The organism is Streptomyces sp. CA-250714 (genome assembly GCF_050936705.1).
Classification (GTDB): Bacteria; Actinomycetota; Actinomycetes; order Streptomycetales; family Streptomycetaceae; genus Streptomyces.
This window is the reverse complement of record NZ_JBNJMI010000001.1, coordinates 2,336,856-2,392,536: the sequence shown is the minus strand read 5'-3', so window position 1 is coordinate 2,392,536 and position 55,681 is coordinate 2,336,856. Positions and strand designations below refer to the sequence as shown.

The 55,681-nt window shown below is 71.1% G+C and carries 55 protein-coding genes, 3 tRNA genes and 3 pseudogenes (2 of these 61 only partly in view); 46 read left to right on the top strand and 15 right to left on the bottom strand.

The window, feature by feature from the left end; genetic code table 11:
- The 4 genes from gltX to ACQEU8_RS10410 all read left to right on the top strand — a co-directional run.
- Positions 1-1,412, top strand: partial view of a glutamate--tRNA ligase gene (gene gltX / locus ACQEU8_RS10425; protein WP_433099140.1) — the 3' portion only. Its footprint begins 118 nt before the window's first position; 1,412 of the gene's 1,530 nt are visible here — the last part of the coding sequence; the start codon falls outside the window, past its left edge; the stop codon is at positions 1,410-1,412.
- 165 nt (positions 1,413-1,577) lie between these two features.
- Positions 1,578-1,649: transfer RNA gene (locus ACQEU8_RS10420), tRNA-Gln, on the top strand.
- 59 nt (positions 1,650-1,708) lie between these two features.
- Positions 1,709-1,781, top strand: a tRNA-Glu gene (locus ACQEU8_RS10415).
- Between the two features lie 34 nt (positions 1,782-1,815).
- Positions 1,816-1,888: transfer RNA gene (locus ACQEU8_RS10410), tRNA-Glu, on the top strand.
- Between the two features lie 128 nt (positions 1,889-2,016).
- Here ACQEU8_RS10410 and ndgR read toward each other — a convergent pair.
- Positions 2,017-2,733, bottom strand: coding sequence for an IclR family transcriptional regulator NdgR (gene ndgR / locus ACQEU8_RS10405; protein ID WP_099884559.1), 717 nt, complete (start codon positions 2,731-2,733; stop codon positions 2,017-2,019).
- 168 nt (positions 2,734-2,901) lie between these two features.
- Between ndgR and leuC the strand changes: the two genes are divergently transcribed.
- From leuC to ACQEU8_RS10385, 4 genes are all read left to right on the top strand, one after another.
- Positions 2,902-4,326 (top strand): 3-isopropylmalate dehydratase large subunit, encoded by a 1,425-nt coding sequence (gene leuC, locus ACQEU8_RS10400; RefSeq protein ID WP_433099138.1) that lies wholly within the window; start codon positions 2,902-2,904, stop codon positions 4,324-4,326.
- 32 nt (positions 4,327-4,358) lie between these two features.
- Positions 4,359-4,952: a 3-isopropylmalate dehydratase small subunit gene (gene leuD, locus ACQEU8_RS10395; RefSeq protein WP_433099135.1), complete on the top strand. Its 594-nt coding sequence runs from the start codon at positions 4,359-4,361 to the stop codon at positions 4,950-4,952.
- Positions 4,953-5,278: 326 nt separating this feature from the next.
- Entirely contained in the window at positions 5,279-5,533 is a 255-nt protein-coding gene (locus tag ACQEU8_RS10390) for a hypothetical protein (RefSeq protein ID WP_433099133.1), read from the top strand.
- A gap of 124 nt (positions 5,534-5,657) precedes the next feature.
- Positions 5,658-6,287, top strand: coding sequence for an HU family DNA-binding protein (locus ACQEU8_RS10385; protein ID WP_433099130.1), 630 nt, complete (start codon positions 5,658-5,660; stop codon positions 6,285-6,287).
- A gap of 201 nt (positions 6,288-6,488) precedes the next feature.
- Here ACQEU8_RS10385 and ACQEU8_RS10380 read toward each other — a convergent pair whose 3' ends face one another.
- Complete coding sequence (locus ACQEU8_RS10380) at positions 6,489-6,692, bottom strand: hypothetical protein (RefSeq protein ID WP_433099128.1); 204 nt, start codon at positions 6,690-6,692, stop codon at positions 6,489-6,491.
- Positions 6,693-6,701: 9 nt separating this feature from the next.
- Positions 6,702-7,373, bottom strand: a complete 672-nt coding sequence (gene cofC / locus ACQEU8_RS10375; RefSeq protein ID WP_433099126.1) for a 2-phospho-L-lactate guanylyltransferase — start codon at positions 7,371-7,373, stop codon at positions 6,702-6,704.
- Positions 7,374-7,623: 250 nt separating this feature from the next.
- On the opposite strand from cofC, the gene ACQEU8_RS10370 reads away from it, so the two are divergent.
- The 3 genes from ACQEU8_RS10370 (at position 7,624) to ACQEU8_RS10360 (ending at position 10,748) form a co-directional block, all read left to right on the top strand.
- A complete protein-coding gene (locus tag ACQEU8_RS10370) occupies positions 7,624-8,478 on the top strand; it encodes a lysophospholipid acyltransferase family protein (protein ID WP_433099124.1) in 855 nt (284 codons plus the stop codon).
- Positions 8,475-9,509, top strand: coding sequence for an NAD(P)H-dependent glycerol-3-phosphate dehydrogenase (locus ACQEU8_RS10365; protein ID WP_433099122.1), 1,035 nt, complete (start codon positions 8,475-8,477; stop codon positions 9,507-9,509). The genes ACQEU8_RS10370 and ACQEU8_RS10365 overlap by 4 nt, the downstream gene beginning before the upstream one ends.
- Before the next feature lie 102 nt (positions 9,510-9,611).
- On the top strand, positions 9,612-10,748 hold the full coding sequence (locus ACQEU8_RS10360; RefSeq protein WP_433099119.1) for a D-alanine--D-alanine ligase family protein: 1,137 nt from the start codon (positions 9,612-9,614) through the stop codon (positions 10,746-10,748).
- A gap of 43 nt (positions 10,749-10,791) precedes the next feature.
- On the opposite strand, the gene ACQEU8_RS10355 is transcribed toward ACQEU8_RS10360, so the two are convergent.
- Positions 10,792-11,319 (bottom strand): DUF3515 domain-containing protein, encoded by a 528-nt coding sequence (locus tag ACQEU8_RS10355; RefSeq protein WP_433099117.1) that lies wholly within the window; start codon positions 11,317-11,319, stop codon positions 10,792-10,794.
- A gap of 19 nt (positions 11,320-11,338) precedes the next feature.
- Positions 11,339-11,572, bottom strand: a complete 234-nt coding sequence (locus tag ACQEU8_RS10350) for an Lrp/AsnC family transcriptional regulator (protein ID WP_209237757.1) — start codon at positions 11,570-11,572, stop codon at positions 11,339-11,341.
- Positions 11,573-11,832: 260 nt separating this feature from the next.
- On the opposite strand from ACQEU8_RS10350, the gene ACQEU8_RS10345 reads away from it, so the two are divergent.
- Both ACQEU8_RS10345 and thiD read left to right on the top strand, forming a co-directional pair.
- Positions 11,833-12,882: a thiamine-phosphate kinase gene (locus tag ACQEU8_RS10345; RefSeq protein ID WP_433099114.1), complete on the top strand. Its 1,050-nt coding sequence runs from the start codon at positions 11,833-11,835 to the stop codon at positions 12,880-12,882.
- A 14-nt stretch (positions 12,883-12,896) separates the two neighbouring features.
- The gene (gene thiD / locus ACQEU8_RS10340; RefSeq protein ID WP_433099111.1) at positions 12,897-13,715 is read left to right on the top strand and encodes a bifunctional hydroxymethylpyrimidine kinase/phosphomethylpyrimidine kinase; all 819 of its coding nucleotides are present in this window, start codon (positions 12,897-12,899) and stop codon (positions 13,713-13,715) included.
- A 190-nt stretch (positions 13,716-13,905) separates the two neighbouring features.
- Here thiD and rpmB read toward each other — a convergent pair whose 3' ends face one another.
- The gene (gene rpmB / locus ACQEU8_RS10335; RefSeq protein WP_016470082.1) at positions 13,906-14,091 is read right to left on the bottom strand and encodes a 50S ribosomal protein L28; all 186 of its coding nucleotides are present in this window, start codon (positions 14,089-14,091) and stop codon (positions 13,906-13,908) included.
- Between the two features lie 308 nt (positions 14,092-14,399).
- On the opposite strand from rpmB, the gene ACQEU8_RS10330 reads away from it, so the two are divergent.
- From ACQEU8_RS10330 to mutM, 9 genes are all read left to right on the top strand, one after another.
- A complete protein-coding gene (locus tag ACQEU8_RS10330) occupies positions 14,400-16,058 on the top strand; it encodes a DAK2 domain-containing protein (RefSeq protein WP_433099108.1) in 1,659 nt (552 codons plus the stop codon).
- Positions 16,059-16,232: 174 nt separating this feature from the next.
- Positions 16,233-18,443: an ATP-dependent DNA helicase RecG gene (recG, locus tag ACQEU8_RS10325; protein WP_433102297.1), complete on the top strand. Its 2,211-nt coding sequence runs from the start codon at positions 16,233-16,235 to the stop codon at positions 18,441-18,443.
- Between the two features lie 83 nt (positions 18,444-18,526).
- Complete coding sequence (gene rsmD / locus ACQEU8_RS10320) at positions 18,527-19,126, top strand: 16S rRNA (guanine(966)-N(2))-methyltransferase RsmD (protein ID WP_433099106.1); 600 nt, start codon at positions 18,527-18,529, stop codon at positions 19,124-19,126.
- A 53-nt stretch (positions 19,127-19,179) separates the two neighbouring features.
- On the top strand, positions 19,180-19,659 hold the full coding sequence (coaD, locus tag ACQEU8_RS10315) for a pantetheine-phosphate adenylyltransferase (RefSeq protein WP_433102295.1): 480 nt from the start codon (positions 19,180-19,182) through the stop codon (positions 19,657-19,659).
- A 70-nt stretch (positions 19,660-19,729) separates the two neighbouring features.
- Positions 19,730-20,857 (top strand): cell division initiation protein, encoded by a 1,128-nt coding sequence (locus ACQEU8_RS10310; RefSeq protein ID WP_433099104.1) that lies wholly within the window; start codon positions 19,730-19,732, stop codon positions 20,855-20,857.
- Positions 20,858-21,028: 171 nt separating this feature from the next.
- Positions 21,029-21,625 carry a YceD family protein gene (locus ACQEU8_RS10305; protein WP_433099102.1) on the top strand — a complete coding sequence of 199 codons (597 nt, stop codon included), beginning with the start codon at positions 21,029-21,031 and terminating at the stop codon, positions 21,623-21,625.
- Positions 21,626-21,627: 2 nt separating this feature from the next.
- The gene (gene rpmF / locus ACQEU8_RS10300) at positions 21,628-21,801 is read left to right on the top strand and encodes a 50S ribosomal protein L32 (protein ID WP_016470089.1); all 174 of its coding nucleotides are present in this window, start codon (positions 21,628-21,630) and stop codon (positions 21,799-21,801) included.
- 19 nt (positions 21,802-21,820) lie between these two features.
- Positions 21,821-22,723 (top strand): ribonuclease III, encoded by a 903-nt coding sequence (rnc, locus tag ACQEU8_RS10295; RefSeq protein ID WP_433099100.1) that lies wholly within the window; start codon positions 21,821-21,823, stop codon positions 22,721-22,723.
- 93 nt (positions 22,724-22,816) lie between these two features.
- Positions 22,817-23,719: a bifunctional DNA-formamidopyrimidine glycosylase/DNA-(apurinic or apyrimidinic site) lyase gene (mutM, locus tag ACQEU8_RS10290; protein ID WP_433099098.1), complete on the top strand. Its 903-nt coding sequence runs from the start codon at positions 22,817-22,819 to the stop codon at positions 23,717-23,719.
- Between the two features lie 209 nt (positions 23,720-23,928).
- On the opposite strand, the gene ACQEU8_RS10285 is transcribed toward mutM, so the two are convergent.
- The 5 genes and pseudogenes from ACQEU8_RS10285 to ACQEU8_RS10265 form a co-directional block, all read right to left on the bottom strand.
- Positions 23,929-24,186, bottom strand: a complete 258-nt coding sequence (locus tag ACQEU8_RS10285) for a hypothetical protein (protein ID WP_433102521.1) — start codon at positions 24,184-24,186, stop codon at positions 23,929-23,931.
- A gap of 321 nt (positions 24,187-24,507) precedes the next feature.
- A pseudogene (locus ACQEU8_RS10280) lies at positions 24,508-24,621 on the bottom strand (hypothetical protein); the annotation flags it as partial.
- 66 nt (positions 24,622-24,687) lie between these two features.
- Positions 24,688-24,825, bottom strand: coding sequence for a hypothetical protein (locus ACQEU8_RS10275; RefSeq protein WP_433099096.1), 138 nt, complete (start codon positions 24,823-24,825; stop codon positions 24,688-24,690).
- Positions 24,818-25,486 (bottom strand): hypothetical protein, encoded by a 669-nt coding sequence (locus ACQEU8_RS10270; protein WP_433099094.1) that lies wholly within the window; start codon positions 25,484-25,486, stop codon positions 24,818-24,820. The genes ACQEU8_RS10275 and ACQEU8_RS10270 overlap by 8 nt, the downstream gene beginning before the upstream one ends.
- Positions 25,487-25,655: 169 nt before the next feature.
- Positions 25,656-26,168 (bottom strand): annotated as a pseudogene (locus ACQEU8_RS10265) (FAD-dependent monooxygenase); the annotation flags it as partial.
- A gap of 273 nt (positions 26,169-26,441) precedes the next feature.
- Here ACQEU8_RS10265 and ACQEU8_RS10260 point away from each other — a divergent pair.
- From ACQEU8_RS10260 to ACQEU8_RS10250, 3 genes and pseudogenes are all read left to right on the top strand, one after another.
- Positions 26,442-26,486, top strand: a pseudogene (locus ACQEU8_RS10260) (hypothetical protein); the annotation flags it as partial.
- Positions 26,487-26,521: 35 nt separating this feature from the next.
- The gene (locus ACQEU8_RS10255) at positions 26,522-26,671 is read left to right on the top strand and encodes a TetR/AcrR family transcriptional regulator (RefSeq protein ID WP_433099092.1); all 150 of its coding nucleotides are present in this window, start codon (positions 26,522-26,524) and stop codon (positions 26,669-26,671) included.
- Positions 26,671-26,949 (top strand): TetR/AcrR family transcriptional regulator C-terminal domain-containing protein, encoded by a 279-nt coding sequence (locus ACQEU8_RS10250; RefSeq protein WP_433099090.1) that lies wholly within the window; start codon positions 26,671-26,673, stop codon positions 26,947-26,949. Before ACQEU8_RS10255 ends, ACQEU8_RS10250 begins: the two co-directional genes overlap by 1 nt.
- A gap of 187 nt (positions 26,950-27,136) precedes the next feature.
- Here ACQEU8_RS10250 and ACQEU8_RS10245 read toward each other — a convergent pair whose 3' ends face one another.
- Positions 27,137-28,018 carry a CAP domain-containing protein gene (locus ACQEU8_RS10245; protein ID WP_433099088.1) on the bottom strand — a complete coding sequence of 294 codons (882 nt, stop codon included), beginning with the start codon at positions 28,016-28,018 and terminating at the stop codon, positions 27,137-27,139.
- Between the two features lie 234 nt (positions 28,019-28,252).
- On the opposite strand from ACQEU8_RS10245, the gene ACQEU8_RS10240 reads away from it, so the two are divergent.
- From ACQEU8_RS10240 to ACQEU8_RS10225, 4 genes are all read left to right on the top strand, one after another.
- Positions 28,253-28,561, top strand: coding sequence for an acylphosphatase (locus ACQEU8_RS10240; RefSeq protein WP_433102293.1), 309 nt, complete (start codon positions 28,253-28,255; stop codon positions 28,559-28,561).
- Between the two features lie 310 nt (positions 28,562-28,871).
- On the top strand, positions 28,872-29,078 hold the full coding sequence (locus tag ACQEU8_RS10235; RefSeq protein ID WP_209237766.1) for a hypothetical protein: 207 nt from the start codon (positions 28,872-28,874) through the stop codon (positions 29,076-29,078).
- Between the two features lie 291 nt (positions 29,079-29,369).
- A complete protein-coding gene (smc, locus tag ACQEU8_RS10230; RefSeq protein WP_433099085.1) occupies positions 29,370-32,954 on the top strand; it encodes a chromosome segregation protein SMC in 3,585 nt (1,194 codons plus the stop codon).
- A 238-nt stretch (positions 32,955-33,192) separates the two neighbouring features.
- Positions 33,193-34,635 (top strand): sugar porter family MFS transporter, encoded by a 1,443-nt coding sequence (locus tag ACQEU8_RS10225; protein WP_433099083.1) that lies wholly within the window; start codon positions 33,193-33,195, stop codon positions 34,633-34,635.
- 100 nt (positions 34,636-34,735) lie between these two features.
- Here ACQEU8_RS10225 and ACQEU8_RS10220 read toward each other — a convergent pair whose 3' ends face one another.
- Entirely contained in the window at positions 34,736-35,755 is a 1,020-nt protein-coding gene (locus ACQEU8_RS10220) for an LLM class flavin-dependent oxidoreductase (protein ID WP_433099081.1), read from the bottom strand.
- A gap of 107 nt (positions 35,756-35,862) precedes the next feature.
- Between ACQEU8_RS10220 and ftsY the strand changes: the two genes are divergently transcribed.
- The gene (gene ftsY / locus ACQEU8_RS10215; RefSeq protein WP_433099079.1) at positions 35,863-37,086 is read left to right on the top strand and encodes a signal recognition particle-docking protein FtsY; all 1,224 of its coding nucleotides are present in this window, start codon (positions 35,863-35,865) and stop codon (positions 37,084-37,086) included.
- Positions 37,087-37,155: 69 nt separating this feature from the next.
- On the opposite strand, the gene ACQEU8_RS10210 is transcribed toward ftsY, so the two are convergent.
- On the bottom strand, positions 37,156-37,887 hold the full coding sequence (locus tag ACQEU8_RS10210; RefSeq protein WP_433099077.1) for a bifunctional DNA primase/polymerase: 732 nt from the start codon (positions 37,885-37,887) through the stop codon (positions 37,156-37,158).
- A gap of 355 nt (positions 37,888-38,242) precedes the next feature.
- Between ACQEU8_RS10210 and ACQEU8_RS10205 the strand changes: the two genes are divergently transcribed.
- From ACQEU8_RS10205 to ACQEU8_RS10180, 6 genes are all read left to right on the top strand, one after another.
- Entirely contained in the window at positions 38,243-39,868 is a 1,626-nt protein-coding gene (locus ACQEU8_RS10205) for a hypothetical protein (RefSeq protein WP_433099075.1), read from the top strand.
- Positions 39,869-40,195: 327 nt separating this feature from the next.
- A complete protein-coding gene (locus tag ACQEU8_RS10200; RefSeq protein ID WP_433099073.1) occupies positions 40,196-41,500 on the top strand; it encodes an ammonium transporter in 1,305 nt (434 codons plus the stop codon).
- The gene (locus ACQEU8_RS10195; protein WP_433099071.1) at positions 41,497-41,835 is read left to right on the top strand and encodes a P-II family nitrogen regulator; all 339 of its coding nucleotides are present in this window, start codon (positions 41,497-41,499) and stop codon (positions 41,833-41,835) included. The genes ACQEU8_RS10200 and ACQEU8_RS10195 overlap by 4 nt, the downstream gene beginning before the upstream one ends.
- Before the next feature lie 158 nt (positions 41,836-41,993).
- On the top strand, positions 41,994-44,531 hold the full coding sequence (locus ACQEU8_RS10190; protein WP_433102291.1) for a [protein-PII] uridylyltransferase: 2,538 nt from the start codon (positions 41,994-41,996) through the stop codon (positions 44,529-44,531).
- Positions 44,532-44,636: 105 nt separating this feature from the next.
- Positions 44,637-46,187 carry a signal recognition particle protein gene (gene ffh, locus ACQEU8_RS10185; protein WP_433099069.1) on the top strand — a complete coding sequence of 517 codons (1,551 nt, stop codon included), beginning with the start codon at positions 44,637-44,639 and terminating at the stop codon, positions 46,185-46,187.
- Positions 46,188-46,219: 32 nt separating this feature from the next.
- Positions 46,220-46,738 (top strand): GNAT family N-acetyltransferase, encoded by a 519-nt coding sequence (locus ACQEU8_RS10180; protein ID WP_433099067.1) that lies wholly within the window; start codon positions 46,220-46,222, stop codon positions 46,736-46,738.
- 9 nt (positions 46,739-46,747) lie between these two features.
- Here ACQEU8_RS10180 and ACQEU8_RS10175 read toward each other — a convergent pair whose 3' ends face one another.
- Positions 46,748-47,560: a class I SAM-dependent methyltransferase gene (locus tag ACQEU8_RS10175; RefSeq protein WP_433099065.1), complete on the bottom strand. Its 813-nt coding sequence runs from the start codon at positions 47,558-47,560 to the stop codon at positions 46,748-46,750.
- 506 nt (positions 47,561-48,066) lie between these two features.
- Between ACQEU8_RS10175 and ACQEU8_RS10170 the strand changes: the two genes are divergently transcribed.
- The 10 genes from ACQEU8_RS10170 to lepB (ACQEU8_RS10125) all read left to right on the top strand — a co-directional run.
- Positions 48,067-48,687: a hypothetical protein gene (locus ACQEU8_RS10170; RefSeq protein WP_433099063.1), complete on the top strand. Its 621-nt coding sequence runs from the start codon at positions 48,067-48,069 to the stop codon at positions 48,685-48,687.
- A gap of 271 nt (positions 48,688-48,958) precedes the next feature.
- Positions 48,959-49,408, top strand: a complete 450-nt coding sequence (gene rpsP, locus ACQEU8_RS10165) for a 30S ribosomal protein S16 (protein WP_433099061.1) — start codon at positions 48,959-48,961, stop codon at positions 49,406-49,408.
- A 2-nt stretch (positions 49,409-49,410) separates the two neighbouring features.
- The gene (locus ACQEU8_RS10160; protein WP_209237778.1) at positions 49,411-49,650 is read left to right on the top strand and encodes an RNA-binding protein; all 240 of its coding nucleotides are present in this window, start codon (positions 49,411-49,413) and stop codon (positions 49,648-49,650) included.
- 127 nt (positions 49,651-49,777) lie between these two features.
- On the top strand, positions 49,778-50,392 hold the full coding sequence (gene rimM, locus ACQEU8_RS10155; RefSeq protein WP_433099058.1) for a ribosome maturation factor RimM: 615 nt from the start codon (positions 49,778-49,780) through the stop codon (positions 50,390-50,392).
- Positions 50,389-51,204: a tRNA (guanosine(37)-N1)-methyltransferase TrmD gene (gene trmD, locus ACQEU8_RS10150; RefSeq protein WP_433099056.1), complete on the top strand. Its 816-nt coding sequence runs from the start codon at positions 50,389-50,391 to the stop codon at positions 51,202-51,204. The genes rimM and trmD overlap by 4 nt, the downstream gene beginning before the upstream one ends.
- Positions 51,205-51,417: 213 nt before the next feature.
- Positions 51,418-51,768 (top strand): 50S ribosomal protein L19, encoded by a 351-nt coding sequence (rplS, locus tag ACQEU8_RS10145; protein WP_433099054.1) that lies wholly within the window; start codon positions 51,418-51,420, stop codon positions 51,766-51,768.
- Between the two features lie 44 nt (positions 51,769-51,812).
- Entirely contained in the window at positions 51,813-52,529 is a 717-nt protein-coding gene (lepB, locus tag ACQEU8_RS10140; RefSeq protein WP_433099052.1) for a signal peptidase I, read from the top strand.
- Positions 52,530-52,998: 469 nt separating this feature from the next.
- Positions 52,999-53,988 (top strand): signal peptidase I, encoded by a 990-nt coding sequence (gene lepB / locus ACQEU8_RS10135; RefSeq protein ID WP_433102289.1) that lies wholly within the window; start codon positions 52,999-53,001, stop codon positions 53,986-53,988.
- Complete coding sequence (lepB, locus tag ACQEU8_RS10130; RefSeq protein ID WP_433099050.1) at positions 53,882-54,955, top strand: signal peptidase I; 1,074 nt, start codon at positions 53,882-53,884, stop codon at positions 54,953-54,955. The genes lepB (ACQEU8_RS10135) and lepB (ACQEU8_RS10130) overlap by 107 nt, the downstream gene beginning before the upstream one ends.
- 90 nt (positions 54,956-55,045) lie before the next feature.
- Positions 55,046-55,681: the 5' portion of a signal peptidase I gene (gene lepB, locus ACQEU8_RS10125; RefSeq protein WP_433099048.1), read on the top strand. Its footprint extends 96 nt past the window's final position; the window shows 636 of its 732 coding nt (coding positions 1-636); the start codon lies at positions 55,046-55,048; the stop codon falls past the right edge of the window.

Genomic DNA, 55,681 nt, shown 5'->3' with positions numbered 1-55,681 from the left:
GGGCGTACGCCCGGCACACCGGCGGCACCCTGGTCTTCCGCATCGAGGACACCGACGCCGCGCGCGACTCGGAGGAGTCGTACGAGCAGCTGCTGGACGCGATGCGCTGGCTCGGCCTCGACTGGGACGAGGGCCCCGCTGTGTCTGATGGCGACTTCGTCGCGGGGGGCGGCCCGCACGCCCCCTACCGGCAGTCCCAGCGTATGGACAAGTACGCGGACGTCGCGCGCAAGCTGCTGGACGGCGGCTACGCCTACCCCTGCTACTGCACAGCGGAGGAGCTGGAACAGCGCCGCGAGCAGGCCCGCAAGGAGGGCCGTCCCTCCGGTTACGACGGCCGCTGCCGCGAGCTGACCGGCGAGCAGATCGCCGCGTACGAGGCCGAGGGCCGCAGCCATGTCGTCCGCTTCCGGATGCCGGACGAGCCGATCACCTTCACCGACCTGGTCCGGGGCGAGATCACCTTCCAGCCGGAGAACGTCACCGACTACGGCATTCTGCGCACCAACGGGGCTCCGCTGTACACGCTGGTCAACCCGGTCGACGACGCGCTGATGGACATCACGCACGTGCTGCGCGGCGAGGACCTGCTCTCCTCCACCCCGCGTCAGATCGCGCTGTACAAGGCGCTGATGGAGCTGGGCATCGCCAACCGCGTCCCGGAGTTCGGTCATCTGCCCTACGTCATGGGCGAGGGCAACAAGAAGCTCTCCAAGCGCGATCCGCAGTCCTCCCTCAACCTCTACCGCGAGCGCGGCTTCCTCCCCGAGGGCCTGCTCAACTACCTCTCCCTGCTCGGCTGGTCCCTCGCCGAGGACCGCGACATCTTCTCCGTCGACGAGATGGTCGCCGCCTTCGACATTCACGAGGTCAACTCCAACCCGGCACGCTTCGATCTGAAGAAGTGCGAGGCCATCAACGCCACGCATCTGCGGGAGATGCCGCTGAAGGACTTCATCGCCGCCTGCGAGCCGTGGCTGAAGGCCCCCTACGCCCCCTGGGACGAGTCGAACTTCTCCCAGCAGGCGTTCGAGGAGCTGGCCCCGCTGGCCCAGACCCGTCTGACGGTCCTCTCCGACATCACCGACAACGTCGACTTCCTCTTCCTGGACCGGCCGGTGGAGGACGAGAAGTCCTGGCAGAAGGCGATGAAGGAGGGCTCGGACGCCCTTCTCCGCACGGCCCGCGCCAAGCTGGAGACGGCCGACTGGACCTCCCCCGAGGCGCTCAAGGAGGCCGTACTGGCCGCCGGCGAGGAGCACGGCCTGAAGCTGGGCAAGGCCCAGGCGCCGGTCCGCGTCGCCGTCACAGGCCGCACCGTCGGCCTGCCCCTCTTCGAGTCCCTCCAGGTCCTCGGCAGGGACCGCACCCTGGAGCGCATCGATACGGCCCTGGCCAAGCTCGGTTCGTAGCCGCCGAGGTGGGGACGGTGCCCCGGAACGGGCCCCTGGAACTCGTTTTGGAGCACCGTCCGCCATCGGGTAATGTTCTTCCTGTCGCCGAACGGGGCGGCCCGCAAAGGGCCGGAGCCGGAGGCGGCCATCCAAACAAAATCCCCACAGGGGGTTGCGTTTCGGTGGGCTATGGTGTAATTGGCAGCACGACTGATTCTGGTTCAGTTAGTCTAGGTTCGAGTCCTGGTAGCCCAGCAAGATCCGTAGTTGATAAGCGCTGTCTGTTCAGCAGTGTTCACGTTCTGCGAGATCGAGCCCCCGTTGTGTAGCGGCCTAGCACGCCGCCCTCTCAAGGCGGTAGCGCCGGTTCGAATCCGGTCGGGGGTACGGATTCCGTCCGCAAGGCCGGGATCGCAGCAGGGCCCCCGTTGTGTAGCGGCCTAGCACGCCGCCCTCTCAAGGCGGTAGCGCCGGTTCGAATCCGGTCGGGGGTACTCGATCAAGAAGGCCCCGCACCTCAGGTGCGGGGCCTTCGTCGTGCGCGCTCACGGGCAGGCTCCGGACCCTCGCAAGGGTCGTCCGGAGCCTGCCCGTGAGGAGCCTGCCCGTGAGACGGGAGCCCTCAGCCTGGGCGGCGGAGCGATTCGCTGAGGCGGGCAGCGGCGTCGACGATGGCCTGCGCGTGCATACGGCCGGGGTGGCGGGTCAGGCGCTCGATGGGGCCTGAGACGGACACGGCAGCCACCACGCGGTTCGAGGGGCCGCGTACGGGCGCGGAGACGGACGCGACGCCCGGCTCGCGCTCGCCGATCGACTGGGCCCAGCCGCGGCGTCGTACGCCGGAGAGCGCGGTGGCGGTGAACCGGGCGCCCTGGAGGCCGCGGTGCAGCCGCTCGGGCTCCTCCCAGGCCATCAGGATCTGCGCGGCGGAACCCGCCTTCATGGGCAACGTGGAGCCGACCGGCACGGTGTCGCGCAGGCCGGAGAGGCGTTCGGCGGCGGCGACACAGATGCGCATATCGCCCTGGCGCCGGTAGAGCTGGGCGCTCTCGCCGGTCACATCGCGTAGGTGGGTGAGCACCGGGCCCGCCGCCGCGAGCAGCCGGTCCTCGCCCGCCGCCGCGGCCAGCTCGCCCAGCCGCGGGCCGAGGATGAAACGGCCCTGCATGTCGCGGGCCACCATGCGGTGGTGCTCGAGAGCCACCGCGAGCCGGTGCGCCGTGGGGCGCGCGAGACCGGTCGCTGAGACCAGCCCGGCGAGGGTGGCCGGACCGGACTCCAGAGCGCTCAGTACCAGAGCTGCCTTGTCGAGAACGCCGACGCCGCTAGAGTTGTCCATGCGTCGATACTCACGTCTCAGAGTGTGAAACGCAAGTTCAATTTTCCCGGCGACCCGCCAACCTTGAGGGACGACCGCCGCTTCTGGGGGACCCCTGGCCGAAGGCCGGGGGGAGGTGGAACTGATCTCGACATGTGGCCGGCGGCGCTGCCGGCCGGAGGGAAAGCGATGGGACGCACACTCGCGGAGAAAGTCTGGGACGACCATGTCGTCAGGCGCGCGGAAGGCGAGCCGGACCTTCTCTTCATCGATCTCCACCTGCTGCACGAGGTGACCAGCCCGCAGGCCTTCGACGGACTCCGTAAGGCGGGCCGTGCCGTGCGGCGTACGGATCTGACCATCGCGACCGAGGACCACAACACCCCCACCCTCGACATCGACAAGCCGATCGCCGACCCGGTCTCCCGCACCCAGTTGGAGACACTGCGCAAGAACTGTGCGGATTTCGGGGTGCGGCTGCACCCGCTGGGCGACGTCGAACAGGGCGTCGTACACGTCGTGGGGCCGCAGCTGGGGCTGACCCAGCCCGGGATGACGGTGGTCTGCGGTGACAGCCACACCTCCACCCACGGCGCGTTCGGCGCGCTGGCCTTCGGTATCGGCACCTCCCAGGTGGAGCACGTACTGGCCACCCAGACGCTGCCGATGGCGCCGTTCAAGACCATGGCGGTCACCGTGAACGGTGAGCTGCCCGAGGACGTCACCGCCAAGGACCTGATCCTCGCCATCATCACCAAGATCGGCACCGGCGGTGGTCAGGGCTATGTGATCGAGTACCGCGGCGAGGCCATCGAGAAGCTGTCGATGGAAGCGCGGATGACGATCTGCAACATGTCCATCGAGGCGGGCGCCAGGGCCGGGATGATCGCCCCGGACGAGACCACCTTCGCCTACGTCGAGGGCCGCGAGCACGCCCCCAAGGGCGCGGACTGGGACGAGGCCGTCGCCTACTGGAAGACGCTGCGCACCGACGAGGACGCGGTCTTCGACCACGAGGTCGTCATCGAGGCCGCCGAGCTGGCGCCGTTCGTCACCTGGGGCACCAACCCCGGCCAGGGCGCTCCGCTGTCGCACTCGGTGCCCGACCCGGCCTCCTTCCAGGACGCCAGCGAGCGGTACGCGGCCGAGAAGGCCCTGGACTACATGGGGCTGAGGGCGGGTCAGCCGCTGCGCGAGGTCGCCGTCGACACCGTCTTCGTCGGCTCGTGCACCAACGGCCGTATCGAGGACCTGCGTTCGGCCGCCTCGGTGCTGGAGGGCCGCAAGGTCGCCGACAGCGTGCGGATGCTGGTCGTTCCCGGCTCCGTACGGGTGTCGCTGCAAGCCGTCGAGGAAGGGCTGGACAAGGTGTTCACGGCGGCGGGCGCCGAATGGCGGCACGCCGGCTGTTCGATGTGCCTGGGCATGAACCCCGACCAGCTCCAGCCGGGTGAGCGCGCCGCCTCCACCTCGAACCGCAACTTCGAGGGCAGGCAGGGCAAGGGAGGCCGTACCCATCTGGTCTCGCCGCAGGTGGCGGCGGCGACCGCGGTACTGGGCCACCTGGCCTCGCCGGCCGATCTGGCGGACGTACGCGAACCGGCCGCGGTCTGACGGGCCGAGGAAGCTGAAGGGATAGGGAAGACATGGAAGCCTTCACCACACACACCGGCCGGGCCGTTCCGCTGCGCCGCAGCAACGTCGACACCGACCAGATCATCCCGGCCCACTGGCTCAAGAAGGTCACCCGCGACGGCTTCGAGGACGGCCTGTTCGAGGCGTGGCGCAAGGACCCGGAGTTTGTGCTCAACCAGCCTGCCCACCAGGGCGCGACCGTGCTGGTCGCGGGCCCGGACTTCGGTACCGGTTCGTCGCGTGAGCACGCCGTCTGGGCGCTGCAGAACTACGGCTTCAAGGCCGTCATCTCCTCGCGGTTCGCCGACATCTTCCGCGGCAACTCGCTGAAGAACGGCCTGCTCACGGTGGTGCTGCCGCAGGAGACCGTGGACGCGCTCTGGCAGCTGACGGAGGCCGACCCGACCGCCGAGGTGACCGTGGACCTGGTACGGCGCAAGGTGGTGGCGCCTGGTATCGACGCGGACTTTGAGCTGGACGAGAACGCCCGTTGGCGGCTGCTGGAAGGGCTGGACGACATCAGCCTCACCCTGAAGAACGAGGACGCCATCGCGGACTTCGAGAAGTCCAGGGCCTCCTTCAAACCGCGCACGCTCACCGCCTGAGAGGCTGAGTACCCCTCAAAACGTCGCGCCACCGCGCCCCCACCGCACTCCGGTGGGGGCGCGGTGCTGTGTGCGGTACGTGTGGGCAGTGCGGCTGTATGCGGCACGTATGTGCACACGCGTGCGCTGGCGAATGACGTGAATTAGTCTTGACGCCGGCTCCTGTCGCACTGAGGCACAGTGCTGTTCGCGACTCGCCCGCACGACTCGCCGCGAGGTGTCAACAAAGGCTCTGCCCAGCGGAGTTGGCGGCTACACCTCGCACGTCCCCGCCCTACGCTGACCCGCTGGAAGCGACAACTCACCCCAGATGGCACAATCACCGCATGGAACGCGACGGTCAACTGGAGCTCTACGACCGACTCGCCGCCCGACTGAAGGAAGCGCACTCCCGGGTGCGCTCCCCGCAAATTCCGCAGAGCGCACGGGTGCCGCTGGCCCGGAAGCTGCTCGTCATCACCGCGGCTTCCAAACACGATCTCGCCGACGCCGAACGGCGTCTGGAGCGCCTGATGGCCGACGTCGACGAGGGGCGATTCAGCGCCGGGCAACGGGACGTGTGCGCGGACGGAACTCCGTGACGGGCGAGTTCGTTGCGGCACAAGGGTGATTCGCCCGTTTCGTGTTTGATTTGCGGTATATATCTGCCTAACGTGCGAAAAAGCTGAACACATTCGTTCCGGCAATGTCTCCGAAGGGGAAGACGTGAACAAGGCGCAGCTCGTTGAAGCTATCCAAGATGACCTCGGTGGACGCCAGCAGGCCGCGGATGCGGTCGATGTAGTCCTGGACGCGATCGTTCGTGCGGTCGTCGCCGGTGAGCGTGTTTCGGTCACCGGCTTCGGCTCTTTCGAGAAGGTCGACCGACCGGCCCGTTACGCTCGCAACCCGCAGACCGGTGAGCGGGTGCGGGTGAAGAAGACCTCCGTACCGCGCTTCCGCGCCGGTGCGGGCTTCAAGGACCTGGTGAGCGGAGCGAAGAAGCTCCCCAAGAACGATGTCGCGGTCAAGAAGGCCCCCAAGGGCAGCCTCTCCGGCGGTACGGCCACCAAGAAGGCCACGGCCAAGAAGGCAGGCGCGAAGAAGACCACGGCGAAGAAGGCCGCACCCGCGAAGAAGACGACGGCGAAGAAGGCGGCGCCCGCGAAGAAGGCGGCGGCGAAGAAGGCTCCGGCGAAGACCACCGCCGCCAAGAAGACCACCGCCAAGAAGGCCCCGGCCAAGACCACGGCCAAGAAGGCACCGGCCCGCAAGAGCACCGCCAAGAAGGCGCCCGCGCGGAAGACCGCGGCCCGCAAGACCACCGCCAAGAAGACCACCTCGCGGAGGCGGTGAGCCGGAGATCTCGGTATCCCGCACTTCAGCGGGTGAAACGATCCCTCCCACCACTGGCGGCAGTACGCCGGCACTGGCGGGCACGGGAACACACGCGGCCACGGGCCGCAACGCCAGCGCCGGGCCGGGCTCCCTCGGGGGAGCCCGGCCCGCGGCGTGTTCGCCGCCGTCGCGGCGGCACAGAAGCCGGGGGCTCCGCCCTTACAGGGTCTGGAGGGTCACCAGGGTGATGCGGCGGGTCTCGGCTTCGCCTTCGAGTTCGATACGGACCCGTTGGCCGGGGCGGAGCAGGCGGAGGCCGCCCGCGTCGAAGGCGGGAGCCTCGAAGGGCAGCGGGGTGCCGTCGTCCAGCAGCACGCTGCCGGACCGGGACTCCGGGTCGTAGGTGTATGCCGTGGCCTGCATAGCGGCAGCCTAGCGGCCCGGTTCCGGTACTGGCCCGGCGAGCAGTGCCGAGGTGAAATCGCCGACGCCCAGCGCGAGTGCCGCTCGCAGATCCTCGGGCGTATCCACGTCCTGCCGCACGCTGGGAACTCCCGGCAGCGCCAGTTCCACCGCGCCGGAGGCCCGGTGCCGGATCCGGGAGGGGCCGCCGAAAGCGGGGGAAAGCTCAGCCTGCGGGAGGGCTGTCAGCACAGTTGTGCCGATTTCCGCGGCGTCGGGAAGAAAAGCACGGGAAAATCCGGAAGCCGCATTCAGTACCCGTTCCAATTCCGCGGGCCGCAGCGCCGGCAGATCCGCGTTGAGGGCGGCGACAGCCGCGGCGGGATCCGCGGCGCGCGCCGTCGCGGCCCCGTGCGCGAGCGCCGCGTTCAGCCCGTCGCCCGGCAGATCGGGCACCGGGCGCGCGCCCAGCGTGCGCAGTTCACCGGCGGCCAGCGGATCGTCCGTGACAACCACCACATCGCGCACTGCCGGGCAGTCGAGCGCCGCACTCACGGTGTCCTGGGCGAACGCCAGCGCCAGCTCGGGCAGGGGAGGGCCCGTGGCGGCGCCGGCAAGCCGGCTCTTGGCCCGGGAGAGAGGCTTCAGCGGCACCACAAGAGTCCACGTCACGGGCGTCACATGTGGCTTCATCGGCCCCATTCTCGCCTGCTCCCCGAGCGGTGCGACGGGGGTGGGGTTACCGTGTGCCCCACAGTCGAGCACGGACAGTGTGCTCGACAGCGAGGCAGTCCGCGGCGACACTTGTGCGGTTGTCGATTTGCCCCCAGAGGAAGGGCCCCACAAGGAGCCCCCTAAGGAGATGGTGTCCGGGTGTCCCGCCAAACCGTGTCCGCCCCGGGAGCAACCCCGAGAGCACCGGCCGGAAAAGCCGAGCCGAAGGGGGCGCGCAATGCCGGGGAGTGACGGTAAACGCAGGAAGATCGGCTTCTGGTACCGCCTCGCGGCGTTCCTGCTGAAACCCCCGCTCATCCTGTTCTTCAAGCGGGACTGGCGCGGAATGGAGCACATTCCGCACGACGGCGGCTTTATCACCGTCGTCAACCACAACTCGTATCTCGACCCGCTCTCCTACGCCCACTTCCAGTACAACACCGGCCGGGTCCCGCGGTTCCTGGCCAAGGTGGGGCTGTTCAAGGGCGGCTTCCTGGGCGCCGCGATGCGCGGCACCGGGCAGATCCCCGTCTATCGCGAGTCCACCGACGCGGTGGGCGCCTTCCGGGCCGCCGTGGAGGCCATCGAGAAGGGCGAGTGCGTCGCCTTCTACCCGGAGGGCACCCTCACCCGCGACCCGGAGATGTGGCCGATGACCGGCAAGACCGGCGCTGCCCGGGTCGCGCTGCTGACCAGGGCGCCCGTCATCCCCGTCGCCCAGTGGGGCGCCAACCTCGCGATGCCGCCGTACGCCAAGGAGAAGAAGCTGCGGCTCTTCCCGCGCAAGACCCTCACCGTGCAGGCGGGCCCGCCCATCGACCTGTCCGCGTTCTACGACCGGGAGCCCACCGCCGAGGTGCTCCGCGAGGTCACCGACGTCATGATGGATGCCGTCACCGAGCAGCTCGCCGCCATCCGCGGCGAGCCCGCGCCCGCCGAGCGGTACGACATGCGCAAGGCGGCGGTCCGCAGGCGCGAGCAGCGGGCCACCCGGGAGCAGTCGCCCGAGGTGCGCGAGGTGACAGGACAGCACGAGCCGGCCGGTCAGGCACCGGCCACGGCCGAGGCGGCAGAGGGAGAGAAGAACGCGTGAGCCGGCAGGACGGGCGGCAGCAGGAACACCGGAGGAAGGCCGCCGTGTTCGGCACCGGCTCCTGGGGCACCGCCTTCGCGATGGTGCTCGCCGACGCAGGGGTGGACGTGACCCTGTGGGGCCGTCGGGCCGAGGTCGTCGAGGCGATCAACACCACGTGCCGCAACCCCGGATACCACCCCGACACCGAACTCCCCGCCGCGGTGCGGGCCACCACAGAACCCGCCGACGCGGCCCGGGACGCGGAGTTCACCGTGCTCTCCGTCCCCTCCCAGACGCTGCGCGCCAACCTGGAGTCGTGGCGTGGGCTGCTGCACCCCGGCACGGTGCTCGTCTCCCTGATGAAGGGCATCGAACTCGGCACCGCCAAGCGGATGAGCGAGGTCATCCAGGAGGTCGCCGGGGTCCCAGCCGAGCGCGTCGCCGTACTGACCGGGCCCAATCTGGCCCGTGAGATCGCCGCCCGGCAGCCCGCCGCCGCCGTCGCCGCGTGCGTGGACGAGGAGGCGGCACGCGCCGTGCAGAGCGCCTGCCACACCCCGTACTTCCGGCCCTACACCAGCACCGACGTGGTCGGCTGCGAGCTGGGCGGCGCGGTCAAGAACGTCATCGCGCTGGCCGTGGGCATCGCCGACGGGATGGGCCTGGGCGACAACTCCAAGGCGTCACTGATCACCCGCGGGCTGGCCGAGACCACCCGGCTCGGCCTCGCCATGGGCGCGGAGGCGCACACCTTCGCCGGGCTGGCCGGTATGGGCGACCTGGTGGCCACCTGCTCCTCGCCGCTGTCCCGCAACCACACCTTCGGCACCAACCTCGGCCGGGGCATGACCCTCCAGGAGACGATCGCGGTCACCGAGCAGACCGCGGAGGGCGTCAAGTCCTGCCAGTCCGTGCTGGACCTGGCGCGGCGGCACGGGGTGGAGATGCCGATCACCGAGACCGTCGTGGAGATCGTCCACGAGGGCAAGCCGCCGCTGGTGGCGCTCAAGGAGCTGATGTCCCGCAGTGCCAAGCCCGAACGGGCCTGAGCGCACGGCGGAGCGGCTGTTGAGCTGCCCGGTACGGCACCTCGGCGCCACGGGGGCGTCCGCGTCGGCAGCGCGGCTACGACGCGGTAAAGTCCCAGCGATATGAGCAGCCAGAGCCCCGCCCCCAAGCCCCGAGTCGCCGTCGTCTTCGGCGGACGCAACTCAGAGCACCAGATCTCGGTCCTGACGGCCGGCGCGGTGCTCGGCGCCATCGACCGCGACAAGTACGAGGTGCTGCCGATCGGTATCACCGCGGACGGCCGCTGGGCGCTGGCGGCCGACGACCCGGCCCGGATGGCCATCGAGGACCGCAAGCTGCCCACGGTGGAGCAGCTGTCCGAGTCCGACACCGGCGGGGTGCAGCTGCCCGTCTCACCCGGCAGCCGCGAGGTCGTGCACACCGAGCCCGGGCAGATGCCCAAGGTGCTGGGCGAGATCGACGTCGTCTTTCCCGTACTGCACGGCCCGTACGGCGAGGACGGCACCCTCCAGGGGATGCTGGAGCTGGCGGGGATCCCCTACGTCGGCTCGGGCGTGCTGTCCTCGGCCGTCGGCATGGACAAGGAGTACATGAAGCGGATCTTCGTCTCCTTCGGACTGCCGGTCGGCCCGTACGTCACCGTCAGGCCGCGTGAGTGGGAGGTGGATCCCGCGGCGGCGCGCAAGAAGATCGTCGACTTCGCCTCCGAGCAGGGTTGGCCGGTCTTCATCAAGCCGGCCCGGGCCGGCTCGTCCATGGGCATCACCAAGGTGGACGGCCTGGGCGGGCTGGACGAGGCGGTCGAGGTGGCCCGGCGGCACGACCCGAAGATCATCGTCGAGTCGCTGCTGCGCGGCCGTGAGATCGAGTGCGGCGTCCTGGAGTTCGAGGACGGACCGCGTGCCAGTGTGCCCGCCGAGATCCCGCCGGTCAGCGACCACGACTTCTACGACTTCGAGGCGAAGTACATCGACTCCGCCTCCGGTATCGTGCCCGCCTCGCTGACCGAGGAGGAGACGGCACGGGTGCGGGAGCTGGCCGTACGGGCCTTCGAGGCGGCCTCCTGCGAGGGGCTGGTGCGGGCCGACTTCTTCCTGTGCGAGAACGGCGAGTTCGTGATCAACGAGATCAACACGATGCCGGGCTTCACGCCCATCTCGATGTATCCGCGCATGTGGCAGGAGACCGGCGTCAGCTACCCCGAACTGGTAGACCGCCTCATCCAGTCGGCCCTGAACCGCCCGACGGGCCTGCGGTAGGCAATCGGCCGGGGGCTTCGCCCCCGAGCCCCCCCCGTGACGGTCAGTCCTCTTTCCGTTTGGGCACCGTGTGCTTGACCGCGTCGCTCAGGTCCGTGAGGGCTTCGACCTCGGGTTTGTAGTCGTCGGGTACGGTCAACTCGACGTAGGCGGCCCGGTGGGTGGTCGTGAAGCGGTAGCCGTCGTCCTGCTTCTCCATCAGCCAGGACACCCCGTTCACCTCCGCCGCGTCGGCGGTGGGGTTGTACTCTTCGTTGCCGGGGGTCAGCTTGGCGGGTTCGCGCACGCCGCAGCGCAGCTCGATGGCCGGGTCCCCCCAGACGGCGGTGTAGTCGGAGACGGGGTCGGCCTCGCCGCGCTGTCGGCCGTCGACCCGCTTCGGCAGCGCGTCGTGCAGCGCGCGGCACAGCTTCGCGGTCCGGCCGGAAGGGCTGGGCGGCGTAGGGCCCGCGTCGCCGATGCCGGAGCAACCCGCCGTGACCAGGGGGACCAGGACGACCAGTGCGCCCACCGCGGAAGCGGGGACGGCGGAGACGGAACGAGGGGAAGCAGCCCGGCGTCGAATGCTCACCGGGCGAGCATACGGGGGGCTAGAGATGGACGATGGGGCAGGTCAGAGTGCGGGTGATGCCGTCCACTTGCTGGACTTTGGCGACCACCATGCGGCCGAGGTCGTCCATGGTGTCGGCGCGGGCGCGCACGATCACATCGTACGGACCCGTTACATCCTCGGCCTGGATCACGCCGGGGATCTTGGAGACGATCTCTGCGACGGTCGAAGCCTTGCCAACTTCGGTCTGAATCAAGACGTACGCCTGTACCACGGAACCTCCACGGGGGCGACGAGGATCATGCAGGGCGAGAGAGAAACGCCACCGTACCGCGTCCCCCCTGCCGCCGGGAGCCCACCGGGCCGCCCTCGTGGCGGTCGGACGGGCCGGGCCGCCGACAGCCGGCCGGACGTCCACGGCGGGTGGACGACGCGCCGGACAGACCAGCACCACGGGCGTACGGACACGCACTACGGGCTCGTGGACGACGTACGGGAATGCACGATGAGTGAAGTGAGCGAAGGGGCACAGCAATGCGGGATGTGAACGGCGGTACCGCGTCCGAGCCTGCACAGCCCGCGGCGGAGGCCCCCTACGGCTCCGCGCGGGGGCTGACGAAGGGCACCGTCGGGGAGCTGGGGGAGTTCGGCCTCATCAGGGAGCTGACCGCCCGGCTGACCACCACCCCGGCCGTCCGGATCGGCCCGGGGGACGACGCCGCGGTGGTGGCGGCCCCGGACCGGCGGGTCGTGGCCAGCACCGACATCCTCATCGAGGGACGGCACTTCCGGCGCGACTGGTCGACGGCGTACGACGTGGGCCGCAAGGCCGCGGCCCAGAACCTCGCCGACATCGCCGCCATGGGCGCCGTCCCCACCGCGCTGCTGCTCGGTCTGATCGTCCCCGCCGACCTCCCCGCGAACTGGCCGACCGAACTGATGGACGGCATCAGGGACGAGGCGCAGGTCGCCGCCTCCGCCGTGGTCGGCGGCGATGTGGTGCGCGGCGACAGCATCGCCGTCTCCATCACGGCACTGGGCGATCTGCGCAACCGCGAGCCGGTCACCCGCTCCGGGGCCAAGGCCGGCGACGTCGTGGCCGTCACCGGATGGCTGGGCTGGTCGGCCGCCGGGCACGCGGTGCTCTCCCGCGGCTTCCGCTCGCCCCGCGCCTTCGTGGAGGCGCACCGCCGCCCCGAGCCGCCGTACCACGCCGGGCCCGCGGCCGCCGGGCTGGGCGCCACGGCGATGACCGACGTCAGTGACGGGCTGGTGGCCGACCTGGGGCACATCGCCGAGGCCAGCAAGGTGCGGATCGACATCCGCTCGGCCGACCTCGACATCCCCGCGCAGATGGCCGACATCGGGCAGGCCGTCGGCGTCGACCCGCTCCAGTGGGTGCTCACCGGGGGAGAGGACCACGCGATCGTCGCCACCTTCCCGCGTGACCAGAAGCTCCCGGCGCGCTGGCGCGTCATCGGCGAGGTGCAGGGCGCCTCCGCGCGGCCGCGCGTCACCGTGGACGGAGCCCCCTGGGCGAAGGCGGGCGGCTGGGACCACTTCTCCGACGACGCGGAGCGCTGAGTACCGTCGTCACCATGGACGATGTGAACTCCCGTGTCGGCGGGCCGCCGCGCGTGCTGACCGTCGCCGGGTCCGACTCCGGCGGCGGCGCAGGCATCCAGGCCGACCTGAAGACGATGCTGGCGCTCGGCGCCCACGGCATGAGCGTGATCGCAGCCGTCACCGCGCAGAACTCCCTCGGCGTGCAGGGCTATTGGGAGCTTCCGGTGGAGGCCGTACGCGCGCAGTACCGCAGCGTCGTGGACGACATCGGGGTGCAGGCCGTCAAGACCGGGATGCTCGCCTCGGCGGCGCTCGTGGAGACCGTCGCCGAACTGCTGGCCGGGACCGGGGCGCCGGTGGTCGTCGACCCGGTGGGGGTCTCCAAGCACGGGGACGCGCTGCTGGCGGACGACGCCGTGGACTCGGTACGCGGCAAGCTGCTGCCCGTCGCCACCGTCGTCACCCCGAACCTGGACGAGGTCGCACAGCTGACGGGCGTCCGGGTCACCGACGAGACGGGGCTGCGCGAGGCCGCGGCCGCCGTGCTGGCCCACGGGCCGCGCTGGGCGCTGATCAAGGGCGGGCACCTGCCCGGCGAAGCCGTCGACCTGCTCACCGACGGCACCGAGGAGCACTGGCTGCGCGCCCCGCGGCACGACAACCGGCACACCCACGGCACGGGCTGCACACTGGCCAGTGCCCTCGCCTCGTACCTGGCCAAGGGGCTGCCGGTGCCGGAGGCCGCGCGGGCAGCCAAGGAGTACACGACGGGCGCCATCGCGGCAGGCTTCCCGCTGGGTGCGGGGCTGGGTCCCGTGGACCATGGGTGGCGGTTGGCCGAGCGGGGCTGAGCGGCCGGGGCGCCCGCGTCGGGGACCGTCCCAGGGCCATGGCCCCGGCGGAGGCGCGTGCGGGGACGCCTTGCGGCACCCGTGGTAGGCACCTCACAAAGCACCTCAGGAGACACAAAAACCGGCCCGCACAAGCGGGCCGGTTCTGCGTTCGGCTCGGCGTGAGCCGCGCTGCGTTACGTCGAGGACGTCAGCGCGACACCTTGCCGGCCTTGATGCACGAGGTGCAGGCGTTGAGGCGCTTCGGCGTCCCGCCGACCACGGCACGCACGCGCTGGATGTTCGGGTTCCAGCGACGGCGGGTGCGGCGGTGCGAGTGGGAGATGTTGTTGCCGAACTCCGGCCCCTTGCCGCAGACGTCGCAGTTCGCAGCCACGGGTCACTCCAAAGACTTCAGATGCACGTACGGTGAATCCCGGCGACGCAGGACCAGATGACCGGCTGTGCCAGGGGGATTGTCACCTACCGGACCGAAACATCCGGAACAGGCAACCGGAGCAGCATACAACGGACGGTCTCGAACAGCGAAACCAAGGCCCTCGTCCCGGCCCCGACCTGGGCTTCCGCCCTGTCCCCCACTAGCCTGCCCGCAACGCCGCCACCCGGCTTCCCCCAGCCTTCGGCCGGGAGGTACCCGGGAGGTACCCGGTCCCCTGGAGGCCGATACCCGGAGGAGGTCCCGCAGTGCCGCTACCGCTCGACACCGCCGCGGTCGGCCGCTGGTGCGCCCTCGGCCGGGAGTCGCTGCGTGCCCACTGTGCACGCATGGACGCCATCAACGTCTTCCCGGTCGCGGACGGTGACACCGGCACCAATCTGTGCCTCACCTTCGAGGCGGCCGTCGCCGCCCTCCCGGCCCGGGAGTCTCAGGCCACGGCCGGGGAGGCGCTGCGTGCGATGGCACGGGCCGCGCTGCTGGGCGCCAGGGGCAATTCGGGCACCATCCTGGCGGAGTATCTGCGCGGCATGGCACAGGGCCTCGCGGAGGAGAGCGGCGAGCCTGGAGAGGCGCTGCCGCGCGCCCTGAGGTGCGGGGCGCGCGCCGCGTACGCGGCTGTCGCCCACCCCGTGGAGGGCACGATGCTGACGGTGGCCGCGGCTGCCGCCGACGCCGCCGAGGCGGGGGAGGACCTCGCGATGGCGGCCCGCGAGGCGCTGGCCGCCACCCCCGGGCGGCTGGCGGCGCTGGCCCGCGCGGGTGTGGTGGACGCGGGTGGGCTGGGCCTGACCGCGCTGCTGACCTCGCTGTGGGCGGCGCTGGGCGAGCACGTACCGGCCGAGCCGGCGGCCGATACCGCCGAGCCGGTCCCCGCCGCGTGCCCCGTGGCGGGCCCGGTCGTGGTCGCGCCGCCCGCCGACGGCTCGGCGCAGGCTCCCTTCCGCCCCGAGTTCGAGGTGATGTACCTCCTGGAGTCCGACGACCCGAAGTCCGTCGGCGCGCTCCGCACCCGGCTCGACCCGCTCGGCGACTCCCTGGTCATCGGCGGCGGCGAGGGGCTGTGGAGCGTGCACGTCCACGTCGCGGACGCCGGGGCCGCCGTGGAGGCGGGGCTGGCGGCGGGGCGCCCGTATCGCATCCGCATCACCCACCTGCCGACGGCCGAGGGCGGTACCGGGGACGGTGCGGCAGCGGGTGCACAGGGCGGCGAGCGAGGTGACGCGGTGGAACCGGCGCCGCAGTCGGCCGGAGGGCGCGCCGTCGTCGCCGTCGTACCGGGCGAGGGGCTGGCCGCGCTCTGCCGGCAGGCGGGTGCCGGTGTGCTGCCCGCCGCCGACGCCGCCCAACAGGACGCGCTGGTGGCGGCGGTGCGGGCGACGGGCGCCGCCGAGGTGGCGCTGCTGCCCAACGAGACCGGACTGCACGCCGTGGCGGCGCGGGCGGCGGACATCGCGCGGGCGGCAGGCGTCAGGTGTGCCGTCATCCCGACCCGCGCCGCCGTCCAGGGACTCGCGGCGCTCGCCGTGCACGAGCCCGGCCGCCGCTTCGACGAGGACGTCGTCACCATGACCTCGGCCGCCGGGGCGACCCGGTACGGCGAAGTGACCGTCGCGGAGCGGCAGTCGTGGACGACGGCGGGCGTCTGCCAGGCCGGGGACGTGCTCGGGCTCATCGAGGGTGATGTGGCGCTGATCGGCACCGAGACCGTGCCCGTTGCGCGGGATGTGCTGGCACGGATGCTGGCGGCCGGGGGTGAGCTGGTCACCCTTGTCCTCGGCGCGGAGGTCCCCGAGGGGCTCGCGGCTGAGCTGGAGCACTATGTGCGCACCAGTCATCTCGCCGTCGACACGGTCGTCTATGAGGGGCGCCAGCTGGAGGCACAGTTGCTCATCGGCGTCGAATGACCTCCGCCGCCCCGTACGGCGCAGCAGGCACGCCGAACCGCTCTCCTGGCGAGTGACACGGGCGCTGTCACAGCCGTCCGGCAGGATGGAACCGTGCCCTCGACTGAAACCACGCGAAGCGAACCCCTCCAGGAGCCGCTGAAGGCGCTGCTCGGCGGAAACACCGCGAAGGTGATGTCCGAGCACCTCGGGCTGCGCACGGTAGGCGACCTGCTGCACCACTACCCGCGCCGGTACGCGGAGCGCGGCGAGCTGACCCGGCTGTCCGAGCTGCCGCTGGACGAGCACGTCACCGTCGTCGCCCGGGTTCACGACGCGCGCGTGCACAAGTTCAACCACGGCAGGGGCCAGCGCCTGGAGGTCACGCTGACGGACGGCAGCGGACGGCTCCAGCTCGTCTTCTTCGGCCGCTCCGTCCACTACCACCAGCGGCAGTTGCTGCCCGGCAAGCGCGGCATGTTCGCCGGCAAGGTGGGGGTCTTCAACCGCAAACTCCAGCTCTCCCACCCGGACTACAAACTCCTGGACGAGGACAGCGATCAGGAGACCGTGGAGCAGTTCGCCAGGGCCCTGCTGCCGCTGTATCCGGCGTGCAAGCAGCTCTCTTCCTGGAGCATCGAGCAGTCCGTCGGCATGCTGCTCAGCGCCCTGGAGGCCACCAGCTGGCGCGGGCTGACCGATCCGCTGCCGGACGCGTTGCGCGAGCAGCGCGGACTCATCCCGCTCCCCGAGGCGTTCGAGAAGATCCACCGGCCGGGCAGCAGGGCGGACATCGCCGAGGCCCGCTCCCGGCTCAAGTGGGACGAGGCGTTCGTCCTCCAGGTCGCCCTCGCCAGGCGGCGCGCCAAGGAGACCGAACTGCCCGCCGTACCGCGCAGGCCGACGCCCGGCGGGCTGCTGGACGCGTTCGACGAACGGCTGCCGTTCACCCTCACCGACGGGCAGCGCGAGGTGAGCCGGGAGATCTTCGCGGACCTGGCCACCGAGCACCCCATGCACCGGCTGCTCCAGGGCGAGGTCGGCTCCGGCAAGACGCTGGTGGCACTGCGGGCCATGCTCGCCACCGTCGACGCGGGCGGCCAGGCGGCGATGCTCGCGCCCACCGAGGTGCTGGCCCAGCAGCACCACAGGTCCATCACGGAGATGATGGGCGAGCTGGCAGAAGGCGGGATGCTGGGCGGTGCCGAGCAGGGCACCAAGGTGGTGCTGCTGACCGGTTCGATGGGCGCAGCGGCCCGGCGCCAGGCACTGCTGGACCTGGTGACCGGCGAGGCGGGCATCGTCGTCGGCACCCACGCGCTGATCGAGGACAAGGTCACCTTCCACGACCTGGGCCTGGTCGTGGTGGACGAGCAGCACCGCTTCGGCGTCGAACAGCGCGACGCCCTCCGCTCCAAGGGCAAGCAGCCGCCGCATCTGCTGGTGATGACGGCGACGCCCATCCCCAGGACCGTCGCCATGACGGTCTTCGGCGATCTGGAGACGTCCGTACTTGACCAACTCCCCGCCGGGCGCTCCCCGATCGCCACCCATGTGGTGCCGGTGAAGGACAAGCCGCACTTCCTCACGCGCGCGTGGGAGCGGGTCCGCGAGGAGACGGAGGCGGGCCATCAGACGTACGTCGTCTGCCCGCGGATCGGCGACGACGAGGACCCGAAGGCGGCGAAGGGCGCGGGCCCGCAGCGGTCCGCGTACGACGGGGAAGAGCCGGACGGCTTCCCGGTGGACGAGCAGGGCGAGCCGGACGAGGGCGCCGACAGCGAGGAGAAGCGCCCGCCGCTGGCCGTCCTCGACATCGCCGGTCAACTCGCCTCCGGGCCCCTCGCCGGGCTCCGGGTGGCGGCCCTGCACGGGCGGATGCAGCCCGAGGCGAAGGACGAGGTGATGCGGGAGTTCGCCGCGGGCGAGATCGACGTACTGGTGGCCACCACGGTCATCGAGGTCGGCGTGAACGTGCCCAACGCGACCGGCATGGTGATCATGGACGCCGACCGCTTCGGCGTCTCGCAGCTGCACCAGCTGCGGGGCCGCGTCGGCCGGGGCTCGGCACCGGGTCTGTGTCTGCTGGTGACGGACATGCCGCAGGAGAGCCCCGCGCGGGCCCGCCTGGAGGCCGTGGCCGCCACGCTCGACGGCTTCGAGCTGTCCCGTATCGACCTCGAACAGCGCCGCGAGGGAGACGTTCTGGGCCAGGCCCAGTCCGGTGTGCGCTCCTCGCTGCGGATGCTCGCCGTCATCGACGACGAGGAGATCATCGCCGAGGCCCGCGACGAGGCCACGGCTCTGGTCGCCGCCGACCCGGACCTGGAGCACCATCCCGAACTGCGCACAGCGCTGGACGCTCTCCTGGACGAGGAACGGGAGGAGTACCTCGACAAGGGCTGACGGGAGCCCACGCCGACCCCGCCGTCGCATGGGATCCTGATCCCGAGCCCCGAGCATCCACCCCACACAGAGGATCCGCACCCATGACCCGCGTCATCGCCGGAGCCGCCGGCGGGCGGCGGCTGGCCGTTCCGCCGGGCACCGGTACCCGCCCCACCTCCGACCGGGCCCGCGAGGGTCTGTTCTCCAGCTGGGATTCCCAGCTTGGGGGCGCGGCCGGCTGGCAGGGCCTGCGCGTGCTGGACCTGTACGCCGGCTCCGGTGCCGTCGGCCTGGAGGCGCTGTCGAGGGGCGCCGCGCACGCGCTGCTCGTCGAGACGGACCCGCGTGCCGTGCGCACCATCAAGGAGAACGTGCGGACGGTCGGCCTGCCCGGCGCCGAGGTGCGGTCCGGCAAGGCGACGCAGATCCTCGCGGGGGACCCGCCTGAGCACCCGTTCGACCTGGTCTTCCTCGACCCCCCGTACGCCGTCACCGACGACGAGCTGCGCGAGACACTGCTCACACTCCGCGCCAGGGCCTGGCTGGCACCCGGTGCCTTGGCCACCGTGGAGCGCAGCACCAGGGGCGGTGATTTCCGCTGGCCGGAGGGTTTCGAGGGGCTCAGGTCCCGTCGCTACGGCGAGGGAACGCTTTGGTACGGTCGCGCCGCCGCGCGGGAAGTTACTCCCGCGTCATGCTGAGATCACATGAGGCGGGGCCGCGTGCCCGCCGTGAGGAGAGCGAGGAAGTGCCAGTGCGCCGCGCAGTCTGTCCGGGGTCCTTCGACCCCATCACCAATGGCCACCTCGACATCATCGACCGCGCCTCCCGGCTGTACGACACGGTGCACGTCGCCGTGATGATCAACAAGTCCAAGAAGGGCCTCTTCACGGTCGACGAGCGCATCGACCTGATCCGGCAGGTCACCGAGGGACTGGGCAACGTCAAGGTGGAGGCGTTCCACGGGCTGCTGGTCGACTTCTGCAAGGAGCGCGACATCCCGGCCATCGTCAAAGGACTGCGCGCGGTCAGCGACTTCGACTACGAGTTGCAGATGGCACAGATGAACAACGGCCTCTCCGGCGTCGAGACGCTCTTCGTCCCCACCAACCCCACCTACAGCTTCCTCTCCTCCAGCCTCGTCAAGGAGGTCGCCACCTGGGGCGGCGACGTCTCCCATCTGGTGCCCGAGGCCGTCAACCGCGCGCTGACCGAACGGCTCACCAAGCCCTGACCTGCCCGCGAGCCGTCCGCTTGGGGGAAGGAGTAACGGGCCCGCGCTCACTGGCCGTACAGTCACAGTCGTGGACGTACAGCAGAAACTCGACGAGATCGTGGCGACCGTCGACAGCGCGCGCTCGATGCCCATGTCGGCCTCCTGCGTGGTCAACCGGGCCGAACTGCTCGGCATGCTCGAGGAAGTGCGCCAGGCGCTGCCCGGCTCGCTCGCCGAGGCGCGCGAGGTGATCGGCGGCCGCGAGCAGGTCGTGGCCGAGGCCCACCAGGAGGCGCAGCGCATCATCGAGGCGGCCCAGGCCGAGCGCGCCTCGCTGGTGTCCGGCACCGAAGTGGCCCGGCGTGCCCAGGAGGAGGCCGACCGCATCCTCGCCGAGGCCCACCAGGAGGCGGGCCGGACCCGGGCCGAGGCGGACGACTACGTCGACAGCAAGCTGGCCAACTTCGAAGCGGTGCTCTCCAAGACCATCGGCTCCATCGAGCGCGGCCGCGAGAAGCTGCTGGGCAGCGGACCCGGTGCCGAGGAGTGGCACGACGAGTACGCCCACGACGCACCGGACCGCACCGGCGACCCGCGCGAGCTCCAGCGGCGCGCCGACAGCTATGTCGAGGCCCGGCTCGGCTCCGTCTCCGCGGTGCTCGCCAAGACGCTGGAGGCCGTGGGGCGCGGCCGTCTCAAGCTGCGCGGCCACGAGCCCGCCGACGAGCTGGCGGCCCATATGGCAGCGCAGGACGGCGCCCAGAGCTTCAACGGGCACACCAGCGACGCGGACTACCTCGCCGGGCTGGCACATACCGAGCCGGCCGCCCAGGCACCGCACGGCGAGCAACTGCCCCAGCCGCCCGCCCAGCCGCCGCAGCCCCCGCACATCCCCCCGCAGCCAGCGGCCCAGCCGGTCGCCGCCGACCCCTACTACGGGCAGCAGCAGATGCCGTACGACGGCGGTCAGCAGCAGCACGACCCGTACGCGTACGCGCAGCAGCAGGCGCCGCAGGAGGCGTACTACGCGCCGCAACAGCAGCACGATCCGTACGGCTACGGGCAGCAGCAGGACGGCTACTACCAGCAGCAGCACTACCAGGCCCAGCAGCCGCAGCAGCAGCCGCAGCTGGACGAGACCAGCCTCTTCGACACGAGCATGATCGACATCGACCAGCTCAGGGCGTACGAGCAGCGGCACGGCCAGGGCGGCTGACGCCCGGCGCTCAGCGGGGCCCGCAGCGTGGCGTGACCCCGGGCGCGGATTGGGTCATGGGGGAGCCGTCAAGTATCCTGTCTCTTCGGTCGTGAGTACGTTCGCGGCCCCAGCCCCACCCGTAGAAAGCAGGAAGCCCTGAAAGCCCCCCTCGACCACCGTGCTCCTCTCGTGTTCGACACACGCGAGCTGGGGCGGCGTCCTGGTGCGATGAAGCGGCTCTCCCGCGAGGTGGAGTCCCCCGGTGACCTCGGTGTCGAGTTCATCAAGGTTCCCGACGGGGCGACGATCGAGCTGGACCTCCGCCTGGAGTCGGTCATGGAAGGGGTGCTCGTCACGGGCACCGCCCGTGCACCGCTGACAGGGGAGTGCGTAAGGTGTCTGGAGCCGCTCGACCAGCGAGTCGAAGCGGACTTCCAGGAGATGTTCTCCTACCCCGAAGCCGACGACCGGGGCCGCCCTGTGGCGGAACCCGGCGAGGACGAGGAGGACGAGGACACGCTCTTCCTCGAGGGCGACCTGTTCGACCTCGAACCCGTGCTGCGGGACGCGGTGGTGCTCGCACTGCCGCTGCAGCCGGTGTGCCGCGAGGACTGCCCCGGCCTGTGCCCCGACTGCGGGGCCCGGCTGGCGGACGATCCTGATCACGCACACGAAGACGCCGTCGACATCAGGTGGGCGGCACTGCAGGGACTCGCCGAGACCATGCCGGACGGCGAGAAGGACAACGAGCCCCGCACCGACGGGGATGACTCACAGGAGAAGTAGCCGTGGCTGTTCCGAAGCGGAAGATGTCGCGCAGCAACACGCGCCACCGCCGGTCGCAGTGGAAGGCTGCGGTCCCCACCCTGGTGAAGTGCGAGCGCTGCCGCGAGCCCAAGCAGCAGCACATCGCGTGCCCGAGCTGCGGCACCTACAACAAGCGCCAGGTCCTCGAGGTCTGATCGGCGGGTGACAGGCTCCATGTCCAACGCCGGCACTCCTCAGAGCCCCGCCCCCGGGAAGGGAGGGGATTCTGCGGAACTGGTGGACGCGGCCTCGTCCCACGCGATTCTGGAAGGGCGGCTCGGTTACCGACTGGAGTCCGCCCTTCTGGTGCGCGCGCTGACGCACCGCAGTTACGCGTACGAGAACGGCGGGCTGCCCACCAACGAGCGCCTGGAGTTCCTCGGCGACTCCGTCCTCGGGCTCGTCGTCACCGACACCCTCTACCGCATGCACCCGGACCTTCCGGAGGGCCAGCTCGCCAAGCTGCGGGCCGCGGTGGTCAACTCGCGCGCCCTCGCGGGGGTCGCGCGCGGTCTCGACCTGGGTGCTTTCATCCGCCTCGGCAGGGGTGAGGAGGGCACCGGCGGCCGGGACAAGGCGTCGATCCTCGCGGACACGCTGGAGGCGGTCATCGGCGCCGTCTACCTCGACCAGGGGCTGGAGGCGGCCTCCGAACTGGTGCACCGCCTGTTCGACCCGCTCATCGAGCGCTCCTCCAACCTCGGCGCGGGTCTCGACTGGAAGACCAGCCTCCAGGAGCTGACGGCCGCCGAGGGACTCGGTGTCCCGGAGTACCTGGTCTCGGAGACGGGCCCCGACCACGAGAAGACCTTCACGGCTGCTGCCCGCGTCGGTGGTGTCGCGTACGGCACCGGCACAGGACGCAGCAAGAAGGAGGCGGAGCAGCAGGCCGCCGAGGCCGCCTGGCGCGCCATCTCGGCCCGCGCCGAGGCCGCAGCGGCCGACGCGGCGGCAGGCGCCGGGTCGGCTGGGAAGAGCGCCGCGGCGGCTGGGAAGGGCGCCGCTGCACCGTCCGTCGCGGACGCCCAGCGGAGCGAGCCCACCGAGCCGTCGGAGGGCACCGCGGCTTCCCGCTGACCTGCTGACCTGCTGACCGCACCGGCCGCCCCCTCCCGGGGGCGGCCGTGGTGTTACCCGCCCGCGAGTGCGGGCCTACTCCCGAGGAGTCCCGTGCCCGAGCTGCCGGAAGTCGAGGTCGTCCGCCGCGGTCTGGAACGCTGGGCCAGCGGCCGGACCGTCGCTGCCGCCGAAGTGCTCCACCCGCGTGCGGTCCGCCGCCACACGGCCGGGCCGCTGGACTTCGCCGCGCGGCTGGCGGGCGCGCGGATCGGGCCGGCCAGGCGCCGCGGCAAATATCTGTGGCTGCCCGTCGAGGACGGCTCCCACGCCGTCCTCGCCCACCTCGGTATGAGCGGCCAGCTCCTCATCCAGCCGCCGGGCACCCCCGACGAGCGGCATCTGCGGATCCGGTTCACCTTTCAGGACGCGGACGGCGGCGAGCTGCGCTTCGTCGACCAGCGCACCTTCGGCGGGCTTTCGCTCCATCCGGCCGCCGAGGACGGGCTGCCCGACGTCATCGCGCACATCGCCCGCGACCCGCTCGACCCCGCCTTCGACGAGCCGGCCTTCCACGCCGCCCTGCGCCGCCGCCGTACGACGATCAAGCGCGCCCTGCTGGACCAGTCGCTGATCAGCGGCGTCGGCAACATCTACGCCGACGAGGCGCTATGGCGCTCCCGGCTGCACTACGACCGCCCCACGGCCACCCTGACCCGGACGCAGACCGCCGAGCTGATCGGCCACGTCCGGGACGTGATGACAGCCGCACTGGCCCAGGGCGGCACCAGCTTCGACAGCCTCTATGTGAACGTCAACGGCGAGTCCGGCTACTTCGAACGCTCACTGGACGCCTACGGCCGCGAGGACGAACCCTGCCGCCGCTGCGGCACCCCGATGCGCCGCCGCGCCTGGATGAACCGCTCCAGCTACTTCTGCCCCCGCTGCCAACGCGCCCCGCGCCCGGCACGCGCCCCGTCAGGGGCGCGGGGAACAGCGCGACAAGCCAGGACATAGCCGCAGTCGGCGGGCGACGGGCAGGGTCACCCCGTGACCGGAACAACGTGGAGGGCCGGTCAAGATCCGCCGGGGCGCCGACACGCTCTCCGGCGCGGAGCACCGTCGTGCCAGGGCGACCGCCACTGCCCCCGCCGCGACCGCGAAATACGCGTGCACGCCCGCGGCCGAGTTCTCCTCCGTCCCGTCGACGACCACAGCCGTCGACGTCAGCACGGCCGCACCCACCGCTTGAAGCCGGACGTCACGATTGCTCCCGCCGTAAAGCCCAGCAGTGCGGCGAACACGGCGGCGGCGTAGAGGTGGGAGACCGACAGATACATCCCGATGGTCGCCACCGGGCCGATCGCCACCCCGCCGGCGAGTCCGTACCCCAGCTGCTCGTTCGGTGCGACCTCGGCGATGAGACTGATGAGCTGGAGCATGCTCTGGCACGCACCGGTCGACAGGACGACCACAAGCAGCATGAGCAAGGGTCTGCTGAGATTTCCTGATGTCGACCACGGGTTCGAGAAAGGGCGAGCGGGCCTTTGGCGAACCAGCCGAACTCCGGCCCGAGGCTGACATAGCTGAGCACTGCCGCCAGCCCCGCGCCGAGCAGCACGCCCGGCGATATCGAACCTGCCCCCGTCCTGACTGGGGACTCGGAATGATGCGCCCGAGTCACGATGGCCACGACGGTCATCGCGATCCGCACCGCGCACATCTGCCGGATGAGGGTGACCGTGAGGAAGACGGCAGCCACGGCCGTCTCCCTGCAACAGGCGCCCGGCGATGAACACCCAGATGCTGGGCGCTACCAGACACACGAGGGCGCCCGCGCAGGCGATGAGCAACGTCATCACCAGCACTCTGCGCTTCCCGTACATGTCGGCGCTCTTGCCGAGCAGCGGCACCCACATCGCTCCCGCCAGCATCGCGCTCGCGTTGAGCCATGCCGCCTGATCGGTGTCGAAGTGGTCGAGCATCTACGGAAGGACGAGAAGTGGCGTCATGATGACCGTGTCCACCATGACGTTGGCGAGAATCAGAACGGCCACCCGGCGGACGAGCCGCCCGCTCCATCTCGTGTGCTGTTCGCCGCTCGACGAACCGGCGTTACTCATGAGGCCGGATCTCCGGCGGGTCCCCTACGCCTGTCCGATCCGGTTGCCCGCCCGGCCGGAATCGGGCCAAGTGGTCGATGACGCCCGCCTCTTGGCCGACCCGGAGGCGGGCGGCGACGTACCCGTCGGGCCTGGTCAGGACGAGCTCGCCCGGGCGCGGCCGGAAGACGCGCCGGAATTCGTCCTTGGCGTCGACGATGCCACTGCCCGCAGCCGACCCGATGCGGTGTACGTGCATGGGGACCGGTGCGGCGCCGTCGAGGGCGACCGGTTCGGTGCGTTCGTAGGCGAGCAGAGACCAGTGCGGCCCCCGCAACAGGTCGAAGAGGTCCCCGGTGAACCCAGGGCGCTCCAACCCGCCGACGTTGGGCGCCCGGTCGCCGGCCTTGGGGCCCGGCGCGCTGTCCTGGGAGTCGCGACAGGTGAGCGGACCGGTCCGGTAGCGGATACCCAGCCCGGTGGTCGTCGACCCGTCGGCGATGCCGGCGAGTGCCGAGCTCAGCCCGTCCTCGCTGCCGCGGGCCACCTGCTCCATGGCTCTGCTCATCGTGTCCGAGCTGAGCGCCAGGACGGTACGGGCGACGGGGATGCGCTCGGCGCCGTCGATGACGCTGCCGAGTTTCCCGCCGAGGTTGTAGGCGTCCTGGATCCCGGTGTTCATGCAGGATCGGGCTCTGGAACTGCCACAGGTCGCTGTCGGGGAGCGGGGTGAGGCCGAGCATGCCGTGTTCGGACGGCCAGATGTGCATATTGCCGCGGTCGAGGTCCGGCCCGGTGACATCACCGAGGTACCAGCGCTGCTGCTCGTAGGCCCGGCCGACCAGTGGCAGCCCGACGAGCCTGCGGATGTTGCTCCTGCCGCCGTCCGCCGCCACGACATAGCGGGCGCGGACGGTCTGTTCGCCGTGCGGCGTACGCAGAACGGCGGTGATACCGGCGTCGTCCTGTACGAGGCCGACCGCTTCGGCCCCGAACTCCACCTGCCCGCCAAGTTCTCCGAACCGTTGCCGCAGCGCGTGCTCGACGTGGAACTGGCCGATCCATAGGGCGTCGGGGTACGGCGTGTGGAACGACTCCCCCGCCCAGACCGAGAGCGGGGACCGGTCCACCAGAACGCCGGTCGGTTCGTGGAACCTCACGGGAAGCCCGGCGACGCCTCGCCGCCGTACGTGGTCAACGGCGCCCAGATTGTCGAGCACTTCGAGGCACCGGGACTGGGTGGTCTTGGCCTCGGACGCGCGATTCGGCACCGCGTCCCGCTGACGATGCGGTGGCCGACCCCGCGACGGGCGAGATCGCAGGCAGGGACAGCCCGGTGGGCCCGGCTCCGACGACGAGCACATCGGTGCGGCACGTGTCAGTCATGGAGGGTCCTTCCAGGGACTGGTGCAAGGAATTGGCGCGGCGGGCTCAGCACGGACGGGACGTGACCTGGCGTACCGACCGGTCGGCCGGTCCTCAGACGTCCCGGAAGCGGAGCACGGCCACGACCAGGGCTCCGACACCCAGGAGCCGGTTCATCCCCAACGAGAACTCGCCCACCCGGCGAGTGGCCGCGTCCGTCAGCCCCGTAGGAGACAGCTCGAAGGCAGCGGTCCGAGGACAAGCGAACGGCCATCCTGAACGCGGCCGAGGCGCTGTTCGTCTCCGAGGGGTACGAGCTCACCAGCGTCGACGCCATCGCGGCCCGCGCCGGGTGTCCAAACGCACGGTCTACGATCACTTCGGCGACAAGCGGACCCTCTTCCAGAGCGTCCTCGTGCGCGTCAACGACGCCTTGGCGGTCACCGTGCGCACAGCGCTCGACGAGAGCTCACAGAAGGAAGCGATCTGCGCGACGCGCTGATGGCCTTCGCCTCACGGGTGGCGACGGAGACCTTTCCGTCGCCCGACTACGTGACCTTCCGGCAGCTGACGGCGCAGGGGCGCTCGGCGCCACGGCTGCCGGAGACGGCGCGTGAGCGTCCCGAACGGATGCTGGAGGAGCGGTTTGCGAAGCTCGTGGCGGACGGCGAGATCCGCGCGGCCGATCCGCACCGCGCCGTACAGCACTTCACCGCACTGACCATGCTCCTCGCTCTGGACGCACTCAAGGCGGGCCCGGCGGGCGCGGTGGGGGAGTAGGAGATCCTCGCGATCATCGCCGGCGGGGTCGACGCCTTCCTCCGCGCCTACCGCTGACCCCGTGCGCATCCCACCGGCCGCTACGGGGCATGGCAGCGGAAAGGGGCCGGGCAACCCCGCGGCGGCGCCGCATCCGCTGACGCCGCCTTGCTCCGCCGGGCACGAATCAAACTGCCCGGCGGCCGGTTCAGAAGCCGAAGTCCTGGGTCCACCAGGGACCGCCCTCGGCGAAGTGCGCGCCGACGCCGAGCGTCCGGTAGTCGCAGTTGAGGATGTTGGCCCGGTGGCCGGGGCTGTGCATCCAGGAATCCATCACGGAGCGGGCGTTGGCCTGGCCGCGCGCTATGTTCTCGCCGCCCAGATCGCTTATGCCCGCGGCCTCGGCGCGGTCCCAGGGGCTCTTGCCGTCGGGCGAGGTGTGCGAGAAGAACCCGCGCCGCGCCATGTCCTCGCTGTACTCCCCGGCCAGCGAGGCGAGCCGGGTATCCGCCTTGAGCGGCCGGCAGCCCGCCTTGGCCCGCTCCTGGTTGACCAGGGCGAGGACCTCGCTCTCGGCGGCGGACTCCTGGTCGGCCGCCGCGGTACTGCCGCCGCCCGGCTGCGGCCTGGGGTCCTCGTCGGAGCGGGAGCCCCGCTCCTTGTCCTGGGCCGGCTCGGGGGTCTTCGACGGCCGGGCCGAGGGAGTGGCCTCCGGTTTCTCGGCGGGGCGCGAACTCTCCCGGGAGGGCGTCGGGCGAGGGCTCTCGCTGGTCTCGGCACCCCCTCCGGGAGCCTCGGTGGCGGTCCGGTCGGAGGGGGTGCCGGATATCGGCGGGGACGCGGGATCGCCGGTGCCGTCGGCCTGCACCCGGCTGTCCCGCGGTCCGCCGAGTCCGCCGGGCGCGGGCACCAGCCCGGAGGCGACGGCGACGGTGCCCATCGCGAGTGCGGCGGAGGCTCCCAGCAGCCCGGTCCGTACGGGAGTCGCGGCGCGTCTGCGGCGCCTGCCTCCGTGGTGCCGGGGCGCGGCCTGCCGGACGGAGGGCTCCGGCGGGGCTGGAGTGGGGGTAGCGCGTCGATGGCGGCCCATCTGTGCTGTCCTCACATTGCTCGGCGATACGGCGTCACGGTTCCGTCCCTCTTCACCCGCGGGTGTGAGCGGGGTGTGAAGAGAGTTGCCGGGCAATGTACGGCATCCCCACGGGGCCTGATGTGTCCACTCGGGAATTGTCCGGATAGCGTGCACCCCATGGCTGCCATCAACCCGACCGACAATACGGACGGAATTCCGCGCGAACAGCTGGCTGCGCAACTGGGTGAACAGGTGCCCGAGCAGCCCGTCGCGCCTCGGCCCGGGGAGCCCGCACGGCTGACGGCCTGGGTCCGTGGCGAGGTGCAGGGGGTCGGCTTCCGCTGGTTCACCCGTGCGGCGGCGCTCCGGATCGGACGGCTCGTCGGCTTCGCGCTCAACCTTGGTGACGGCCGCGTCCAGATCGTTGCGGAGGGCACCCGTGCCGACTGCGAGCAGCTGCTGGAGTGGCTGCGGAGCGGGGACACGCCCGGGCGCGTGGACGGCGTCACCGAGATCTGGGACACACCACGAGGCGGGTATCGCGGCTTCGCGATCCGGTGATCCACAACGGTTGCCATTCGCGCCGTACCGTGCAAAGCTGCCGCAACGAGTGAGCACCGTGGATCTTTCACCAGGCCCCCGCGGGCAGCCGTCTCCGGCGCCGGACGCCGTCGAGTCAAGGCAGACGCGGGGGCGCGACGTGTGATCGTGTTGACCGTCAAACCATTTGGTGAGATCCTGAAACCCCGCGCACCTGAGCTGTTTGATCCAGAGAACCTTTAGCAAAAGTCCAGAGCAGACCCTCAACGGTGCGAATCCCTCACGACCCACCCACCTACGGTCGGTCACTCAGTGTGGAGGACCATCCATCATGGCAAAGGCGCTTCTCGGTCACGTCGGCGGCTACGACCCCCGAGTGCTCGCCGAGATGCGACGGCTGCAGCAGCGTGTCCAGGACCTGGAATCCGAACTCGTACGGATGCAGGCCGAGAACGACGCTCTGTCCGCCGCCGCTCGGCACCGCGACTCGGTGTTCGAAGACATCGATGTGAAGACGGCCGAGCCTGCGCTGACCTGATCCACGCCCGCCGGGCAGGACGGGCTGAGCAGGACAGCCGTACTCAGAAATCTCAAGGGACGCTTCGGCGTCCCTTAGTTTTTGCCTGCTTTCGTCCGCTGGTGTGCGTCGTCCGCTGCTTCATCCGCCGTGTGAGGTGCGGGTGTGGGGAGGCGTGCTCATCATGGCGTGTTTCGTTACGTCTGATCTGCCCTCGCCCCCTCCCGGTGAAACCCCTGGGCGAAACCCTTCCCGTCGCTTCGGGGCCGTCGGCGCGACATCGCCCGGCCAACCTCGGTAGGGTCCGGACGCGTGCACCTCAAGAGCCTGACACTGCGGGGATTCAAGTCCTTCGCCTCCGCCACGACGCTGCGCTTCGAGCCCGGCATCACCTGCGTCGTCGGCCCCAACGGCTCCGGCAAGTCCAACGTGGTCGACGCCCTCTCCTGGGTGATGGGCGAGCAGGGCGCCAAGTCGCTGCGCGGCGGCAAGATGGAGGACGTCATCTTCGCCGGGACCACGGGGCGCCCGCCGCTGGGCCGGGCCGAGGTCTCGCTGACCATCGACAACGCCGACGGCGCGCTGCCCATCGAGTACTCCGAAGTCACCATCACCCGGATCATGTTCCGCAACGGCGGCAGCGAGTACCAGATCAACGGCGACACCTGCCGGCTGCTCGACATCCAGGAGCTGCTCTCCGACTCCGGCATCGGCCGCGAGATGCATGTGATCGTCGGCCAGGGTCAGCTCGACGGTGTGCTGCACGCCGATCCGACCGGGCGCCGCGCCTTCATCGAGGAGGCGGCGGGTGTCCTCAAGCACCGTAAGCGCAAGGAGAAGGCGCTGCGGAAGCTGGACGCCATGCAGGCGAACCTGGCCCGTGTCCAGGACCTCACCGACGAGCTGCGCCGGCAGCTCAAGCCGCTCGGAAGGCAGGCGGCCGTCGCCCGGAAGGCGCAGGTCATCCAGGCGGATCTGCGTGACGCGCGGCTGCGGTTGCTCGCCGACGACCTCGTCTCGCTGCGCGAGGCCCTGCGTACCGAGGTGGCCGACGAGGCCGAGCTCAAGCAGCGCAAGCAGGCCGCGGAGGCCGAGCTGAAGGAGGCGCTGCGCCGCGAGGCCGATCTGGAACAGCAGGTCCGCACCCTGGCGCCCCGGCTGGAGCGGGCCCAGCAGACCTGGTACGAGCTCTCTCAGCTGGCCGAACGCGTACGCGGCACCATCGGTCTGGCCGATCAGCGCGTTCAGCACGCGGCGGCACCCCAGCCCGAGGAACGCCGGGGGCGCGACCCGGAGGAGATGGAGCGCGAGGCAGCCCGTATCCGGGAGCAGGAGGCGGAACTGGAGGCGGCGCTGGAGGCTGCCACCACGGCGCTGGACGAGACGGTCGCGCACCGCGCCGAGTTGGAGCGCAGGCTGGAGCAGGAGGAGCGCCGACTGCGTGACGAGGCGCGGGCACTCGCCGACCGCCGCGAGGGCCTCGAACGGCTGCGCGGTAAGGCGGGGGCCGCGCGCAGCCGCGTCGCCTCGGCACAGTCCGAGATCGACCGGCTCGCCACCGCGCGGGACGACGCCCTGCAACGGGCCAAGGAGGCCCAGCAGGAGTACGAGGCCCTGCGCGGTGAGGCCGACGGCCTGGACGAGGGCGACGAGCAGCTGGCCGACCGTCATGAGCAGGCCAAGCGTCAACTCGCGGACGCCGAGGCCGCCTTCAGCGCGGCCCGCGACGCGCTCACCGAAGCCGAACGTGAACGCGCCGCCACCTCAGCCCGCCACGACACCCTCGCACTCAATCTCCGCCGTAAGGACGGCACTGCCGCGTTGCTCGCCGCCAAGGACCGTCTCGGCGGCCTCCTCGGTCCCGCCGCGGAACTCCTGACGGTGACCCCGGGTCACGAGTTGCCGATAGCGGCCGCGCTGGGCTCGGCGGCCGACGCGGTGGCGGTGACGGACGTATCGACGGCTGCTGAAGCGCTGCGCTTGCTGCGCAAGGAGGACGGCGGCCGGGCAACGCTGCTGGTGGCGAACGAGCACGAGAGGGCGGGCGGGCCCGGGCCCGCCGCTGGCAATGGCGCCGCCTTCTCACAGGGCACCCCGGCGGTCTCGCTGGTCACGGCGCCGGAAGCACTCCGCCCCACGATCGAGTACCTGCTCGGAAGCACGGTGGTGGTCGACACCTTGGAGACGGCGGAGGCGGTCATCCGAGCGCATCCGGACCTCACCGCGGTCACGGCCGAAGGCGACACCCTCTCAGCCCACCGGGCCGGCGGCGGCTCGGAGGGAGCTCCTTCCCTCCTCGAAGCCCAGGCGGCGGTGGACGAGGCGGCAGCCCGGCTGACGGAGCTGGAGACCCGCTGCGAGCACCTCAGGGAGGAGCAGGCCCAGGCCAAGGAAGCTCGCCGCATGGCGGCGGGCGAGGTCGAGGACCTGGCCCGGCAGCGCAGCAGTGCCGAGCGCGAGAAGTCCCGTATCGCGGGCAAAGTGGGCACCCTCGCCGGTCAGGCGAGGGCCGCGCAGGGGGAGGCGGAACGTGCCGCCTCCGCGGTCGCCAAGGCGGAGGAGGCTCTCGCGAGGGCCCGCCAGGAGGCCGACGAGCTGGCCGAGAGCCTCGCCGCCGCCGAGGAGGCACAGGAGGCGGAGGGCGGGGCCGACCCCGACACCTCCGTCCGTGACCGTCTGGCCGCCGACGGCGCCAACGCGCGGCAGACCGAGATGGAGGCCCGCCTCCAGGTCCGTACGCACGAGGAGCGGGTCAAGGCGATCGCCGGCCGCGCGGACGCCCTCGACCGGGGAGCCCGCGCCGAGCGGGAGGCCCGGGCCCGGGCCGAGGAGCGTCGGGCGCGGCTGCGTCATGAGGCGGAGGTCGCGCAGGCCGTCGCGGACGGTTCCCGGCAGCTGCTCGCCTATGTCGAGGCGTCGCTGGAGCGGGCCCGCGAGGAGCGGGAGGGCATCGAGCGGGCCAAGGCCGAGCGCGAGCAGGCGCTGGCCGACGAGCGCAGCCAGGGCCGGGTGCTCAAGGACGAGTTGGACAAGCTGACCGACTCGGTGCACCGGGGCGAAGTGCTCGGCGCGGAGAAGCGGATGCGCATCGAGCAGCTGGAGACGAAGGCCCTGGAGGAGCTGGGTGTCGAGCCGGCGGGGCTGGTCCGCGACTACGGACCGGACCAGTTGGTGCCGCCGTCCCCGCCCGCCGACGGCGAGGAGCTGCCCGAGGACCCGGAGCACCCGCGCAACAAGCCGGTGCCGTTCGTCCGGGCCGAGCAGGAGAAGCGGCTCAAAGCGGCCGAGCGTGCCTACCAGAAGCTGGGGAAGATCAATCCGCTGGCGCTGGAGGAGTTCGCGGCGCTGGAGGAGCGGCACCAGTTCCTCAGCGAGCAGCTGGAGGACCTGAAGAAGACGCGGGCCGACCTGTTGCAGGTCGTCAAGGAGGTGGACGAGCGCGTCGAGCAGGTCTTCACGGAGGCCTATCACGACACCGCCCGCGAGTTCGAGGGCGTCTTCTCACGGCTCTTCCCGGGCGGCGAGGGGCGGCTGGTGCTCACCGACCCCGACGACATGCTCACGACGGGTGTCGATGTGGAGGCGCGGCCGCCGGGCAAGAAGGTCAAGCGGCTCTCGCTGCTCTCCGGCGGTGAGCGGTCACTGACGGCGGTGGCGCTGCTGGTGTCGATCTTCAAGGCGCGGCCCAGCCCGTTCTATGTGATGGACGAGGTCGAGGCGGCGCTGGACGACACCAACCTCCAGCGGCTCATCCGGATCATGGAGGAGCTCAAGGACAGCTCCCAGCTGATCGTGATCACGCATCAGAAGCGCACGATGGAGGTCGCCGACGCGCTCTACGGCGTCTCGATGCAGGGCGACGGTGTCTCCAAGGTGATCAGCCAGCGGCTCTCCTGAAGCTCCGGGGAACGATCCGGAAACGGCTGCTTCACTTCAGAAGTCGAACGGTGATCGTTGAGTGTGTGCTCTGGGTCGCAGTTCCTGACCTATTGACTTCATGAATTGAAGATTTACAGTCTGAGAAGCCGCCGTTACGTCTGAGGCCAGCGCGCTTCCCCCGTGCAGGCCTGTCTTCGACCTTTAGACGGTGGTGTCCCCACCCGGCACTGTCGCCGGGGTACCTCAGGAGAAGATCGTGACCAGCACAGCGCAGGACGCGCCGCAGACGCCGCAGCCGCGGCCAGGAACCGGAGCGCACACCGCCCCGCTCGGCCGTGTCGTCTTCATCACCGCCGCAGCCGCCATGGGCGGCTTTCTCTTCGGCTACGACAGCTCAGTGATCAACGGAGCGGTGGAGGCGATCCGCGGCCGCTTCGACGTCGGTTCCGCCATGCTGGCGCAGGTCATCGCCGCCGCCCTGATCGGCAGCGCGATCGGTGCCGCCATCGCCGGGCGGATAGCCGACCGGATAGGCCGGATCCAGGTCATGCGGCTGGCCGCCGTCCTCTTCATCGTCAGCGCCGTCGGCTCGGCCCTGCCGTTCGCCCTGTGGGACCTGGCGATGTGGCGGGTGCTGGGCGGTATTGCCATCGGTATGGCCTCCGTCATCGGCCCGGCCTATATCGCCGAGGTCTCGCCGCCCGCCTACCGGGGCAGGCTCGCCTCCTTCCAGCAGGGCGCGATCGTCCTCGGCATCGCCGTCTCGCAGCTGGTCAACTGGGCCATCCTCAACCTCGCCGACGGCGACCAGCGCGGCACCCTCGCCGGTCTTGAAGCCTGGCAGTGGATGCTCGGCATCATGGTGATCCCCGCGGTCGGTTACTTGCTGCTCTCCTTCGTCATCCCCGAGTCCCCGCGCTTCCTGATCTCGGTCGGCCGCCAGGACAAGGCCCGTGAGGTGCTGGCCGGTGTCGAGGGTGAGCACGAGCGCCTCGACGCGCGCATCGGCGAGATCGAGACGGCCATGCGCAGCGAGCACAAGTCCACCTTCCGGGACCTGCTCGGCGGGCGCTTCGGCCTGCTGCCCATCGTCTGGGTCGGCATCGGCCTGTCCGTCTTCCAGCAGCTCGTCGGCATCAACGTCGTCTTCTACTACTCCTCGACGCTGTGGCAGTCGGTCGGCATCAACCCCGAGAGCTCGTTCTTCTACTCCTTCACGACCTCGATCGTGAACATCATCGGCACCGTCATCGCCATGATCTTCGTCGACCGGATCGGCCGGAAGCCGCTGGCGCTGATCGGCTCGGTCGGTATGACCCTCTCGCTGGCCATGGTCGCCTGGGCGTTCTCGGCCAAGACCGGCTCCGGCGACAAGGTCTCGCTGCCGGACACCCAGGGTGTCGTCGCGCTGGTCGGGGCGCACACCTTCACGCTGTTCTTCGCCCTCTCCTGGGGTGTGGTCGTCTGGGTGCTGCTCGGCGAGATCTTCCCGAGCAAGATCCGCGCCGCCGCGCTCGGTGTCGCCGCCTCCGCACAGTGGGTCGCCAACTGGGCCATCACGGCCAGCTTCCCGAGCCTGTCGGAGTGGAACCTGTCCGCGACGTATGTCGGGTACACGTTCTTCGCCCTGCTCTCGATTCCGTTCATCCTCAAGTGGGTGCCGGAGCCGAAGGGCAAGGCGTTGGAGGAGATGGGCTAGCCCCCCCCCGCCGCCCACTCCTCGTACGGCGCTGCCCCGGCTCCCTCGCCAGGAAGCCGGGGCAGCGGGCTTTCCGCGTACAGCCGCCCGGGCGGGGCGCTCAGTCCTCGATCTCCTTCAGCCGCGGGATGACTTCTTCAGCCAGCAGCCGCAGCGAGCGCCGGCCCTCCTCCACCGGCATCCCTCCGCACAGCGGGTGCAGCAGTATCTGCCGTGCCCCCTCGGGCTGCCGGGCCACCATCGCCAGGCACTCGTCCGGGGTGACGAAGCGGTAGACGCCCTCCGCGCGCAGTTCCGCAACCGTGGAGGCCTCCGCCCGCATCACCGAGTGCACATCCGACGTCTGCCAGGAGGCGTACTGCCGTGCCTCGTACAGGAAGTGCTCACCCAGCTCGGCCCACGCCCGGTCCGGGTCGTCGGTCAGATGTACGGCAGGCAGTTCCGCCGGCGGCATCAGGCACAGCGGGGTGCTGCCCGCCGCCGCGCAGCGCTCCTCGTAGTAGCGCGCCAGTTCCGGCAGATGCGCGGGGAGGAAGAGCGGCAGCCCCAGCCGTGCGGCGCGGCGCGCGGCGGGACGCGAGCTGCCGCCGACGAACAGCGGCGGATGCGGGCTGCTGTACGGGCGCGGGGTGACGCGCACCGTGCGGCCCCGGTAGCTGAACGGCTCGCCTCTCCACGCGGCCAGCAGGGTCTCCAGCACCTCGTCCTGCAGGGCGCCGCGTTTGGCGAAGTCCAGCCCCAGGGCCGCGTACTCCTCCGGGCGGTAGCCGATCCCCGCCACCGTGACCAGCCGGCCGCCACTGACCAGGTCGAGCACGGCGATGTCCTCGGCCAGCCGCAGCGGGTCGTACAGCGGCGCCAGGACCGCGCAAGCCGTCACCAGCGTGCTGCGCGTACGCCCCAGAAGGGCGCCGGCGAGGGCGAGCGGCGCGGGCAGCCAGCCGTCGGGGGAGCCGTGGTGCTCCTCGACGATGAGCGAGGTCACACCGTGCTCGTCGGCGTACCCCGCCATCTCCAGCGCGGCCCGGTAGCGGTCCACGGGGCGCTCGGCCGAATCCCCGGCGCCCGGCGGCTGTTCGGGCTGGACGAGGTTGAAGCGGACACTTGTCGTCACGGTCACGGGGACCCCCACCGGAAGACGGCATCTGCGGGTGCTGGACCGTAGTGGAGCGCGCGCGAAGAGGGAATGGCCGCGAAGCGTTGACGGTGGTCGATACTGGAGCCGCTATGGAAATCGTCATCCTTGTAGTAGTCATCGCTGTGATCGCGCTCGTCGCGATCAGCGGGCTGGTGGTCAGCGGCCGCAGGAAGAAGGCTGCCGAGACCAGGCCCGAAACCCCCGAGAGCACTACCGAAGCCCCCACCCGTACCGCCGAACCGAAGGTCGGAGAGGAGGCGGAGGCCCCGCCCGAAGGCGCCCGCCGCACCATCGAGGAGGTCGGCCTTCCCGAGGCCGAGGAGGCGGAGGCGCCCGCCACCGCGGCGGCTGCCACGGCTCCGCCCGAGGTGGAGACCCCGGCACCGACCGCGGGCCGCCTGGTGCGGCTGCGCGACCGGCTCTCCCGCTCCCAGAACTCCCTCGGCAAGGGCCTGCTGACCCTGCTGTCCCGGGAACACCTGGACGAGGAGACCTGGGAGGAGGTCGAGGACACCCTGCTGACCGCCGACGTCGGCGTCGGCCCCACCCAGGAGCTGGTCGAGCAGTTGCGGGAGCGCGTCAAGGTGCTCGGCACCCGCACCCCCGAGGAGCTGCGCGGTCTGCTGCGCGAAGAGCTGCTCAAGCTGGTCGGTACCGATCTGGACCGCACGGTGCACACCGACACCAAGGGCGCCGTGGACCGGCCCGGCGTGGTGCTCGTCGTCGGCGTCAACGGCACCGGCAAGACCACCACCACCGGAAAGCTCGCCCGGGTGCTGGTGGCGGACGGCAAGTCGGTGGTGCTCGGTGCGGCCGACACCTTCCGCGCCGCCGCCGCCGATCAGCTGGAGACCTGGGGCACGCGCGTGGGCGCCCGTACGGTGCGCGGCCCGGAGGGCGGCGACCCCGCCTCGGTCGCGTTCGACGCGGTCAAGCAGGGCACCGAGGCCAGTGCCGACGTGGTGCTGATCGACACGGCGGGCCGGCTGCACACCAAGACCGGACTCATGGACGAGCTGGGCAAGGTCAAGCGCGTCGTGGAGAAGCAGGGCCCGGTGGACGAGGTGCTGCTGGTGCTGGACGCCACGACGGGGCAGAACGGGCTGGTGCAGGCCCGGGTGTTCGCCGAGGTCGTGGACATCACCGGCATCGTGCTGACCAAGCTGGACGGCACGGCCAAGGGCGGCATCGTCGTCGCCGTGCAGCGCGAACTGGGCGTTCCGGTCAAGCTTGTCGGCCTGGGCGAGGGCGCGGACGATCTGGCGCCGTTCGAGCCGGAAGCGTTCGTGGATGCCCTGGTCCAGGAGAGCTGAGGCCCCACGCTGTCACCGCCGCGGCAACGGGTGTGGGGGCCCCGCCCCCACACCCCGCGCAGCCGCGGGCTACCGCACAGCGGCGCCCCCGCCCGCCGTGCGCGGCCGCACAACGGCTGACCGGTGGCACACATACGCCAAGGTGCCCAGCAGCAGCCTGGCCTGCGGGGGGCGGCCCGCTCCCTCCAGGGTCGGGGGGCGCAGCCAGCGCACGGGGCCGAGACCGGCCAGGTCCGAGGGGGGCGCCGTGATGTGCTCGCCCTCACCGCGGCCGCGCAGATCGAGGTCGGCGTCGTCCCAGCCCATCCGGTAGAGCAGCTCCGGAAGTTCGGCGGCCGCACCGGGGGCGACCAGGAACCAGGCCCTGCCGTGCGGGGTCGCCGCGACAGGCCCCAGCGGCACCCCCATGCGCTCCAGCCGCACCAGTGCGCACTGACCGGCGCTCTCGGAGACCTCGATCACGTCGAAGGCGCGGCCCGTCGGCAGCAGCATGGCGGCGCCGGGGACCGCGGCCCAGGCGCGGGACGCCTCGTCCAGGGTGGCGCCCGCCGGCACTTCGAGTGAGGCGTCGAGCGGATGGTCGCCGGGGGAGGGGCAGGCACTCGCGCCGCAGGAGCAGCCGACGCGGCCGCCGGAGCGGGTGGCGCGGGCACCGGGGACCACGTCCCAGCCCCACAGGCTCGTGTACTCAGCGACGGTGGTGCACACCTGGGCGCGTTCGCGCCTTCGTGCTCCGGGCCGCAGCTCGCGGATCTCGCGGATGCCGCTGAGACCGCTGATGGCGCCGATCGTGAAGCCCATGCTCACTCCAACGGGTCCCGAATGCTTATGGTTACGACGATGTTGCACACAGTAACGATCGGACTCCTGGGCGAGGACGGGAAGGGCAGGGGCGGGGGATGCCTCTCCGTGGGGTTGTTTCCCAGGTGTCAAGTCAAGCGCGTCCGGGCGCTCCGGGGTTCATCCGAAGGGGTGGCGAATGGTGGCGATTCTGCAATTACGCTCGCCTCGGTCGTGATCGTAGGATTACTTTCGGTACACACAGTGGACAGAGCGTGGCGGCGGACTATGCCGGAGGCATGGCGGGGTCGAGGGTGCGGCGGGCGCGCGGGGGAGCGCGGACCCACCTGGCCCCTGAACGCGTCGCCGAGCCGGGATGGGGGCGTTACCAGTGGCTGAGCGAGGCCAGGCGAGCAAGAGCCCGAACGAGCGGCTGGGCTCGTGGTTCATGCGCAGTGGCTGGTCCAAGGGCGAACTTGCCCGCCAGGTGAACCGCCGGGCACGGCAACTGGGCGCTCACCACATCAGTACCGACACCTCCCGGGTACGCCGCTGGCTGGACGGCGAACAGCCCCGCGAGCCCATCCCCCGGATCCTCTCCGAACTTTTCTCCGAGCGCTTCGGCTGCGTCGTCGCGGTCGAGGACCTCGGGCTGCGCCCCGCCCGGCAGTCCCCTGCGGCCTCCGGCGTGGACCTCCCCTGGGCCGGTCCGCAGACCGTGGCGATGATCAGCGACTTCACGCGCAGCGACCTGATGCTCGGCCGCCGGGGCTTTCTGGGCACGTCACTGAGCGTGTCCGCGGGCCCCGCGCTGATCGAGCCCATGCAGCGCTGGCTGGTCCCGGGCACCGGCACCGAGGCAGCGCTGCCAGGCGAGCAGCCGGTCTCCCCGGCCGACCCCACAGTCCCGGCGCCCCGTGAAGCGCTGCGCGGCGGGACCGTGGCCGGTGCCGGGTATGGGTCAGCGCCGCGGCAGGCCGCCGGTGACGAGAGCTTCGGGAGCGGGGGTGGCGGGCTGCGCCGCGGGCCGCGGCTGTCCGCGCCGGAGCTGGAGCTGCTGGAGCGGACGACGGAGATGTTCCGCACCTGGGACGCGCAGTGCGGGGGAGGGCTGCGCCGTAAGGCCATCGTCGGACAGCTCCACGAGGTCACCGACCTGTTGCAGGAGCGGCACCCCGAGCCCGTCCGCCGCCGTCTCTTCCGCGTCACCGCCGAGCTGTCCGAGCTGGCGGGCTGGATGAGCTACGACATCGGCCTCCAGCCCACCGCGCAGAAGTACTTCGTGCTGGCGCTGCACGCCGCCAAGGAGGCGGGCGACCGGCCCCTCGGTTCGTACGTGCTCAGCAAGATGGGCCGCCAGATGATCCACCTCGGGCGGCCCGAGGACGCGCTGGAGCTCGTCCATCTCGCGCAGTACGGCAGCAGGGAGGGCGCCACGCCCCGCACCCAGGCCATGCTCTACGCCATGGAGGCCCGCGCCTACGCCAACATGGGGCAGCCCGGCAAATGCAAGCGTGCGGTGCGGATGGCGGAGGAAACGTTCGCCGACATCGACCGCTCGGACGCGGACCCCGACTGGATCCAGTTCTTCTCCGAGGCCGAATTGTGCGCCGAGAACGCGCACTCCTACCGCGACCTGGCCTACTCCTCCGGCCGCAGCCCGACCTACGCCTCATTGGCGCGGCCCGCGATGGAGCGCGCCGTCGAACTGTTCGCCAAGGAGGCCCGCGAGGCCGAGGGCGGCGGCCATCAGCGCTCCTACGCGCTCAACCTGATCGGCATGGCCAGCGTGCACCTGCTCCAACGGGAGCCCGAGGGGTGCGTGGCGCGGGCGAGCGAGGCCCTGGGCGTCGCCAAGCGGCTGCGCTCGGAGCGGGTCAACAACCGGCTGCGGCGTACCACGGCCGGAGCGGTCCGCGAATTCGGCGAGCTCGCGGACGTGGTGCACCTGAGCGAGCGGCTCCGGGTTGAGCTGGCCGACAGCGAGGTCGCGGCGGGCTGAGCCCAGTCCTGGCGTGTTCCGGCGCCGCGACGACGCCGGACCCCGCCGGCCGGCGCCCTTGGCCGGGTGCCCGTTGGGGTGTCCGTAAGCGTGCCTGTTGCGGGTGTCCGTAAGCGGCGCAGCGTACGCGCGTTCCCGCGTGGAAGGTCGCGCTTCATCTCCTCGTAACACCGGCGGGCCGGTTTTCACGGCCTTGAAACACCGAGGGGCGACGGCGGAAACCGGGCTTCGGAAACCTGGCAGACAACCCGCCCCCCTCCCCAGCCTTTCGGCTGGGAGACGCCCCCACCGGCCCGCCGGGTCGCGAACCCCGAGGAGACGTCCACATTGAACGGCGCGGATACCACTTTTGTCTTGGTCAGCGCGTTTCTCGTGATGGTGATGACGCCTGGCCTCGCCTTCTTCTACGGCGGCATGGTCCGGGTGAAAAGCGCCCTGAACATGCTGATGATGTCCTTCATCTCGCTGGCGATCGTCAGCGTCCTGTGGGTGCTCTACGGGTACTCCCTGGCGTTTGGCCCTGACACCGGTGGGGTCATCGGAAACCTGGACTTCATCGGCCTCAAGGGCATCTCGCCCGAATCCCTCACCGAGAAGGGCGGCATCCCGGTCTTCGCGTTCATCCTCTTCCAGATGATGTTCGCGATCATCACGCCCGCGCTGATGAGCGGCGCCCTGGCCGACCGTGTGAAGTTCAGCGCCTGGGCCGTGTTCCTCACGCTGTGGGTGACCGTCGTCTACTTCCCCGTCGCGCACTGGGTGTGGGCCGAGGGCGGCTGGCTCTTCGAGCTGGAGGTCATCGACTTCGCGGGCGGTACCGCCGTCCACATCAACGCGGGTATCGGCGCACTGGCCGCCGTCCTCGTCGTCGGCAAGCGCATCGGCTTCAAGAAGGAGCCCATGCGGCCGCACAGCCTGCCGCTGGTCATGCTCGGCGCCGCGCTGCTGTGGTTCGGCTGGTTCGGCTTCAACGCCGGCTCGGCGCTCGCCGCCGACGGCACCGCCGCCAACATGGCGCTCAACACCCAGCTCGCGACCGGCGCCGCCATGCTGGGCTGGCTGATCTACGAGCGGGTGAAGCACGGCGCGTTCACCACGCTGGGCGCCGCCTCCGGCGCTGTTGCCGGACTGGTGGCGATCACCCCCTCCGGTGCCGCGGTCAACGCCATGGGCGCGCTGCTCATCGGTGTCGTCGCGGGCGGGGTCTGCTCGTGGGCGGTCAGCCTCAAGTACAAGCTCGGCTTCGACGACTCGCTGGACGTGGTCGGCGTGCACCTGGTCGGCGGCGTCATCGGCACCCTGCTGGTCGGCTTCCTGGCCGTGGACGGTGTGGGCGGTCTGACCCAGTTCGGCAAGCAGGCGCTCGGTGCCTTCTCGGTGATGGCGTTCTCCTTCGTGGTCTCCTGGCTGCTGGCCAAGCTGGTACAGGCCACGATCGGCTTCCGCGCCGACCCGGACGACGAGACGGCCGGTGTCGACCAGGCGTTCCACGCGGAGACGGCGTACGACTTCAGCGCCGTCGGCGGCTCCTCGGTGCGCGACCGGGGCGGGCCGGCCGTACCCGGAGCGGCGCACGGTGAGAGCGTGACCGCGACCGGCAGTGACCGTCACGACAGCAAGGTGGACGCATGAAGCTCATCACCGCGGTGATCAAGCCGTACCAGCTCGACGAGGTGAAGGAGGCGCTGCGGGCCTTCGGCGTCCAGGGCCTCACCGTCACCGAGGCCAGCGGCTACGGGCGGCAGCGCGGCCACACCGAGGTCTACCGGGGCGCCGAGTACACCGTCGACCTCGTCCCCAAGGTGCGCATCGAGGTGCTGGCCGAGGACGAGGACGCCGAACAGCTCCTGGAGATCGTCGTCAAGGCCGCACGCACCGGCAAGATCGGTGACGGAAAGGTGTGGGTGGTGCCCGTCGAGACCGCCGTCCGGGTACGGACGGGCGAGCGGGGACCGGACGCGCTGTGAGGGACGCGGCGGGGGCCCGGACAGTGGCGGCGGCGCGCGGAGCGGATGGCCCCGGGGCGTTCGCGGAGGACGGCTCGGGCGCGGACCGGCTCGCGGGGGGCGGTCCGGGCCCCGGCCGCGACGGCGAGAGCCACGCCGAGGGTTACGCGGCGGCCCGGGTGCGGCTGCTGCAGGGCACCGAGCTGTCCGGCCCGGACCGCCGCCGCGCCCTGAGCCGGCTGACCGACCAGTGGCTCGCCGGGCTCTTCGCCGCGCACGCGCCCGCCGGGACCGCGCTGGTGGCCGTCGGCGGATACGGGCACGGGGAGCTCTCCCCGCGGAGCGATCTCGATCTGCTCCTGCTGCACGACGGCAGCACCGAAGCCGGCGCCCTCGCCGCCCTCGCCGACCGCCTCTGGTACCCCGTCTGGGACCTCGGGCTTGCCCTCGACCACTCCGTGCGCACCCTGGCCGAGGCCCGCGCGGCCGCCCAGGACGACCTCAAGGTGCAGCTCGGGCTGCTGGAGGCCCGGCATGTGGCCGGGGACCAGAACCTGACGGCCGAACTGCGCACCGCGGCGCTCGCCCGGTGGCGTGCCGAGGCCCACACCCGCCTCCCCGAATTGCGCGAGTACGCCACCGAACGAGCCCGGCGGCACGGCGAGTTGCGGTTTCTGCTGGAACCCGACTTGAAAGAGGCCCGCGGCGGCCTGCGGGACCTGACCGCGCTGCGCGCCGTGGCCGCCTCCTGGCTGGCCGACGCCCCGCGCGAGGGACTCCAGGAGGCGCGGGACACCCTCCTCGATGTCCGCGACGCACTGCACCTGACCACCGGCCGCGCCACCGACCGGCTGGCGCTCCAGGACCAGGGCCAGGTCGCGGAGGCGCTCGGTCTGCTGGACTCCGACACCCTGCTGCGCCGCGTCTACGAGGCCGCGGGTGCCGTCGGTTACGCCAGCGATGTGACCTGGCGCGAGGTGGAGCGGGTGCTGCGGTCCCGCTCCGGCGCACCCCGCGGCGCCCGGCTGCGCGGGCTGCTGGGCGGCAGGCGCTCTCCCGCACGTGGGGGCGCGCCCGCGCAGGAGCGGACCCCGCTGGCCGAGGGCGTCGTCGAGCACGAGGGGGAGGCGGCGCTGGCGCTGCACGCCCGCCCGGACCGCGATCCCGTACTGCCGCTGCGCGCCGCTGCCGCCGCGGCCCAGGCCGGGCTCCCGCTGGCGCTTCCCGCCGTACGCAAGCTGTCCCGTACCGCTCCGGACCTGCCCGTGCCCTGGCCCGCCGAGGCGCGGGAGGAGTTCGTCACCCTGCTCGGCGCGGGGGAGGCGACCGTCCCGGTGTGGGAGGCCCTGGACGCGGCGGGGATGATCGCCCGGCTGCTGCCCGACTGGGAGCGGGTGCGCTGCCGCCCCCAGCGCAACCCCGTGCACCGCTACACCGTCGACCGGCACCTGGTGGAGACCGCCGTACGGGCCTCCGCGCTCACCCGGCGGGTGCACCGCCCCGATCTGCTGCTGACCGGTGCGCTGCTGCACGACATCGGCAAGGGCTGGCCCGGCGACCACTCGGTGACCGGCGAGACCATCGCCCGTGACCTGGCGGCCCGTATCGGCTTCGACGCCGCAGACACCAGGACACTGGCCACCCTCGTACGCCACCATCTGCTGCTCGTCGAGACGGCGACGCGGCGGAACCTGGACGACCCGGCCACCGTCAGGGCCGTCGCCGAGGCGGTGGGTTCCCCCGGAACGCTGGAACTGCTGCACGCTCTGACGGAGGCGGACGCGCTGGCCACCGGACCGGCCGCCTGGTCGTCCTGGCGCGCGACGCTGGTGGCCGACCTGGTGTCCCGGGTGGCCGCCGTACTGGCCGGTGAGCCCGCGGCTGAGCAGACCGACAGTGGCGAGCTGACGGCAGAGGGCGAACGCCTGGCGATGGAGGCGTGGCGCACGGGCGGCCCCGTGCTGGCGCTGCGCACCCAGAAGGCGGGCCACCAGGAGACGGCCACGGCGCCGGACGGTGAGCAGGGCCCCGAGCCCATCGGCGTCGAGCTCTCCGTGGCCCTGCCCGAGCAGCCAGGTGTCCTCCCGGCGGTCGCCGGAGTGCTGGCCCTGCACAAGCTGACTGTCCGGGCCGCGGATCTGCGCCTGGTGGAACTGCCCGCAGCAGTGACGCAGAGCGGTGCAGCAGTGGCGGGTGACGTCGCAGCAGCAGTGCCGGAAAACGGCGCGGCAGTGCCGGGGAACGTCGCAGCAGTGCCGGAAAACAACGCCGCGGCCGGTGAGACCCCTCGCGTGCTGCTGCTCACCTGGCGGGTGGCCGCACAGTACGGCTCTCTCCCGCAGGCGGCGCGGCTGCGGGAGGACGTCGTACGCGCCCTCGACGGCTCACTGGGCCTCACCGCCCGGCTGGCCGAGCGCGAGGCCGCCTACCGGCCGCGCCGTACCGGGGTCCAGCCACCGCCGCCGCGCGCCACCGTCGCCCCCGGCGACTCCGCGGCGGCCACCGTCATCGAGGTACGCGCCCAGGACGCCCCCGGTCTGCTGCACCGCATCGGCCGGGCCCTGGAGGAGGCAGGGGTACGCGTCAGCAGCGCCCATGTGAGCACCCTCGGCGCGAACGCCGTCGACGCCTTCTATGTGACGGACGCCGCCGGAGCGCCCCTCTCGGACGTGGCGGCGGCCAGGCTCGCCCAGCGGCTCGAGGCCGAGCTGCGCTAGCCCCTGGGGCTACTGCGATCCGGACGGGCGGGGAAGCCCCGCCCGCGAGGCGGCTACCCTTGGCAGAGATTGACTCCGCCACCGACCCGAGGACCGACGAGCGCTGTGTTCGATACCCTTTCCGACCGCCTGAGTGCGACGTTCAAGAACCTCCGGGGCAAAGGGCGCCTCAGCGAGGCGGACATCGACGCCACCGCGCGCGAGATCCGTATCGCCCTGCTCGAGGCGGACGTCGCGCTCACCGTGGTGCGCGCCTTCATCAAGCAGGTCAAGGAGCGCGCTCTGGGGGCCGAGGTCTCCCAGGCGCTGAATCCGGCCCAGCAGGTCATCAAGATCGTCAACGAGGAACTGATCGGCATCCTCGGCGGCGAGACGCGGCGTCTGAGGTTCGCCAAGAACCCGCCGACCGTCATCATGCTCGCCGGTCTCCAGGGCGCGGGTAAGACGACCCTGGCGGGCAAGCTGGGCCGCTGGCTCCAGCAGCAGGGGCACACCCCGATGCTCGTCGCGGCCGACCTCCAGCGTCCGAACGCGGTCAACCAGCTGTCGGTGGTCGCCGAGCGCGCGGGCGTGGCCGTCTTCGCGCCGGAGCCGGGCAACGGGGTCGGAGACCCGGTCAAGGTCGCCAAGGACTCGATCAGCTACGCGCGCGACAAGCAGCACGACGTGGTCATCGTCGACACCGCGGGCCGCCTCGGCATCGACCAGGAGCTGATGCAGCAGGCCGCCGACATCCGCGACGCGGTCAGCCCGGACGAGGTCCTCTTCGTCGTCGACGCCATGATCGGCCAGGACGCGGTCACCACTGCGGAGGCCTTCCAGGAGGGCGTCGGCTTCGACGGTGTCGTGCTCTCCAAGCTCGACGGCGACGCGCGCGGTGGTGCGGCCCTCTCGGTCGCGCAGGTCACCGGCAAGCAGATCATGTTCGCCTCCAACGGCGAGAAGCTGGACGACTTCGACGCCTTCCACCCCGACCGGATGGCCTCGCGCATCCTCGGGATGGGCGACATGCTCACGCTGATCGAGAAGGCGGAGCAGACCTTCAGCCAGCAAGAGGCCGAGAAGATGGCCGCCAAGCTGGCGAAGGGGCCCAAGGAGTTCACGCTCGACGACTTCCTGGCCCAGATGGAGCAGGTCCGCAAGATGGGCTCGCTCTCCAAGCTGCTCGGCATGATGCCGGGCATGGGCCAGATGAAGGACCAGATCAACAACCTGGACGAGCGCGAGGTCGACCGCACCGCCGCCATCATCAAGTCCATGACCCCGGCGGAGCGCGCCGAGCCGACGATCATCAACGGCTCGCGGCGGGCCCGTATCGCCCGCGGTTCCGGGGTGGACGTCAGCGCGGTGAAGAACCTGGTGGAGCGCTTCTTCGAGGCCCGCAAGATGATGTCCCGGATGGCCCAGGGCGGCGGCATGCCCGGGATGCCCGGCATGCCGGGGCTGCCCGGTGGGGGCGGGGGCAAGAAGAAGGGCAAGCAGAAGAAGGCCAAGGGCAAGCGCCAGTCGGGCAACCCGATGAAGCGCAAGCAGGAGGAGGAGGCCGCGGCGGCACGCCGGGCCCAGGGGGGCTCCCTCGGCATCCCGGGCCCAGGTCAGGACCCGGGCGACTTCGAACTCCCCCAGGAGTTCAAGGACATCCTGCCCCCGAAGTGAGCGTGCCGCGGCAAAGGCGGATGATGTCGTCCATGCGCGTATACATCCGCCCTCCGCAGCCCGCTGACGAGCAGCTCTACAGCGAGGCGGTCGTCCGCTCGGCAGATCATCTCCGCCCGTGGAACCCTGTCGAGCCGGACGGCCTGCCCGATCTGCTCCGCCGCCAAGGGCCCGCGCTGCGCACCTTCCTCATCTTCGACCGCGAGGACGAGGGACTGGTCGGGCGGGTGAACGTGGCCAACATCGTCCGGGCCCGCTTCCGCAACGGCTCGCTGGGTTACGACAGTTACGTCCCCTACGCCGGCACCGGACGGATGACCGAGGGGCTGCGGCTGGTCGTCGACCGCTGCTTCCAGCCGGGTCCCGACGGACTCGGCCTGCACCGGCTGGAGATCAACGTCCAGCCGGAGAACGAGCGCTCCCTGGCGATGGCCAAGCGGCTCGGCTTCCGGCACGAGGGCTTCTCCCCCCGGATGCTCTACATCAACGACGCCTGGCGCGACCACGAGCGCTTCGCGCTGACCGTCGAGGAGTGGCCGGGTCTGGGCTGACCGGCCGCCTCAGGTACGCGCGACGACGTAGCGGAACAGGTTCGGCATCCACACCGTGCCGTCGGCGCGCAGATGGGGGTGGAGCGCCTCCACGAGTTCCTTGAGCACCTGGTCCTGGTCGGTCGCACGGACCGCACTGTCGTACAGGCCGGTCGACAGCAGTCCGCGTACGGCGCTGAGCATGTCGGCGTAGCCGAACGGGCACGCCACCCGGCCGGACCCCTCCAGCCGCAGCCCGCCGCGCACCGCCAGCTCTTCCAGGTCGTCCCTGCCGCACCAGTCGGCACCCGCCCGGCCGGGTTCGGCCAGCCGGCTCGCCACCCGGAGCGCGGGCGCCACCGCGCACCGCTCCTCCGGGCCCCAGCCGGCCAGTACGACGGCGACGCCGCGGCCCAGCGTCGCCCGCAGCCGTAAGAGCTCGTCCCGCCCCGGCAGCGCGCCGAACGCCGTCACCAGGGTGGGCCGCTCGCCGTTGGCGACCGCCTCCATGGCGGTGCCGTGGGTGAGCCGGGCGTCCCAGGGGAGTGGCTGGGCCCCGCCGGAGCCCAACAGTCGCTGTTCGGCGAGTTCGAGGCGGGCCGTGTCCGTGTCCGTGCCGTGTACGCCGGCGCCCCGGCCCGCCGCCAGCAGCAGCGCGAGGCCCGTACCGCAGCCGAGGCCGAGCACCCGTGTGCCGGGCCCGGTCTCCATCCGTTCGTACACCGCTTCATAGAGCGGAACCAGCATCCGTTCCTGGATCTCGGCCCAATCCCGCACCCGGTCCGCGCTGTCGGCTGCGGGAAGGCGGGTTCGGTGCTGGTGGTGTACGAGCGTGGGTGTCATCGCAACGCCCCAATCCGAAGATCCGTCCGGCTAGTTGGCCCCCGTTTGGTCCCCCGAGTGGTGCCCTGTGCCCCGTATGCCAGGGAACTGCGTATCCTCCCGGGAGTCCAGGGGGTGCGCCGGGTTGTCTTCCACGCCCCCTGTGTGCGCCCCTCAACGCCCGTGCGCCGTACCGCCCCACCGAGCAGACAGCGGCCCAGAACGTCTACTGCGCCTCCTGACGTACGGCACGTAACGGCCCGTACGCCGGGGTGAGGGGTGCACAGGAATCGTCCGTACCATCGGTAGGCGCCGGGGCAGGCGAGAGGGTCGGGGAGGGCGTGCGGGGGAGCGGGTGCGCGTCAGGTGATACGTCCCGGCTTGGGGTGGCTGTTGCGGCTTGAGCGCACATCTGCGGACCCGCACCCATCTCCCCACGCATCACCGAGAACTGACCGGTACGTGCAAAATATTTGCGATGCCCCGTAAGTCGGAACACCAGGGCACCTCTGCTCGTTGGGAACGACGTGAGCACGACACCACCAGTTCTCGCCGCCGAGCTGGCAGCCGCCTGGGCCGACATTCAACGGCACCACCCCGAGCTGCCGGATCTGGCCGCGCCCGAATCACTCATCGGAGAGTCCTCGTCCGCTTGCGGAACCGGGCTCTCGTTCGAACGGCTGCTCCACGAGGCAGTCCACGGCATCGCCGCGGCCCGCGGCATCCGGGACACCTCACGAGCCGGCCGCTACCACAACCGCCGCTTCCTGGCGATCGCCGAGGAGCTGGGCCTTGATCACCCCGAGGAGCCGCATCCCAGCAGCGGCTTCTCCCTCGTGGTGCTCACGCCCGAGACCAGACGGCGGTACCGCCCCACGGTCGAGCGCCTCCAGCGGGCGCTGAAAGCGTACAGCGCGGCCACCGAGACCGACACCGGCCGCAGCTTCCGCGGCCCCGCCGCACGGCACGGGTCGTCCGGAGGCGGTGTCCGCGTCAAGGCCGTCTGCGACTGCGGGCGCAACGTCCGTGTCGTCCCCTCCGTGCTGGCCCAGGCCCCCATCATGTGCGGGGCCTGCGGCAAGCAGTTCCGTATCCCGGTCGAGTCGGCGGCTGCGCCGGCGGCGGCGGAGCCGATGGCTGTCGGCTGACGCCTCCGCGGGTCGGCGGACGCGTGTGCGGGGTGCGTGGCGAGGGACCGCGCGCCCCGGGGCCGCGTCCCATGGGGCCGGCGGCCCGTGGCCAGGGCCGGGGCGGTTTCGGTCGGGCCCGTGCGGTGTGGCATCATGGTCGGCTGAACTCGGCAGCCGCAAAGGACCCCTCTCTCCTCCGGCTGACGCGTCCATCGGACACCCGGCGCTACAACCCCACGTGGCAAGTCCGCCGTGTCCACCCACGTCAAGACCAGGAGACACCACACCAGTGGCAGTCAAGATCAAGCTGAAGCGTCTGGGCAAGATCCGTTCGCCTCACTACCGCATCATCGTCGCCGACTCCCGCACCCGCCGTGACGGCCGGGCCATCGAGGAGATCGGTCTCTACCACCCGGTGCAGAACCCCTCGCGCATCGAGGTCGACTCGGAGCGTGTGCAGTACTGGCTCAGCGTCGGCGCCCAGCCGACCGAGCCGGTCGAGGCCATCCTCAAGGTCACCGGCGACTGGCAGAAGTTCAAGGGTCTGCCCGCCCCGGAGCCCATGAAGGTCGCCGAGCCGAAGGCCGACAAGCGCGCCCTCTTCGAGGCCGCCGCCAAGGAGTCCGCCGACGAGCCGAAGGGTGAGGCCATCACCCCCAAGGCCAAGAAGGCTGACAAGGCCGACAAGAAGGCGGACGAGGCCGACGCTTCGGCCGCCACCGAGTCGACCGAGGCCTGAGGATGCTCGAGGAGGCCCTCGAGCACCTCGTGAAGGGCATCGTCGACCACCCCGACGAGGTGCAGATCGCTTCCCGCAACCTCCGTCGCGGGCGCGTGCTCGAGGTCCGGGTGCACCCCGACGACCTCGGCAAGGTGATCGGCCGTAACGGCCGCACCGCGCGTGCGCTGCGCACCGTCGTGGGAGCGCTCGGCGGCCGGGGCGTCCGCGTCGACCTCGTCGACGTGGACCAGGTCCGCTGAAGCGCAGCATGCAGCACCGGCACGGGCCGGGGACGGTAGTCAAGCCGTCCCCGGCCCGTTGTCGCGCCCGCACCCGACCGACATCACCGACATCCACCGAGCACGGAACCGAGCACGGAGAAGCACAGTGCAGCTAGTCGTCGCGCGGATCGGCCGCGCCCACGGCATCAAGGGCGAGGTCACGGTCGAGGTCAGGACCGACGAGCCCGAACTGCGGCTCGCCCCCGGCGCCGTGCTGGCCACCGACCCGGCCACCGCCGGGCCGCTCACCATCGCTTCCGGCCGGGTGCACAGCGGGCGGCTGCTGTTGCGCTTCGAGGGCGTCCACGACCGCACCGCCGCCGAGGCCCTGCGCAACACCCTGCTCATCGCCGAGGTCGACCCGGACGAGCGACCCGAGGACCCGGAGGAGTTCTACGACCACCAGCTGGAGGACCTCGAGGTCGTCACGGGCGACGGCACGGTCGTCGGCCGGATCGAGAGCGTCGCCCACCTGCCGGCGCAGGACCTGCTCGTCGTACGGCGCGAGGACGGCGGTGAGGTGCTGATCCCGTTCGTCCACGAGATCGTCCCGGAGATCGATCTGACGGCTCAGCGGGCCGTCATCGACCCGCCACCCGGGCTGCTCGGCGAGGAGACCGGGGACCTCGGGGATACGAGGGAGACCGAGGGGTCCGGCGGGGCTGAGGGGTCCGGCGGGGCTGACGGGGACGAAGGCCCCGGTCAGGGGAGCTCGCGGTGAGGCTCGACGTCGTCACGATCTTTCCCGAGTACCTGGAGCCGCTGAACGTCTCGCTGGTCGGCAAGGCCCGCGCGCGCGGCGTACTCGACGTCCGCGTCCACGACCTCCGGAACTGGACGTACGACCGGCACCACACCGTCGACGACACCCCCTACGGCGGCGGTCCCGGCATGGTCATGAAGCCCGAGCCCTGGGGCGAGGCGCTGGACGAGGTCCTGGCTTCCGGCGAACCCGGTCAGGGCCGGCCCGTGCTCGTCGTCCCCACGCCCAGCGGCCGGCCCTTCACCCAGGAGCTGGCCGTCGAGCTGGCGGAGAAGCCGTGGCTGGTGTTCACTCCGGCCCGCTACGAGGGCATCGACCGCCGCGTCATCGAGGAGTACGCGGACCGGCTCGACGTACGCGAGGTCTCCATCGGCGACTACGTGCTCGCCGGGGGCGAGGCGCCCGTCCTCGTCATGGTGGAGGCCGTCGCCCGGCTGCTGCCCGGTGTACTCGGCAACGCCGCCTCCCACCAGGACGACTCGTTCGCGCCCGGCAGCATGGCGAACCTGCTGGAGGGGCCCGTCTACACCAAGCCGCCCGAGTGGCGCGGCCGGGGCATCCCGGAAGTGCTGCTGAGCGGTCACCACGGCAGGATCGCCCGCTGGCGCCGCGACCAGGCGTTCGCCCGGACGGTGGCCAACCGGCCCGACCTGATCGAACGCTGTGACCCGGACGCCCTCGACAAGCACGACCGCGCCGCCCTGGAGGCGCTGGGCTGGCGCCAGGGCACCGACGGGCACTGGCACCCGGGAGACGGGGAGCAGGACTAGGCGCGTGTCCGGGGCCGCAGTCCGGCGTGGCCTGCGAGGAACAGGCGGCCGATTTGGGCCGGGCGGGGACCCCGTGGAAGAATGGGCCGCTGCCTCACCTCCGGCGCGCGACCCTGCCACAGGGGGACCGACGCCCGCCGAGAGTGGCGGCTCCTGGATCACTACCACGATTCCGTTGATGACCTGTGGCATCAGCGAGGAAAGCAGACGGACATGTCCCACCTTCTCGACAGCGTCGACTCCGCCTCCGTGCGCAAGGACGTACCGGCCTTCCGCCCCGGTGACACGGTCAACGTGCACGTGCGCGTCATCGAGGGCAACCGCTCCCGTGTCCAGCAGTTCAAGGGCGTCTGCATCCGCCGCCAGGGCTCGGGTGTCCGCGAGACCTTCACGGTCCGCAAGGTCAGCTTCAGCGTCGGCGTCGAGCGCACCTTCCCGGTGCACACCCCGATCGTCGAGAAGATCGAGGTCGTGACCCGCGGTGACGTCCGCCGCGCCAAGCTGTACTACCTGCGCGAGCTGCGCGGCAAGGCCGCGAAGATCAAGGAGAAGCGCGAGAGCTGAGCGCGCGTCCTCGGCGTCAGGCGGGCCGGTTAGGCTTCCGCTCGATGGAGACCGAGGAACAGCACGACGAACCGGAGCGCGACCGTTCTTCCGTTCCCGATCAGGGAAGGAGGAGCAGGTCGCGCTCCGTGCGTCTGGGCCTGTCCGTGGGGTCCGTACTGGCGGTGCTCTTGCTGACGAGCGCGTTCATCGTGCAGCCTTTTCTGATCCCGAGTTCCTCGATGGATCCGACCCTGCGCGTCGGGGACCGGGTGCTGGTGAACAAGCTGGCCTACCGTTTCGATGACGGTCCGCGGCGTGGGGACGTCGTGGTCTTCGACGGCACCGACTCCTTCTCGGGGGAAGCCGATCCCGACGCGAACCCGGTGACGACCGCACTGCACAAGGCCGGCGCGGCGACCGGGCTGGTGCGGCCTTCCGAGACCGACTATGTGAAGCGCGTGATCGGAGTCGGCGGCGACCGGGTGCGCTGCTGCGACAGGCGGGGGAGGATCGAAGTGAACGGCCGGCCCGTGGACGAGGACTATCTGCACCCCGGCAACGCCCCCTCCGCCGTGCCCTTCGACATCCGGGTTCCGGAGGGACGTCTGTGGGTGATGGGTGACTACCGTTCCCGGTCCAGCGACTCCCGCGACCACCTGGGCGACCCCGGCGGCGGCACCGTTCCCGTGGAGCGGGTGATCGGGCGCGCCGACTGGATCGGCTGGCCACTGGGCCGCATCGGAACGGTCCCCGCGGGCGCGGGCGGCGGCCATGGCTGACCCCGGGCACTCCTCAGGGAACTTCGGGTACGGGGATTCGGGGGACGGATACGGATACGGATACGGAGCTCCGGGCGACCCCGGGTATGGGGCTCCCGGCGAGGGCGCGTACAGCCACGACCCCGGCGCCGAGGCGGGTTCCTACGGGGCGTCGTACCCGTATGCGGAGCCGTACGACTATTCGGAGCCGCACTGGCACAACTACCCGCAGCCTCCGGCACCCCAGCAGCCCCTTGCACACGCGCAACCTTCCGCGTATCCGCAACCCCCCGCGCAGCCGCAACCCTCCGCGTATCCGCAGCCTCCCGCACCTCAGCAGCCGTCCGCTTACCCGCACCACGATGTGCCTCCCGGGACCGGTGTGCCCTCCGCGCCTCCTGGCGGTCCGGATGTGCCGGGCCCTCCGGCTGCGGGAGCTGCGGAAGCTGCGGCGGCCGAGGCCGCTGACGCCGCGGCGGAGGAGGCGCCGCTGCGCCGCCCTGGACAGGGGCGGGCGGACCGCAGGCGTGCAGCCAAGCGGATCAAGCGTCGCCGCAGGCTCTCCGCGACCAAGGAGATCCCGATACTCATCGGCGTCGCCCTGCTGATCGCGTGGGTGCTGAAGACCTTTCTCGTGCAGGCGTTCGTGATCCCGTCAGGTTCGATGGAGCAGACCATCCGGATCGGCGACCGGGTGCTGGTGGACAAGCTCACCCCCTGGTTCGGCTCCAAGCCGCAGCGTGGGGACGTGGTCGTATTCGAGGACCCGGGCGGCTGGCTGGAGAACGAGAAGAAGGACACAAAAGACGAGCCGGCCGGGATCAAGCAGGGCAAAGAGTTCCTGACGTTCATCGGACTGCTGCCCTCGGACGACGAGCAGGACCTGATCAAGCGGGTCGTCGCGGTCGGCGGTGACACCGTGCGCTGCTGCGACAAACAAGGTCGCGTCACGGTCAACGGCACGCCGCTGAACGAGCCGTATCTCCATCCGGGCAACAAACCCTCGCGGATCACGTTCAAGGTGACCGTTCCCGTGGGACGCGTGTTCGTGATGGGTGATCACCGGGCCGACTCCGCCGACTCCCGCTACCACCTGAAGGAACCGGACCGGGGAACGATCGGGGAGGACCGGATCGTTGGCAGAGCGATCGTCATCGCCTGGCCGTTCGACCATTGGAGGCGGCTGGAGGAGCCGAAGACCTTTGGCTCGGTGCCCGATCCCGCAGGCGTGGCCGCCCCCACGTCCGTGGACCGGGACAATCGAGTGGCGCAACTCCCGTTCTTCGCGGAACTTCCGCTCGTTATGGGAGTGGTGGGCCTGTACCGACTGCGGCACAGGCGAATGCGCAGCGTGAGGAGTGGATGTGGGGGACTTGGCGGTCGGCACACGGTCCGGTTCCGGGTACCCGGAGGACGAACGTCCTGGTACGGACGGCAGGACGGGCGACGGAGGACCACCGGCCGTGGAAAGAGAGAGTGACAGGGTGACCGCCGAAACTGACGGCACGGCAGCGAGCTCCGGGGCGGGCGGTGACGGCCCGTGGGGTTCGGGGCCGAACCCCGGCCACGAGGTACCGGACTCGGACGGAGGAGCCGAGGACCCTGGTGAGAAGAAGCCGGTGAAGAAGCAGCGCGGGTTCTGGAAGGAACTGCCGATGCTCATCGGCATCGCGCTGATCCTCGCCCTGATCATCAAGACCTTCCTGGTACAGGCGTTCTCCATCCCCTCCGACTCGATGCAGAACACGCTCCAGCGCGGCGACCGGGTGCTCGTCGACAAGCTGACGCCGTGGTTCGGGTCCACCCCGGAGCGCGGCGAGGTCGTCGTCTTCCACGATCCGGGCGGCTGGCTCCCCGAGGCGCACGTGGAGGAGAACTTCATCCAGACGGCGCTGAGCTTCATCGGTCTGATGCCGTCCGCCAACGAGAAGGACCTGATCAAGCGGGTCATCGCGGTCGGCGGGGACACCGTCGAGTGCAAGAAGGGCGGCCAGGTCCGGGTCAACGGCACGGGGCTGGACGAGTCCTCGTACCTCTTCCCCGGCAACACCCCCTGCGACGACAAGCCGTTCGGCCCGGTGAAGGTCCCCAAGGGCAAGCTGTGGGTGATGGGCGACCACCGCCAGGACTCCCTGGACTCCCGCTACCACCAGAACCAGCCCGGTAACGGCTTCGTCCCGGAGAACAAGGTCGTCGGACGGGCCATCGTCAAGGCCTGGCCGATCAACCGCTGGGGCTCGCTGCCGGTGCCGGAGTCCTTCGAGCAGCAGGGCGTGCAGTCGCGTGCGCTGAGTGCCGCACCCGGCGTGCTCGGGCTCGCGGGCGCCGTCCCGCTGGTGCTGTGGCGGCGCAGGCGGCTGCACCTCACGGCGCACCCCGCTCACGCTGCGCAGTCGGCGTCCCGCGCGGGTTCGGCGTCCCGGAGCTCGGCGTCTTCCGAGGGCTGACGGCTTCCTATACCGCCCGGTAGGGTCAGCGCTCTGTGCCGGTACGGACCGGCGAGGCCGCTGCGAAGATCCGGGAGTGCGGAAGTGAGCATGGCAGAACGTACCGACGAGGGCCGCAGCCGGCTGGGCAACCGGCTGTCCTCGGTGGCCGTGGCCCTCGGCTGTGTGCTCTTCCTCGGCGGCTTCGTCTGGGGCGCCGTGCTCTACCAGCCGTACACGGTGCCCACCGACTCCATGGACCCCACCGTCAAGTCCGGCGCCCGGGTACTGGCCGAGCGCGTGGACGGCAACGAGGTGCGGCGCGGCGACGTCGTCGTCTTCCAGGACTCGGTGTGGGGCGCGGTGCCCATGGTCAAGCGGGTCGTGGGGGTCGGCGGCGACAAGGTGGCCTGCTGCGACCGGGACGGACGGCTCACCGTCAACGGGAAGCCCGTCGACGAGCCCTATCTGCGCGGTCACGGCCGCGACGCGCAGGAGCCCTTCGAGTCCACCCATGTCCCCGAGGGCAAGCTCTTCCTGCTGGGGGACAACAGGCAGGCGTCCCTCGACTCCCGGGTGCACCTGAAGGACGCGGACCACGGTGCTGTTCCGCGCTCCGCTGTCCACGGCCGCGTCGACGCCATAGCCTGGCCCACCAGCGCTTTCGGCATGCTGCCTGAGGCGAGCGGGTTCGCCGACATGCCCGGCGGCACCTCCGAGCACGGACCGCTCCCGCTGGCGCTGACC

Excerpts from the sequence above, each read along its gene's own strand:
- rnc (WP_433099100.1), top strand. The coding sequence starts at position 21,821 with ATGTCCAACGCCGGCACTCCTCAGAGCCCCGCCCCCGGGAAGGGAGGG.
- ACQEU8_RS10175 (WP_433099065.1), bottom strand. The coding sequence starts at position 47,560 with ATGACACCCACGCTCGTACACCACCAGCACCGAACCCGCCTTCCCGCA.
- ACQEU8_RS10360 (WP_433099119.1), top strand. The coding sequence starts at position 9,612 with ATGAGCAGCCAGAGCCCCGCCCCCAAGCCCCGAGTCGCCGTCGTCTTC.
- thiD (WP_433099111.1), top strand. The coding sequence starts at position 12,897 with ATGGACGATGTGAACTCCCGTGTCGGCGGGCCGCCGCGCGTGCTGACC.
- ACQEU8_RS10235 (WP_209237766.1), top strand. The coding sequence starts at position 28,872 with ATGGCAAAGGCGCTTCTCGGTCACGTCGGCGGCTACGACCCCCGAGTG.
- ACQEU8_RS10195 (WP_433099071.1), top strand. The coding sequence starts at position 41,497 with ATGAAGCTCATCACCGCGGTGATCAAGCCGTACCAGCTCGACGAGGTG.
- ACQEU8_RS10285 (WP_433102521.1), bottom strand. The coding sequence starts at position 24,186 with ATGCTGCTTGTGGTCGTCCTGTCGACCGGTGCGTGCCAGAGCATGCTC.
- ACQEU8_RS10160 (WP_209237778.1), top strand. The coding sequence starts at position 49,411 with ATGCTCGAGGAGGCCCTCGAGCACCTCGTGAAGGGCATCGTCGACCAC.
- rsmD (WP_433099106.1), top strand. The coding sequence starts at position 18,527 with ATGACCCGCGTCATCGCCGGAGCCGCCGGCGGGCGGCGGCTGGCCGTT.
- lepB (WP_433099052.1), top strand. The coding sequence starts at position 51,813 with ATGGAGACCGAGGAACAGCACGACGAACCGGAGCGCGACCGTTCTTCC.
- ACQEU8_RS10380 (WP_433099128.1), bottom strand. The coding sequence starts at position 6,692 with ATGCAGGCCACGGCATACACCTACGACCCGGAGTCCCGGTCCGGCAGC.
- leuC (WP_433099138.1), top strand. The coding sequence starts at position 2,902 with ATGGGACGCACACTCGCGGAGAAAGTCTGGGACGACCATGTCGTCAGG.
- ACQEU8_RS10345 (WP_433099114.1), top strand. The coding sequence starts at position 11,833 with ATGCGGGATGTGAACGGCGGTACCGCGTCCGAGCCTGCACAGCCCGCG.
- ACQEU8_RS10270 (WP_433099094.1), bottom strand. The coding sequence starts at position 25,486 with ATGAACACCGGGATCCAGGACGCCTACAACCTCGGCGGGAAACTCGGC.
- ndgR (WP_099884559.1), bottom strand. The coding sequence starts at position 2,733 with ATGGACAACTCTAGCGGCGTCGGCGTTCTCGACAAGGCAGCTCTGGTA.
- recG (WP_433102297.1), top strand. The coding sequence starts at position 16,233 with ATGTCCGAGCACCTCGGGCTGCGCACGGTAGGCGACCTGCTGCACCAC.
- ACQEU8_RS10205 (WP_433099075.1), top strand. The coding sequence starts at position 38,243 with ATGGGGGCGTTACCAGTGGCTGAGCGAGGCCAGGCGAGCAAGAGCCCG.
- cofC (WP_433099126.1), bottom strand. The coding sequence starts at position 7,373 with ATGGGGCCGATGAAGCCACATGTGACGCCCGTGACGTGGACTCTTGTG.
- ACQEU8_RS10245 (WP_433099088.1), bottom strand. The coding sequence starts at position 28,018 with ATGGGCCGCCATCGACGCGCTACCCCCACTCCAGCCCCGCCGGAGCCC.
- ACQEU8_RS10275 (WP_433099096.1), bottom strand. The coding sequence starts at position 24,825 with ATGAGTAACGCCGGTTCGTCGAGCGGCGAACAGCACACGAGATGGAGC.
- ACQEU8_RS10390 (WP_433099133.1), top strand. The coding sequence starts at position 5,279 with ATGGAACGCGACGGTCAACTGGAGCTCTACGACCGACTCGCCGCCCGA.
- rplS (WP_433099054.1), top strand. The coding sequence starts at position 51,418 with ATGTCCCACCTTCTCGACAGCGTCGACTCCGCCTCCGTGCGCAAGGAC.
- ACQEU8_RS10370 (WP_433099124.1), top strand. The coding sequence starts at position 7,624 with ATGCCGGGGAGTGACGGTAAACGCAGGAAGATCGGCTTCTGGTACCGC.
- ACQEU8_RS10250 (WP_433099090.1), top strand. The coding sequence starts at position 26,671 with ATGGCCTTCGCCTCACGGGTGGCGACGGAGACCTTTCCGTCGCCCGAC.
- ACQEU8_RS10180 (WP_433099067.1), top strand. The coding sequence starts at position 46,220 with ATGCGCGTATACATCCGCCCTCCGCAGCCCGCTGACGAGCAGCTCTAC.
- ACQEU8_RS10210 (WP_433099077.1), bottom strand. The coding sequence starts at position 37,887 with ATGGGCTTCACGATCGGCGCCATCAGCGGTCTCAGCGGCATCCGCGAG.
- ftsY (WP_433099079.1), top strand. The coding sequence starts at position 35,863 with ATGGAAATCGTCATCCTTGTAGTAGTCATCGCTGTGATCGCGCTCGTC.
- leuD (WP_433099135.1), top strand. The coding sequence starts at position 4,359 with ATGGAAGCCTTCACCACACACACCGGCCGGGCCGTTCCGCTGCGCCGC.